The following is a 40,887-nucleotide window of genomic DNA, read 5'->3' on the forward strand; positions in this document are numbered from 1 at the left end:
AGAACCAAAACAAACCGGCCCTCCCCCCCCCCCCCCCCCCCCCCCCCCCCCCCCCCCCCCCCCCCCCCCCCCCCCCCCACACCCCCCCCCCCCCCCCCACCCCCCCCCCCCCCCCCCCCCCCCCCCCCCCGCCACCCCCCCCCCCCCCCCCCCCCCCCCCCCCCCCCCCCCCCCCCTGCCCGTGCTGGTAACTCCCGCGTCGGATGCCGTCAGGCGCCGATGCTGTCCTTCGGAGTCTCGTCGGCCGCCTTCTCGGCGGCCTCCTTCTTCGCCTGCTTCTTGGTGGCCATGAGGCTGGTGATCGTCGTGATGACCAGGACACCGCAGATGACGCCGAGCGAGACCGGGATGGAGATCTCGGGAACGTGCACGCCGTTCTCGTGCAGGGCGTGCAGGACCAGCTTCACGCCGATGAAGCCCAGGATGACCGACAGGCCGTAGCTGAGGTGGACCAGCTTCTTGAGCAGTCCGCCGATGAGGAAGTACAGCTGGCGCAGACCCATCAGGGCGAAGGCGTTCGCCGTGAACACGATGTACGGGTCCTGGGTCAGGCCGAAGATCGCGGGGATCGAGTCCATCGCGAAGAGCACATCGGTGGTGCCGATGGCGAGCATGACGATCATGAGCGGCGTCATGATCTTCTTGCCGTTCTTCTGGATGAACAGCTTGGTGCCGTGGTACTGGTCGGCGACGCCGAACTTCTTCTCGGCGGCCTTCAGGAGGCGGTTCTCCTCCCACTCCTCTTCCTCGTCCCCGGAGCGCGCCTCCTGGATGAGCTTCCAGGCGGTGTAGATCAGGAACGCGCCGAAGATGTAGAAGACCCAGGAGAAGTTGGCGATGACCGCGGCGCCGGCGGCGATGAAGATCGCTCGCAGGACGAGCGCTATCAGCACGCCGAAGAGCAGCACCCGCTGCTGGAGATGGCTGGGCACCGAGAACTTCGCCATGATCAGGATGAAGACGAAGAGGTTGTCGACACTGAGCGACTTCTCGGTGATGAAGCCCGCGAAGAACTCACCGCCCGCCTGGCCACCGCCCCAGATCACCAGGCCCACTCCGAAGAGCCCGGCCAGCGCGATCCAGACGCCCGTCCAGATTCCGGCTTCCTTGATCGACACGTCATGCGGCTTGCGGCCGATGAAGAAGTCGACCGCGATCAGGGCACACAGACCAAGAATGGTCAGTACCCAAAGGGTCATTGAAACGTCCACTGCGCCTCCGGCGTCGTACGGCTACTGATCAGCGTCGTCGCTGCCGGAGGTCTCTTCCACCCGAGGCGCTCACAGCCCCGCGGGCCGACGCCCCGGGACCGATGGCGGTCCGTATTGACGGGTACGTCGCGTTCGGGAGTACTCCCCTCCGCTGTAAGAAGAGTACGCGAAACACCAAGACTTAGTAAAGAAGATGGCAAGCAAGACCCAAAAGGCCAGGTCAGCGAGGATCAAAAGTCGCTTTACCGTCAGTCGTCATCAGCCGTCATCGGCCGTCGTGCCGACTCTCCGGGCCCGCCGACGCGTCAGCGGCCGCCCGTGCGCCGGGCGTGCGCGACCTGGTTCAGGACCTGCGTGAGCACCTGGCTGCCGGGCGGCGCCATCGGGGGTTCGTACGTCCACACATGGCCCACCCAGGGGTCGGCGAGGTGGTCGTCGGCCACCGGGGTCAGACGCAGGAGCGCGCGCCAGAGGGGGTCGAGGAGCGGGCCGTACTCGGTGGCGTCCTCGCGGTCGGCGACCATCATCAGGTGCACGCCGACCGCCGGGCCCTCGTCGGCGAGGTAGCGGAGCTGGGTCACGGCGCGGTCGTCGAAGCCGTGCGGGAAGTCGTTGATGATCAGGAGCTGCTCGGCGGTGTCCAGGTCCGGCGGCAGCGCGTCGGCGGCGCCCGCGCGGATCGCCATCTGCACCAGGTCGACGCGCTGGGTGAGCTTGGCGAGGACCGCGGAGACGCCTGCGGCGCCGGAGGCCGGGGGCTCGTCGAGCAGGCCTGCCGTCACCAGCGGGGAGAGCGCGCCCGCCGCGGAGCCCGCCGCGTCGATGACGTGCACCGTGAACTCGCCCGCCGGATAGACCGCGAGCAGCCGAGCGGCGTGCGCGACCGCGCTGTCCATGGCCAGGCGGCGCAGCTGGTCCCCGTCGGCCGGGAAGTCCGTACCCGACGAGCGGCCGCTGTCGATCCACAGGCCGCGCTCCAGGGGCAGCCGCACCAGCATCGGAATGCGCAGGTCGGAGCGCTCGGGCAGGTGGAGGTCGCCGAGGCGCAGGGCCATGGGGATCTCCATGGGGGCGCGGTAGGCGTGCCAGACGGGGCTGCCCCAGCCCGCGAACGCCAGGGGCAGGGCGGGCTCGACGACCTCGGACTCGGCGGCGAGCTGACCCAGGTCGCGGTCGAGGGCGACCCTCGCCCGGTCGACGAGGAGGCCGTGCTTGGCACGGGCGGCCTCGCGCGCGGCGTCTCCGGTGTCGCCGATGCGGCTGCGCGGGTCGGAGAGGACCTTGTCCAGCTCCTGGTCCATGCGCGACTCGGCGAAGTCGACGGCACTTCGGTACGCGGCCGTGGTGCGGGCCAAGTCCTCGAACATGCCCCACACCTGGTTGTAGAGCCGCTCCTCCATGGACCAGCCGGTCGCGTCGCCCGCCACGGGCTGGGCGGCCTTGCCCGGCTCGGCCGGGGCCGCGGTCGGCGAGGGCGGGGGCGGTGCGCTGGTCTGACGGCTGGGGTGGGTGTAGTTGACGGGGCCGCCGCCCGCGTCGCCCGGCTGGCGCGTCGGCGGGGTGGGACCGGCCGTCACGGCGCCGTCCGGGCCCGGCGCTCCGGGACCGGGGGCGGTCTGCCCGGTCGCCCGCACGCGGGCCTCGTCCGAGGGGCGGGGCGGTGGCGCCGCCACCGAGCGGGCGAGGCCCTGGGCCACCGCTTCGTTGATCGTGCCCGCCAGTTCCTGGGCCTGCGCGAGGCCCTGGTCGGTGAGCATGGCGGCGAGGCCGCCCGCGTACCCCTGGCCGACGGCGCGCACCTTCCACGCGTCCTGCCTGCGGTAGAGCTCCAGGGCGACGACTGCGGACTCGGCGTCCAGGTCGGTGATGGTGTAGCTGGCGACCTCGGAGCCGTCGAGTGCGGTGACGGCCACGAAGGGGGCGGCGAGGGAGCCGAAGCTGACCGGCGCCCCGGCGCCGACGGGCAGCGCGAGCAGGACGTTCACCCGCTGCACCGCCTGCGGCACGGCGCCGAGGTCCACCGCGAGGCGGTGGTCGGCGGCGGCCTGCCTGGGCACCTCTAGCCCCGGCAGCGTGGGCGAGCCGGGATGGGCCACCCAGTCCGTGCCGCGCACCTTGCCCTGGTCGTCGCTGAGCGTGATCCCGGCCACGATCGGCTTGCCGACCGAGACCCTGATCTCCAGACGGGTCCCGGGAAGCGGGTGGTTCTGCCCCCGGACCAGCTCGGCCGTCATCGCCTTCGTCCCCCTCGTGCCCTCTGTGCTTACTGGTGCCGCGCGGCTACAGCTGCGGCAGGATCGACGGCATCAGGTCCTGGAAAGTGCGGCCGTTGGCGGGGTTGCCGATGGCCGTCATCTGCCAGCCGGAACCCGCGCGGTGCACCTTCGCCATGATCTGCGCGGTGTACTGACCGCCGCCGTCGAGTGTGTAGCGGGCGAGCTCCTGGCCGTTGGTCTCGTCGACCAGGCGGCAGAACGCGTTCTGCACCTCCTGGAACGTCTGACCCGTGAAGGAGTTCACCGTGAAGACGATCTGGTCGATGTGGACCGGGATCCGCTGCAGGTCGACGAGGATCGCCTCGTCGTCCCCGCCCTGGCCGACACCGCCGACGAGGTTGTCACCGGTGTGCCGTACGGAACCGTCGTCACTGACGAGGTGACGGAAGAACACGACGTCCACCGGCTGCTTGTCGGCGAACAGCACCGCCGACGCGTCCAGGTCGACCTCACGCGTGCGCGTGCCGAACAGGCCCCGCCTCGGGGCCGCCTGCCAGCCGAGCCCCATGCGCACCGCGGTCAGGGCGCCCCCGTCGTCCTTCTGCAGGCTGATGGCCTGACCCTTGGTCATGTTGACCGTCACGCGCTGTCCCCTCTCGAAATGCCTGGCAACCGCCGGTCCGCGCGGTTGCCCAGCACCCTACGCAGAGGCACTGACGGTGCCGCAGTGTGGACGGCACTTTGTGTCGGTCTTGCAACACACCAGGCAGTACGCCTACGCCTGCCCCGCCTCCCTCATCTGCCGCAGCTCCTTCTTCATCTCTGACACCTCGTCACGCAGCCGTGCGGCGATCTCGAACTGCAGGTCGGCCGCGGCCGCGCGCATCCGTGCGGTCATCTCCTCGATCTGCTCCGCCAGTTCGGCCGCGGGACGGTCGGTGGGCACCTTCTCGGCGGTCTTGCCCTTGGCCGCCCTGTCCGCCTTGCCGCCGAGCGCGGGCACCGGCGCCTTGGCGTCCTTACCGTCCTTCGCCTTGCGGTAGTCGGTGCCGAGCAGCTGCTCCGTGTCGACCTCCTCGCGCGCGATCGCCGACACGATGTCGTTGATCTTCTTGCGCAGCGGCTGCGGGTCGATCCCCTTCTCCTTGTTGTACGCGATCTGCTTCTCGCGGCGGCGGTTGGTCTCGTCGATGGCCTGCTCCATCGCCGGGGTGACCTTGTCCGCGTACATATGGACCTGGCCGGAGACGTTGCGTGCCGCGCGGCCGATCGTCTGGATCAGTGAGGTGCCGGAGCGCAGGAAGCCCTGCTTGTCGGCGTCGAGGATCGACACCAGGGAGACCTCGGGCAGGTCGAGGCCCTCGCGCAGGAGGTTGATGCCGACCAGGACGTCGTACTCACCGGCGCGCAGCTCACGCAGGAGTTCCACGCGGCGCAGGGTGTCGACGTCACTGTGCAGGTAACGGACCTGGATGCCCAGTTCGAGGAAGTAGTCGGTGAGGTCCTCGGCCATCTTCTTGGTGAGCGTGGTGACCAGGACGCGCTCGTCCTTCTCGGTGCGCGTGCGGATCTCGTGCACCAGGTCGTCGATCTGCCCCTCGGTGGGCTTGACCACGACCTCCGGGTCGATGAGGCCGGTGGGGCGGATGATCTGCTCGACGAAGCCGTCACCGCGCGAGAGCTCGTACTTCCCCGGGGTCGCGGAGAGGTAGACGGTCTGGCCGATGCGGCCGAGGAACTCCTCCCACTTCAGCGGGCGGTTGTCGAGCGCGGACGGCAGCCGGAAGCCGTGGTCCACCAGGGTGCGCTTGCGGGAGGCGTCCCCTTCGTACATCGCGCCGATCTGCGGGACCGTGACGTGCGACTCGTCGATGACGAGGAGGAAGTCCTCGGGGAAGTAGTCGATGAGGGTGTTCGGCGCCGAACCGGGCTCGCGGTCGTCGAAGTGCATCGAGTAGTTCTCGATGCCGGAGCAGGAGCCGATCTGGCGGAGCATCTCCAGGTCGTACGTCGTGCGCATGCGCAGGCGCTGGGCCTCCAGCATCTTGCCCTGCTTCTCCAGCTCGGAGAGGCGCTCGGCGAGCTCCTTCTCGATGCCGTTGACCGCCTTCTCCATGCGCTCCGGGCCCGCCACGTAGTGCGAGGCCGGGAAGACGTACAGGTGGTCGTCGTCGCTGATGACCTCGCCGGTGAGGGGGTGCAGCGTGGAGAGCGCCTCGATCTCGTCGCCGAACATCTCGATGCGGACGGCCAGCTCTTCGTAGACCGGGAAGATCTCGATGGTGTCGCCACGGACCCGGAAGGTGCCGCGGGCGAAGGCCACGTCGTTGCGGGTGTACTGGATGTCGACGAAGCGGCGCAGGAGCTGGTCGCGGTCGATCTCGTCGCCGACCTTGAGCGACACCATCCGGTCGACGTACTCCTGCGGGGTGCCGAGGCCGTAGATGCAGGAGACGGAGGCGACCACGATCACGTCACGCCGGGTGAGCAGCGAGTTCGTCGCGGAGTGGCGCAGGCGCTCGACCTCCTCGTTGATCGAGGAGTCCTTCTCGATGTACGTGTCCGACTGCGGGACGTACGCCTCGGGCTGGTAGTAGTCGTAATACGAGACGAAGTACTCCACCGCGTTGTTCGGCAGGAGCTCTCGGAACTCGTTGGCCAGCTGGGCGGCCAGCGTCTTGTTCGGCGCCATCACGAGGGTGGGGCGCTGGAGCTTCTCGATCATCCACGCGGTGGTGGCCGACTTGCCGGTTCCGGTCGCGCCGAGCAGGACGACGTCCTTCTCGCCTGCGCTGACGCGCCGCTCCAGGTCGGCGATGGCCGCCGGCTGGTCGCCGCTTGGCGTGTAGTCACTGACGACCTCGAAAGGTGCCACCGTGCGTTCGATCTTGGATACGGGCCGCATGGAACCCACCGTACGACCCCGCACTGACAACGGGGTCGGATCACCAGCTCTGCGGGGTCTTGGGGCCGGAGCGCTGCTGGGGCCTGCGGCCCGCTCGCGGGTCGTGCCGGTCTCCCGAGCGGGGGACGGGGTAGGGGGCGCGCTGCCCCTGTGCGGCGTACTGCAGATCCGCCTTGCCCATCACCATCAGCGGGTCGAACATCACGATGACGCCCGCGAGGAGCAGGAAGGCGAGCGGGCCGATCATCATGGGCGCGAGCAGCTCGGCGGCCGAGTCCCCCGTGGCCGGCGCCGCGGACGAGCCCGCGTGCAGATGGACCCGGAGGGCGGCCATCCCGGTGTAGTGCATGCCGGTGACGGCCAGGCCCATGACGAGGCTCGCGCCCAGGCTCCAGAGGAAGCCTCTGACCTGTGCGGCCGCCCACAGTGCCGCGGTGGCGGCGACGACGGCGATCACGACGGACGCCGAAACAGTGAGCGTGTTGTAGTCCAGCGTCCCGCGCAGACGCATTCCGGCCATTCCCAGATAGTGCATCGACGCGACGCCGAGACCGGTGATCGTTCCCCCGGTGAACAGCGCTGTCCCGGTCGCGCCGCGATAGCCCACGATGAAGATCCCGACGCCGACCATGACGATGGCCACGGCGAGACTCGCGAAGGTCAGCGCCCTGTCGTAGTGGATCGGGGCCTGCTCGACGGAGAAGCCCATCATCGCGATGAAGTGCATCGTCCAGATGCCGGAGCCGATCGCCGCCGAGCCGAGCGCGAGCCAGCCGGGCCGCCAGGAGTGCGCGACAAGGAGCGACCTGGTGGTGCAGCGCAGACCGAGCGCTCCGCCGAGGCACGCCATGAGGTACGCCGTCACCGGTGTGACTAGTCCATAACTGAAACCGTCGACCGTGCCCTGCATGAGCGGTAGCCCTTCCGCTTATTGTGTCCATTTGCCCGGGATTACACCCAAGTGGCCCCAGTTGGCCGTCTACTGACAGGCCATGGACTGAAGCAGAGAGTAAAGCTCACTCCGGAGCTTGCGAACGATTTTCCGGGAAATAGACCCGGCTGTCTCCGTTCAACCTGTGGCCATCCTGCACCTGTCTCGCGTTGGCCGTGGACTGTCACTCTCAACCGGTCCGTGCCCCTTCATCGCGAGGAGTCACCCTTGTCCGCACGTCTTGCCGCTGCCACCACCGCCGCTCTCCTCGGAGCCGGTGCACTCGTTCTCCCCTCCGCCACCGCTCACGCCGCCGACAAGCCGTCGGCGCGGACGTCCGTCTCGCACGACAGACCGTTGGTCGTCGCTCACCGGGGCGCGTCCGCCTATGCGCCCGAGAACACTTTCGCAGCCATCGACAAGGCGGCTGACATGGGGTTCCGCTGGGTCGAGAACGACGTCCAGCGCACCAAGGACGGCGAGCTCGTGATCGTGCACGACGACACCCTGAAGCGGACGACGAACGTCGAGGAGCTCTTCCCCGACCGCGCGCCGTGGAAGGTCGGGGACTTCACCGCGGCGGAGATCGCCACGCTTGACGCGGGCAGCTGGTTCAGCCCGAAGTACGCGGGACAGCGGGTGCCGACGCTGAAGCAGTACATGAACCGGGTCTCGCGCAACCACCAGAAGCTCGTCTTCGAGTTCAAGAAGCCCGAGCTGTACCCGGGCATCGAGAAGCAGGGCCTCGACGTCCTGCGCAAGACGGGCTGGCTGGACAAGCACCACGTCAAGAGCAAGCTCGTCATCCAGAGCTTCAGCGCGGACAGCGTCAAGACGGTGCACAAGCTGCGGCCCGACATAAAGACCGGCTTCCTCGGTACGCCCACGGTCGCCGAGCTGCCCGAGTACGCCAAGTTCTCCGACCAGATCAACTCGATGCACACCTCCATCTCAAAGGAGTACGTCTCCGCGATCCACTCGCTCAAGGGGCCGCACCGCAAGCGCCTGGAGATCTTCACCTGGACCGTGAACGACGCGGCCGCCGCTCAGCGGGTGGCGGGCTTCGGGGTGAACGGCATCATCACGAACACGCCCGACGTCGTGCGTAAGGCCATCTCCGGCTAGCGCTGCCCAGCACCGGCGGGCTCGCGGGGCCGCGTTGTCAGTGCCCGGTCGTACGGTGGTCCACATGAACGCCAAGGGGCAGCACGGGCAGGGCGGGCCGGGGCAGGACGACCCGCGCCACGCGGTGTGGGCCGTCGTCACGAGCGACATCGGCCCGCTGCTGCTCGCCGCGACCGACGACGGTCTGGTCACCGTCGTCTTCCACGCCACGGACGCGGTGCGCGACCAGGCGCTCGAGCGGCTCGGCTCCCGACTGGGGGCCGAGCCGCTCGAAGCACCCGGCTCTGAGCTCCTCGCCGAGCCCATACGCCAGCTGGCGGCCTACTTCGCGGGCGAGCGCCACGACTTCGAGCTGCCGCTCGACTGGTCGCTGATCTCCGGGTTCAACCGCCAGGTCCTGCGCGAGCTGACGACCGTTCCGTACGGCGCCGTCGTGGGCTACGGAGACCTGGCCCGCCGCGTCGGCCAGCCCGGCGCGGCCCAGGCGGTCGGCATGGCGATGGGTGCCAACCCGCTGCCGGTCGTGGTGCCGTGCCACCGGGTGGTCGAGAAGGACGGCGGCATCGGCGGCTTCGGTGGCGGCGTCGAGACCAAGCGGCGGCTGCTCGCCCTGGAAGGGGTGCTGCCGGAGCCGCTGTTCTGAGGCGGAGGCGCTGTTCTGACGCGGAGGCGCTGCTCTGAAGCGAAGCCGCTCAAGCCGCTCCTTCGGCGCCCCGGGCAAGGGCATCCCGGCGACTGTGAAAACTGCGTTTCCCGCGTACGAACGCCCTGGCACACTGCGTCAGTGACTTCGACCCTCGACGCTCCTGACATACCCGCGCCGGAGGCGCTGCCGGCCCTGCGCCGCCGCACCACCGCCGTGCTGGTCTCCAGTCAGATACTGGGCGGGCTCGGGGTACCGATCGGCATCGCCCTGGCTCCGATGCTCGCGACCGAGGTGAGCGGGACGGAGGCGCTGTCCGGCCTCGCGCCCACCGCGTCCGTGGCCGGTACCGCCCTGCTCTCGCTGCCGCTCGCCGCCCTGATGACGTCGCGCGGACGGCGACCCGGACTCGTCCTCGCGTATCTGATCGGCGCTCTTGGAGCGGGACTCGTGGTGCTCGCCGCCGTCATCGAGAACTTCCCCCTGCTGCTGCTCGGCATGGCGGGCTTCGGGGCGGGCTCGTCGGCCAATCTTCAGGCCCGCTTCGCAGCGGCTGACCTCGCCGAGCCCGACCGGCGCGGCCGTGCCATCTCCCTCGTCATCTGGGCCACCACCATCGGCTCGGTCCTCGGCCCGAACATCGCCGCGCCCACGAGCCACGCCTTCTCCGGAACCTCCGTCCCCGAGTCGGCGGGACCCTTCCTCTTCGCCGCCGGGATCTTCGCCGTCGCCGGTCTCGTGGTGGCGGTGCTGCTACGCCCCGACCCGTTGCTCACCGCCCGCGCGCTCGCCCCGCAGGAGGACCATGGCGCGCAGAGCCGTTCGCTGCGGGCCGGTGTCGCCGCGGTGGCCGCGTCGCCGATGGCCCGGCTCGCCCTGGTGACGGTGGCCGTGTCGCACACGGTGATGGTCTCGATCATGGTCATGACCCCGGTCGACCTGGGGCACCACGGCGCGGACCTGCAACTGGTCGGCCTGGTCATCAGTGGTCACATCGCCGGCATGTACGCGCTTTCGCCGGTGATGGGCTGGCTCTCCGACCGGTTCGGACGGCTCTCCGTGATCGGCCTCGCGGTCGGACTGCTGTGCTGCGCCGCACTCCTCGCCGGCACGGCGGGGCCGAGCCACGGCCAGACCGCCGCCGGTCTCTTCGTCCTCGGCCTCGGCTGGTCCGCGGGCCTGGTCTCCGGCTCCGCGCTGCTGACCGACTCCGTGCCGCAGCCCGCCCGGGCCGCCGTGCAGGGTCTGTCGGACCTGACCATGAACACGGCGGCGGGCATCGGGGGCGCGGCCGCCGGCTTCGTCGTCGCGCGGGCGAGCTACGGCTGGCTCAACCTCATGGGCGTCTGCGTGCTGCTGCCGTTGGCGGCGCTCGCAGTGCGCCGGGCGGTCAAGAAGGCCTGATCCGGAAGGCCTGATCCGGGGTCTCGTGACCCGGGATCACGTGACCCCGGTGGTCACGGGAGCGTGATGTGGTACGCCTTGCGCAGGGTCTCGTGCACGGTCCACGTCGTACGGTCGCCCTCGCGCAGGACGGCCGCGTCGCCGGGGCCGACCTCGATCACGTCACCGCCCTCGACCGCGATCGTGGCGCGGCCGCTGACGACGACGAAGAGTTCATTGGCCTCGGTGTCGGTGACCACGCCGGGCGTGATCTGCCAGATCCCGCGCAGCTGCTTGCCGTCGGCGGACTCCCACAGGACCTTCCCGGTGACTTCCGGAGTGCCGGAGACGATCTGCTCGGGATCGAGGGGCTCGGCCTCCAGGTCGACATCCGGAATGTGTACGGCGAAGGACGCGACAGCTTGATCATTCGTGGTCATGGCCGGTCACCCTAGCCGGACCCCCGCACAGCCCTCCGGCACGGGTGGGTCAGGCCTCTCCGACCTCTCCGCCCTTTCCGGCTTCTTCCGCCTCTCCGTAGTACCGCGCCTCGAATATGTTCCCGTCCGGGTCGCGGAAGTAGAAACTGCCCAGGGCCCTGCCGCGAGCGCCGAACGCGTCGCGCGAGATGTCCGACACCGGCGTCCCGTGCTCCTCCAGACGGGCACGCAGCGCCTCGAAGCCGGTCTCCGTCAGGGCTAGGCAGACGTGGTTGACCGGGTGGCCCGCGCTCTTGTCCGCGCCCGGCACGACGCTCATGCGCTCGGCGAGCGTGAGCGGGGCGAGGTCGAAGATGGTCTCCTCGTTGAGCCGCACGGAAGGGAACGAGGCCTTGCCCGCGGCGAACTCGGCGACGCGCAGTGGTTCGAGGCCGAGCACCTTCTCGTAGAAGCCGACTGCCGCCGCGGGGTCGCGCACCCACAGAACGACGTGGTCGAGACGTGCCGTGTTGTCCGTCATACGCCCAGGCTGCTGCCCCGCCCCCGGCGACGCAAGGGTCGGGCGGGCGCGCCGACCGCCGGGGGCCCTAGGCTTTCCTCCCCCACGCCGAGATCAGGGGGGAGGCCGCCAGGTCCATCGGCTCCGACGCGATGTTCGCGAGGTGGTCGGTGATGTCGGCGTCCGTGGCCAGGCCCGCGGCGGTCATGGCCGTGCGGGACTGCTGGATCGTGGCCGTCTCCAGGGCCGCGCAGGCGGGCGAGGTCAGCGGGAAGTACGCGTCGGCCTCCACCTGGCGCAGGCCCGCCGCGCGGAGCAGACGCGGCAGGCCGCGGCCGTACGCGAGTTCGGTGCCGCGCTGGGTGATCAGGGCGTGCCGCAGTCGGTTCGCCAGCTGCTGTGCCGGGCCGTGCTCGTCCGGGCAGGGCAGGGGCTGCAGGGCCGGATCGGCCTCCTCGATCAGCAGGCGGCCCCCGGGACGCAGCGCCCGGATCATCGAGCGCAGCGCCAGCTCCCGGTCGGGCACCCGGGCGAGCACGAGCCGCGCGTGGACGAGGTCGAAGCCCCCGCCGGGCGGCGCTTGCGCCCCCACGTCGTGCGTGCGCACCTCGACCGGTGGCCGGGCGGCCGACGTCTGCCAGGAGATGTCCGTGTCGGTCGCGAGGATCCGTCCGGTGGGGCCGACCCGCTTGGCGAGCCAGGAGACGACGGAGAAACCGCCCGCGCCGACCTCCCAGCAGCGCCACCCCGGCCCGATGCCGAGCCGCTCGATGTGCCGGAAGGTCGTGGGGTCGAAGAGCGCGGAGAACGCCTCGGAGCGCTGGCCCGCGCCCGCCCCCTCGGCGGCCCCCTCGGCGGCCCCCTGGGTGTGCCGGTTCCGATTACCCGTCAGATAGCCGTCAATGAGCGTCATGCGGCGATTATCCCAATTATCCGGCCTACTCCGGGGAGGCGGCTCCGAACACCTGGAGCGGAGTGTTCCGTTCCCACAGGCCCGGGACGCGATGTCGGGACGTACTGGCAGACTGGCACGCCACGTCACCAGAACGAGGAGCCACGCATGTCGATGGCAGGCAACCTGCGAAAGGTAGGGAACCTCCGCAAGGTGGGCGGCCTGCGGAAGGTCGCGCGGGTCGCCCATTTCGTGCGCAGGCACAAGCGCGTCGACCTGAGTCACCCGGCCCGGTCCCCGCTGGGCTCGGCGGTGGTGAAGTGCGTGACGTATCGAGGCGGCGTGCGCCAGGAGGGCGGCCGCGATCTCGTCGAGGAGGTCGAGCGCGTCCGCAAGAGCGGTGACGGATTCGTCTGGCTCGGGTTGCACGAGCCGACGGAGGAGGAGTTCGCGGGCATCGCCGACCTCTTCGACCTGCACCCGCTCGCCGTGGAGGACGCGGTCCACGCCCATCAGCGGCCGAAGGTGGAGCGGTACGACGAGACGCTGTTCGCCGTGTTCAAGACCGTCTGTTACGTGGAGCATGCCGAACTCACCGCGACCAGCGAGGTGGTGGACACCGGCGAGATCATGGTCTTCGTCGGCGCGGATTTCGTGGTCACCGTGCGGCACGGCCGCCATGGTTCGCTCGGTCCGCTGCGCGAGGAGCTCGAATCGGCGCCCGAGCAGCTCGCGCAGGGGCCCGCGGCGGTTCTGCACGCGCTCGCCGACCACGTGGTGGACGACTATCTCGTGGTGACGGACGCGGTGCAGGCCGACATCGACCAGGTGGAGATGGACGTCTTCTCCAAGGACGGGGAGCGCGTCGACCCCGGCCGCATATACCAACTCAAGCGGGAACTCCTCGAGCTGAAACGGGCCGTGGTGCCGCTCGGCCGCCCCCTGCAGATCCTCTCCACCCAGCCGATGCGGGCGGTCGCCCCGGAGATACAGGCCTACTTCCGGGACGTCGACGACCACCTCAAGCGGGTCACGGAGCAGATCGCCTCCTTCGACGAACTCCTGAACTCCATTCTTCAGGCCCATCTCGCACAGGTGACGGTCGCGCAGAACGAGGACATGCGGAAGATCACCGCCTGGGCCGCCGTGATCGCCGTACCGACGATGGTCTGCGGTGTGTACGGAATGAACTTCGACCACATGCCCGAACTGCACTGGAAGTACGGCTACGGACTGGTGATCGGCCTGATCGCCACCACCTGTTTCGCGCTCTACCGCGGCTTCCGGCGCAACGGCTGGCTCTAGGTACGCCGCACGCCGAGTCGGCGGCGCCCAATGGTCAGCTGCCGACGTCCGGCGGTCAGCTCTTCGCGTACACGCTCCCGACCCAGCCCGCGAGCTGGTCGTCGGTGAGGTGGGTGGCGAGGTCGGCCTCGCTGATCATGCCGACCAGGCGTTTGTTCTCGATGACCGGGAGCCTGCGGATCTGGCTGCCCTTCATCTCCTTGAGGACCTCGTCGACGCCCGCGCCCGAGTCGATCCAGCGCGGTGTGCCCTTGGCCATGTCGCCCGCGGTCACCCGGGACGGATCGTGCCCCATCGCCACGCAGCCGACCACGATGTCGCGGTCGGTGAGGATGCCGCAGAGCCGCTCGTTCTCGTCACTGATGGGCAGCGCGCCCACGTCGAGCTGACGCATCAGTTGTGCGGCGCGGTCCAGGGTCTCGTGTGCGGGGATCCACTGGGCGCCGCGGTGCATGATGTCTCCGGCGGTGGTCATGAGGTACCTCCCGGTGCCGGGCGGCCGGCGCGGCGCGGAGGCGCCGCCAGTCCCGGCGTCCCTCATTCTCGCCGGGCCCACGGAGGTCCGCACGCCAGAGGCCGGCACTCCTCGGAACCCCGCGGCCGACACTCCTCGGAAACAGGGACAGACACCGCTCAGGCCGAGAAGCCGACGACCTTCTGCGGGATCACCCTGATGATCACCCGGGTCTCCTCGCCCTTCTCGCCGGGCGGGTCGATGCCGAGGTACTTGTGCGAGAGCTCGTGCGGAAGCCGCTTCTCCGGATCGGGGAGGATCTCGGCGACGCCACGGATCTCGACCGACGTGTACGGGTCGGCCAGGTCGAAGACCGAGACGCTGATGCGCGGGTCGCGTTCGAGATTGCGGACTTTCTGCCGCCGCGCCGTGGAGGAGAACAGCACGGTGTCGCCCTCCCGCTTGATCCACACCACCGAGTTCTGGGGTGCGCCGTCGGGGCCGAGTGTCGCGATGCCTGCGAAGTTCTTGCCGTCGAGGAGAGTGCGGACCGAATCGCTGAAGTGGAGCGCTTCCGTAGCCATGCCCAGACTCTAACTACATGCACGTGCATATAAAAGGGCTTTCGGCTCCCGTCTTCATGCCTCCTGCGCGTCAGACCCTCAGCCGCTCCACGCCGGATGCCGTGGATCGTCCGCGCGCACGACCACGTCGGCCACCGCGCCGGGGTCCGTCTCCGTCTCGTACCGCTCGAAGGCGGGCAGCGTCCATTGTTCGCTCTCCGGCGTACGTCGCCGCAGGGCGCCCGGCGAGAGGCTCGTATGGACCGTCAGGTCGAAGGGGAACCAATGACCGAGCAGCAGCGGGCCGTGCAGCAACAGCATCGCGCCGGTCTTGAGTTGGACGTACGGGCTGCGTGTCGCGCGGTCCGCCGCCGGGTCCCACAGGTCGGGCAGCACCCGTCCCGTGCCGCCCGGATCCAGCGGCCCGAAGACCTCGCGCCAGAGCGCGCCGGTGTCGAACCAGCCGCTGTAGTACGACTCCACGTCCTCGCGCCCGAATTCGAGGCGCAGCGAGGCGGGGCGCAGGAAGCCCTGCGTGCCGACGACGAGTGCCGACCTCCCGCGTACCCGCAGCGCGTCGGCCACGCTCCGGGCCAGTTCGCCGGGCCTGCCCGCCGGGGCCCCGTCGAAGGCGATGCGGGGCCAGGGGCTCGCGTCGGCCGTCTCCAGGTCGAGCAGGCGGTCGGCGAGGGTGTCCGTGAGCCGGTCCCAGGTGATCGCTTCGAGTCGCACCCGTCCCATGATGCCGGGCCGTCCCGCCACGGTGCCGCCGGGCTCTCCCGCCCCTCCCCCACGACGGTACGCGTCCGCCGACCGGGGGAATGAACCCTGTATGGCACCAATTCCCCTCCCCCGAAGCGGACTTCTCGCCATCCAGCCCCTCAAGCGCCGCCACTGCGCGGAGTGTCATGGCGGACCGCTCGCCCTCCTGGTCATCGAGGACGCCGAGCCGCACTGCCTGGACTGCGCCGACCTGGGCCACCTCGTCCTCCTGCCGCGCGGCGACACCGCACTGACGCGTCGGGCCCGCGAGGGGAGCGGGCTCTCGGCGGTGGTCGTCCGCTTCAACCGGCGCCAGGGGCGGTACGAGCGCCAGGGCGTCCTCGTCGAGGAGGAGGCACTGGCACGGGCCGAGGAGCGGTGCCTCGCTGACGCGGAGGCTCGGGCGCGCCGTCGGGCGCGGGACGCGGTGCGCCGGGCCGCGCAGGACGTCCGCTTCACCGCGGCCTTCTCCGACGAGATACGCCGCCTCTTCCCCGAGTGCCCCGAGGAGCGGGCCCGTGCGATCGCCGCGCACGCGTCCGTGCGGGGCAGTGGGCGGGTGGGGAGAAGCGCGGCGGGCCGGGCTCTGTCGGCCGGAGCGGTGACGGGGGCGGTGGTGGCCGCCGTCCGGCACACGGAGACGCCGTACGACCGCCTCCTCATGAGCGGGGTCCCCCGGGGGGAGGCCCGTCGCCGGATCGCTCCGGCGGTGGAGGCGACGCTTCGGGCCTGGCAGGGGCCTGAGCGGAGGGGCATGGCGGTCTGAGGTACGCCGGCCTCGGCGGGGCCCGCCTCGTCGCGTGGGCGGGGATGACCCGGCGGGAAGCGGCGGGAAGCTGCGAGAAGGGGCCAACCCGCGCCGACGGGGAAGCAAGCGACCCACCTCCGAAGCGACCCACCCCGAGCCAGGGGCGGCACGCTCCCGGGCTCCCAGGCCAGACGCCCGCGCATGCGCCCGCGCGGCCCGCACATGGCCCCCACCCCGGTAAGGGCAATTCACTTGTGGTGCGGGGCCGCGCCATGGAGGATCACTGCGGCTCACTCACCTGCCGGCTGCCTTACCCAACGCGGGAGTTGCCATGATCGAGGGACCGTATTTCGTGCTCGTCGTGCTGAGCGCACTCGCCTGCGGCCTGGTCGCCGGAGCGTTCGTCGCGTTCTCGACCTTCGTGATGCAGGGCCTGGCCGCGCTGCCCCCGGCGCAAGGCATCGCGGCGATGCAGTCGATCAACGTCAAGGCGCTCACCGCAGGGTTCATGACCGTGTTCATGGGCGCCGCCGGACTCAGCGCGGTCGTCGCCGTCGTCACCTTCGTGCTCTGGCCCGACGACGGCACCGTCGAGCTGCTCCTCGGCAGCGCGCTGTACCTCTTCGGCTCGTTCGGGGTGACCGTCGCCGCGAACGTCCCCCGCAACGACGCCCTCGCCAAGCTCGACGCGCAGGCGCCGCAGAGCGCGGACCACTGGCGAACGTACGTCCGTGAGTGGACCCTGTGGAACCACGTCCGGGTCGGCGCGTCCCTGGCCGCGACGGCGTCCTTCACCCTCGCCCTGACCTGACCAGACCTGACACCCATCTCCCCTCCGAACGTGCCGGGCCCGCCCACCCGTCGTACAGTGGCCGGAAGCCTGTGAAAGCACGCGAGGGAGACGGCCATGGCCGACCCCAAGGGCTTCCTCACCACCGCCCGCCAGGAATGGCCGCGCCGACCCGTCGGCGATCGGGTCAAGGACTGGGACGAGGTGTACGTCCCCGGTGCGCTGCTGCCCATCATCGAGCGGCAGGCCGACCGCTGCATGGACTGCGGCATCCCCTTCTGCCACGACGCCTGCCCGCTGGGCAATCTGATCCCCGACTGGAACGAGCTCGTCTCGCGCTCCGACTGGCGCGCGGCGGCCGACCGGCTGCACGCCACGAACAACTTCCCCGAGTTCACCGGGCGCCTCTGCCCCGCACCCTGCGAGGCGGGCTGCGTCCTCGCGATCAATCAGCCCGCCGTCACCATCAAGAACGTCGAAGTGGCCATCGCCGACCGCTCATGGCAGGACGGCCTCAACCCGGCCCGCACCCCGGACCGGCACTCCGGGAAGACCGTCGCCGTCGTCGGCTCGGGACCTGCCGGACTCGCCGCCGCGCAGCAGCTGACACGGGCCGGTCACACCGTCGCCGTGTACGAGCGCGAGGACCGCGTGGGCGGGCTCCTGCGGTACGGAATCCCCGCGTTCAAGATGGAGAAGCATCACCTGGAGCGGCGGCTGGCGCAGATGCGGGACGAAGGCACGGTCTTCCGTACGTCCGTCGCGATCGGACAGGACATCGGCGCCGCGGAGCTGCGGGCCAGGTACGACGCGGTGGTGCTCGCCGTCGGCGCCACCGCCTGGCGCGACCTGGACGTGCCGGGGCGGGAGCTGACCGGCATCCAGCAGGCGATGGAGTATCTCCCGCTCGCCAACCGCGTGTGCGAGGGCGACTTCGACACATCGCCGCTGTCCGCCGACGGCAAGCATGTCGTGATCATCGGTGGCGGGGACACCGGAGCGGACTGCCTGGGCACGGCGGTGCGTGAGGGGGCCGCATCCGTCACGCAGTTGGACATCTACGAGCGGCCCGGTGACCTGCGCGACGAACTGGCCGAGCCCTGGCCGACGTACCCCAAGGTCTACCGTCTCTCCGGCGCGCACGAGGAGGCGGGCGAGCTGCGCACCGCTCCCGCGACGGACGCCGACGCGCGCCTGTTCGCCGCCTCCACCCTTAGCTTCGGGGGCGACGCGGCGGGCCATGTGCGCTCCCTGCGGCTGACCGAGGTGGACGCGGATCGCCGCAGGCGGCCCGGCACCACCCGTACGCTCCCCGCCGATCTGGTGCTGCTCGCGCTCGGCTTCTCCGGGCCCGAGCGGACACCGGGCGGCCTGGTCGAGCAGATCGGCCTGGATGTGGACGACCGCGGCACCCTCGCCCGCGACGCCAACTTCACGACGAACGTGCCGGGCGTCTTCGCGACGGGCGACGCGGCCCGCGGCGCGTCACTGATCGTGTGGGCCATCGCCGAGGGCCGCGCGAGCGCGGCCGCGGTGGACCGCTGGCTGACGGGCACGACCCAGCTCGCGGCACCGATCGGGCCGTACGACCGCCCGATGACCGTATGAACCGACCGCCTGCCCGGGGACAACCGAACCGCCCGCCCAAGGACAACCACCTGCTCAGGACAGCAGGAAGTCGGCCTCCCCCGCCTTCGCCCCCTGGATGAACGCGTTGATCTCGCCGTACGTGTAGATCAGCGCAGGACCGTCCGGATCGGCCGACTGGCGGACCGCGACCCGGCCGTCGGCCAGCTTCATGGCCTCCAGGCAGTTGCCTCCGTTGCCACCGCTCCACGGCTTGTGCCAGCCCTCGCTGCCGAGGTCACGCGCGGGCATGCCGTTGTAGATCCGGGAGTCGTCCCGGGACTCGGGGCGTGACCCGGCTCCGGGCTTGGACCCGGGTCGCGTACCGGCTCGGTGTCGATCCATTCACAGCTCCTTGCGGAGGTCCCTCAGGAGCTCCTTTGTGCGTTGTGCCGTCGCGGCTTGCGCCGCCATGCGGTCCATGACCTCGAGGCGGGTCGCGACCTCGGTGCGCGCGTCCAGATAGACGGCGCCGGTCAAGTACTCGCTGTAGACCATGTCCGGCAGTTCCGCCATGGCGAAGCGGAAGAGCACGAACGGTCCGTATGTGCCCGGGTGCGGACCCGCCGCGAACGGCGCGATCTGCAACGTCACATGCGGAAGTTCGACGGCTTCGAGCAGCTTGTCGATCTGCTCGCGCATCACATCGGAACCGCCCACCGGTCTGCGCAGGGCGGTCTCGTCCATCACCATCCAGAGCCGTGGCGCGTCCTCACGGCTGAGCAGCGACTGGCGCTCCATCCGCAGCGCCACATACCGCTCGACGTCCTCGGGACGGGTCTGGCCGATCGCCCCGGAGCGCATCACACCACGCGCGTACTCCTCGGTCTGCAGCAGGCCGGGCACGAAGTGCGGTTCGTAGGACCTGATGAGGCTGGCCGCGCCCTCCAGGCTGACGTACATGCTGAACCAGCCCGGCAGGATGTCGTGGAACCGCTGCCACCAGCCCGGCTTGTTCGCCTCTTCGGCGAGCGTCACGAAGGCGTCCGCCTCGTCGTCGGCGACGCCGTAGGACTTCAGGAGGAGCTGGAGATACGGGATCTTGAGCGCGACCTCGGCCATCTCCATGCGGCGGACCGTGGCGGGGGCGACGCGAAGAATCCGCGCCGCCTCCTCTCGCTTGAGGCCTGCGCGCTCACGCAGGTCCTGCAAGCGACGGCCGAGGACGACCTGGCCGACGGTCGGCGCGGACCGCGGTTCGCTCACGTCCTACCTCCACGTACTCCATGTAATGCCAATTCACTCCGCACCTGGAGCCGTTGCGAGCAGTGTGCCATGTGCCGTCTCGAAGGGACACGCCACTGTGCACTTTTCAGAGTGGGTCTTGCCAAGGTGTTCCCGGCGGGGCGATAGTGGATGGCGTGACTCCGCCCGCGCCGTTACACACAGCTGCCGCCGAAGCCCCTGTTGGCGTTTCCGCCGACGTGTGGGCCGATGGCGGCTCCGAGCTCTGCGTCAGCTTCGCGCTCGTGCCACGGCCGGGCTCCGCCGCGCAGGCCAGAAAGCTGGCGAAAGCCCAGCTCCTGGGCTGGAACATAGGCGAGGAAGCCCGTGACGCGGCGGCCCTCGTGGTGTCCGAGCTGGTGACGAACGCGATCGTGCACACCGCGAGCCACCGGATCGTCTGCGAACTCTGCACGCGGCCCGGGTCACTACGCATAGCTGTGCGTGACGATGGATACGGATCAGGTGTCCCGCGGCCCGCCCAGGAGGGGCCCGACGCAGACGATGAGCACGGGAGGGGACTGCTCCTCGTCGAAGCGGTGAGCAACGCGTGGGGTGTGCGGGACGAGGGTCCCGGAGCCGGCCTCACCGTATGGGCGGAACTGCGGGCGTGACGTGAATGAGGGTGCGGGCGTGAGGACGACGTGGACAGGGGGCGTGTGAGCACGGTGACGGTGCGGCGGCTGTTGGATCTGGACACGCTGGTCCGCTTCGAACGGAGGCGGTCCGCCGCCGCCTCCCCACCGCCCCTGACGCGGCTCGCCGTCCCGGACGGGATGTCGCAGCCCCTGGGGTGTGACGCGGTCTCGGTGCCTTCTCGGTTCGGGCCCCTGCTGATGGCGCGGTTGCCTCGCGCGGGTTGTGTGTACGAGGACGTGGACGCGGCGCGCTGGTGGTGGATCGTGCCGGCCGACTCCGATGTCGCCCTGGAATGGCCGTCCCCCGCCTATTACTCCGCGGGAGCCGTGGTGCCGGGCGCCCGGCGCGCTCCCTCCTTGATCCACAGCCCCTCCGGGGGCGAGGTTCCCTATACGCCGCCGATTCCGCTGTATCTGGCGTGGTGCAGGGCCACGGGGACCACTCCGGCGTGGTCGCGGGCCGTACGGGCCTAGCCTGACGCGGGAGCCTTGGCCACCGCCACCGCCATCACCGGCTCCGCCCTGTCCCCTCACCCCGCCACCGCGACCTCCTCCGCGCACATGGAGCCTCCCTTGCTGTGACACGCCCCGGTCGTGCGCCCGTAGATATCGGCCATCATCGACTTCACCTCGACCACGTCGACGCGCTTGGCGATGCGGTGGCCGTGGCCACGGTGCGTGGGGGCGATGACGTCACGGTCGTCGTCGAGATGGGCGCACACTCCGGTGGCTGATGCCTCCCCACCTGCGTACAAGTAGACGGAACCGGGGATGTCGCCGGTCGCGAACTCCCCGTGGAGGCGCTCCTCGAAGTCACGGATCGTACGCATCGTGCGGTACGCGTCAAGCAGTGCGGGGCCGTCAAGGCCGTTCTCATGGGGTGCTCATCGGGTGCTCGAGGTGTCCGGACCGCGTCGCTCACGGAAGAACTCCTTTGCCTGCGCGGGTGCGGAGTGGCGTGCATGGGGTATGGCACTGCGGCCCGGACGAACCGGCAACAGCTGCCCGGGGCGCAAGCCCACATCCGACGTACGCAGCGCACAGAAGGAGAAGCAGACGGAGAAGCAGACGAACGACAAGCAGCAGAGCAGCAGCGGCCAGCAGAGCAACAGCCGTTCCCAGAGCGCCACTTCGGATTCCGAGGCGCTGCTCTTCGGTGGCCCCCTGCGCTACGACACCGGCTGGGCCCAGTACGAGGAGGCCTTCCTCCAGCTGGGGTTCCGGTCCATGCTGAAGCGGCTTCCCGCGCTCCTCGCCGCCAGCTTCCGGCTCGCCCGGCAGGCCGACCGGCGGGCCGCGCGCATCGTGATCGGCTCCGAGCTGGGCCGCGGGCTCGCCCAGGCGGTGAGCCTCCTCGCGGTCAACAGCGTCCTCGGCCGTCTGATGACCGACGCCCCGGTGGCCGACCGGCTGCGCGGCGCCACGCCCGCCCTGGTGACGGTGGCGTGCGCGCTGCTCGTGGCCGCGCTGCTGCGCGCCGCTTCGACGTACGCGACCGGGCGCCTCGAACCGAAGGTCGAACGCGTCGCCACCGAGCAGTACTTGGAGAGGGCCGCGTCGGTGGAGCTCTCCGCCATCGAGGACGACGCCTTCCACAAGCTGCTCGACACCGCGCAGTACGGAGCCGCGTCCGCCCGCCGCATGATCGGCATCGCCACGCGCGTGGTGAACGCGATGATCTCGCTGATCGCGGCGGCGAGCGTGTTGACCGTCCTGCACCCGCTGCTGCTCCCGCTCCTGGTGACGATGACCCTGCCGAGCGCGTGGAGCGCACTGACGATCGCCCGGCGCCGTTACGTCTCCTTCCACGCCTGGGTGCAGCACGCCCGCGCGGGGCGCCTCATCGGCAGCCTTCTCACGGAGGCGCGTGCGGCCCCCGAGATCCGGGTGCACGGCGTCGGTCCGTTCCTGCTGCGGCACTTCCGTTCCATGGCGGAGGCCGCGGAGGAGGAGCAGGCGCGCCTGGCGCGGCTCGCCGCCCGGACGGGTCTGATCGCGGCGGCCTGGACGGGCCTCGCCACCGTGGCGACGTACGCGACGCTGGGCGGGCTGATGCTCTCCGGGGCGATGGCGCTCTCCGTGGCGGGCACCGCCGTCATCGCGATCCGCACCGGCGCCTCCAATCTCGACACTCTCGTCGTGGAGATCAACTCCCTGCACGAGGACGCCCTGTTCGTCGGCGACCTGGAGCGGCTCTTCGTGGAGGCGGCCCAGCGCGCGATCCCGGTCGGCGGCGCCGAACTCCCCACGGATCCACGGGAGATACGGTTCGAGAACGTCACCTTCCGCTACCCGGGGGCCTCGGGCAAGGACGCGCTCAGCGACATCTCCCTCACCCTGCCCACCGGAAAGATCGTCGCCCTCGTGGGTGAGAACGGCTCCGGCAAGACCACGCTGGTCAAGCTGCTCGCGGGCCTGTACGCGCCGAAGGACGGCCGGATCCTGTGGGACGACGTCGACGCGGCGACCGCGGACCGGCATCAGCTGGCGGAACGTATCGCGATGGTGGCGCAGGACTTCAAGCGCTGGCCGTTCACGGCGCGCGTGAACATCGCGATCGGCCGGTCGTCGGTGCCGCTCACGGACGACCGGATCGGCGACTCCGTCGGGGAGGCCGGTGCCGGGGACGTCGTGGCCGATCTGCCGCGCGGGCTCGACACGTTGCTGGCCCGCGCGTTCACCGGCGGGCACGAGCTTTCCGGTGGTCAGTGGCAGCGGCTCGGCATCGCGCGTGCCGCGTACCGGCGCGGCAGCATCCTCATCGTGGACGAGCCGACGGCGGCGCTCGACGCCCGCGCCGAGCTCGAGGTCTTCGAGAAGATCCGGGCCCTTGCCGGAACGGGCCAGACCGTCATCCTCATCACGCACCGCCTGGCGTCGGTGCGCCACGCGGATCTGGTCCACGTCCTGGAGGGCGGGCGCCTGGTGGAGTCGGGCTCGCCCGACGAGCTCCTGCGGACGGGTGGTGTCTATGCGGAGCTGTACGCCTTGCAGGCCGACCAGTTCACGGCGAAGGTCCCCTCACCGAACGGGCACGCCGAGCGCTGAGGCTCAAGAGGCCTGAGGCCTGAGGCCCAAGGTCTGAGTCCTGAGCGCTGAGGGGCGTGCCCGGCCCTGGCCTACGCGGCGGCGGCTATCTCGGCCAGATCGGCCAGATCCGTCACCGCGGTCGCGGCGGGTCCGCGCACGATCACCAGGAAGGCGTCGGAGGCGAGGTCCATCACGACCTCCGCCTGCTGCCCCTCCGTACGGCGGGCCCGCGCGAACTCCTCCGCGGGCCACGATCCTCGCGATCCACCGGCCGGAAAGCGTTCAAGTACCACTCGACTGTTCATCATTGTCCTTCTGCTCCCCCGTTGGCAGTCCTCATAGGACTCTTTCGAAGTAGAACGCGCCGAGGGGCCTGAAAGACTCGCAACGTGACGTACCTGACACCGAGTTGTGCCAGTTCCTCACATCTCGTACTCGTCGTGATACCGCAGTCGGCTGCTGCCCGCCGGAGCCCCGAGCCCTGCCGAGCGGCCTTTCGGCTCCTCCCACTTCTCCTGCCGGCCGAGGGCGGTGAGATCGAGGAAGCTGGAGTACGAGGCCACCCAGTCGAGGCCGCGGTCGTACGTCGAGTACGTGTGGAAGACGCGGTCCCCGTCGCGCAGGAAGCAGCTGAGGCCGGGCTGTTCGTAGGAGCCTTCGCCCTTGTCGACAGTGGCGTTGAAGTCGTGGTTGAAGTCGCTGTCGTTCGAGGAGTACCACGGCACCGTCCAGCCCATCCGCGCCTTGAAGGGCAGGATCTTGGTGAACGGCGCACGGGAGACGGCGATGAAGTTCGTACTGCGGGCCCGCAGATGTGCGAGGTGCCCGATCTGGTCCATGAACGCCGAGCAGCTGCGGCACCCGGCGTCCCACTCCGGGGCGAACATGAAGTGGTAGACGATCAGTTGGGCGTCTCCGGCGAAGAGGTCGAACAGCGTGGCCTTGCCGTCGGACCCGTCGAACAGATACTCCTTCTCGATCTCGACCATCGGAAGCCGGCGCCGCTCGGCGTTGAGCGCGTCACGCGCCCTGGTCTCCGCCTTCTCCTTGGCGAGCAGGTCCTTGCGCGCGGCGAGCCACTCCTCGCGCGTGACGATGTCGGGAAGTCCCATGATCCGTCAGTCCCTCCTGCGGACCCGCCCCTCGGATCCGTGCTTCTGAGAGGGGTGACCTGCGGGATCGTCGGAACTCATCGGTCGCGGCGGAGAATCTTCAAAAGAATCCAGAAGAATCTGGGACGGCGCCGGAAGCTGGGATGGCCGCGCCGGAAGCGTGAGCAGTCCGTGCGCGGGTCGAGGGACGCCACCGCGGTTCCTCCTGCGGTACGTCCAGTGCGAGCCGGGGGAAGCGTTCGATGGGCGCGGCGCCCTCAGCCCTCGTACTCCTGGATGCGTCTGCCGTGGCCGCGGTCGATCAGGGCGGGCAGCTCGGCTTCCAAGTCCGCGACGATTTGCGGCACATCGAGGGTCAGCAGCCGCCGGTCGCGCATCAGGATCCGTCCGTCGACGATCGTCGTGGTGACGTCCGACGAGCGGGCGCTGTGCACGAGCGTGGCCGCGAGGTCGTGCACGGGCCGGGTGTGCGGACCGTCGAGGCCGACGAGGACGATGTCCGCACGGCGGCCCGGCGCGAGGCTGCCGATGTCGTCCCCCAGGCCGACGGCCCGCGCGCTCTGCAGCGTGGCGTGGTCGAGGGCCTGACGTGCGGTCAGCCACGTCGGGTCGCGCCGCGTGGACTTCTGCACGAGCGCGGTGAGCGTCATGGACTCCCACACGTCCAGGGTGTTGTTCGACGCGGCGCCGTCCGTGGCCAGGCCGACGGGGATGCCGATCTCGCGCAGGGCGCGCACCGGCGTGGTGTCCCAGCCGAACTTGAGGTAGCCGCGGGGCGCTGACGCGACGGCGATGCGTCCCGTGCCCTCCTGGAGGAAGGGCAGGTCGCGGTCGAGGATGCCGGTCCCGTGCGCGATGAGGACGTCGACGTCGAGCAGTCCTGTGCGGTGCAGGGTCTCGATGGGGGTGCGGCCGTGGCGGTCGAGGCTGTGGTCGGTCTGGGCGCGGTTCTCCGCCGCGTGCAGATGGACCATGAGGCCGTGCTCGCGGGCGAGTTCGGCGGTCGCGGCGAGGTCCGTGTCGTCGACGGTGTACGGGGCGTGCGGGGCGAGCGAGGTGGTGATGCGGCCGTCGGTGGCGCCGCGCTGCCTCAGCGCGAACTCCAGCGAGGCGGCGCGGCCCTCGGGCCCCTGCGAGGAGAAGAAGGCCGCGCCGAGATTGGCGCGAAGACCACTGAGGGTGACGACGTCGGCGACGGTGTCCATCGCGAAGTAGTGGTCGGCGAAGGTCGTCACGCCGCCCCGGATCATCTCGGCGCAGGCGAGCCGCGCGCCGAGTCCGACGACCCGCTCGGTCAGATTCGACTCGATGGGCCAGATCCAGTCGTTGAACCACTCGTGCTCCGGCAGGTCCTCGGCGATGCCGCGCAGGGCCACCATCGGCGTGTGCGTATGGCAGTTGATCAGCCCCGGCAGGGCCACCTGGCCGCGCGCGTCGATGTGCTCGACGGCCTGGAGTCCCACGACCACGGGGGTGGTGGTGATGGCTTCGATGCGACCGTCGCGTACGACGATGGCCGCGTCGTCGAGAAATCCGATCTGGTCCTGTGCGTCGTGGACGAGGGCCGTGCAGCCCGTGATGACGAGGTCGGCGGGGCCGTGCGCGGGAGGCGGCGTCATCTCTTCACGGTAGGGGGAGTGCGCATCCCGTACCCTGTCGCGTCGCCCGTTTCGCGAGCACGCTGATGTCAACTACCCACCGCGCGATTACAGTTGGAGCCCGCCATGCTCCTCGGCACGTGGAACCTGGAGAACCTCTACCGGCCCGGCGGCAGGTTCGGGCCCAAGGACAAGGCCGCGTACGAGGCGAAGCTGGCCTCGCTCGCCGCGACGATCAAGGCGCTGGACCCGAGTGTCCTCGGCGTGCAGGAGGTCGGCGACCCGGAGGCCCTCACGGACCTGGCCGGGATGCTGGAGGGCACCTGGCACACCACGCTCTCGGAGCACGCGGACGAGCGCGGCACCCGCGTCGGCTTCCTCAGCTCGCTCCCCGTCTCGGTCGTGACCGACGAGGACCGCTTCCCCGCACCGCTGCGGCCCGTGCAGATCAACGACGCGGGCAAGCCGGTGGCGCGGGCGGGGCGCGGGGTGCTCGCGGTGACGGTCTCGACGCGCGCCTTCTTCTTCGACGCGGCCGTCTGCCATCTGAAGTCGAAGCTGCTCTCGTACGGCGGTGGCCGGTTCCAGCCGCGGGACGAGGGAGAGCGGGCCCGCTTCGGGGCGTACGCGCTGAACCGGCGTTCGGCGGAGGCCACGCTGGTGCGTTCGGTGGCCGGCCGTCTCCTGCAGGGCGACGGCCGCGAACACGATGTCGTGGTGCTCGGCGACCTGAACGACGAGGTGTCGGCGGCGACGACCCAGATCCTGCTCGGTCCGCCCGGCTCCGAGATCGGCACCCCGGGATTCGACCAGCCCGACAAGGGCGACGCGCAACGGCTGTGGAACGTGGCGCCGCGCATCCCGGCCGAGCAGCGTTACTCCCGTATCCATGCGGGGCGCCACGAGCTGATCGACCACGTCCTGGTGAGCCGCGGCCTGCTGAGCCTGGTCACGGCGGCGGGCACGGGCGTGCCCGGCTCGACGGCGACCGCGCTGCCGTCGGTGGAGGACGAGGATCCGGCGGTACGCAGGGACGCGCGGGGCTCGGACCACGCGCCGGTGTGGATCCGGATCGAGCGTTGAGGCCCTTGGGGCCCTAGCTCCGGCCCGTCGCCGCTGTCCCGACCGCCGCCGCCGTCGCCGCCTCCTGGCGCTCCCATGCCTGCTGGAGCCGCAACGTGTCTTCGAGAACCGTGTCCTCGACCATCCGGCCCCAGCGGATCCTGGCCCACTGGATGCCCTCGTTCTCGTACAGGCTGCCGTCCGCGAGGGTCGCCTCGATGCGCAGCCGGACGATGACGTGGGTGTTCCAGGGCCAGCCCTTGACGACCACGTCGGTGAGGCTGAGCCGCATGCCGGGGATGCACCGGTTGGCCCGCTCGAACCAGTCGGCGAAAGCCGCGGGGCCGCGCAGTTCGGCGCCGAGGACGCCGTCGCCGATGAAGCGGAACCTCAGATCGGGGGCTGCCATGGAGACGGCGGGCTGGTAGTTGCCGCTGCCGTCACCGGCGATGCGCCAGAGGGCTCGGACCTTGCGGCGGACGATGGCGTGGTACATCGGGGGCACCTCCGGTGACCGAGTGACTTGCGCGCGTGTGGCTTGCACGACTGATTTCCACATGTGGCTTGCACACGTGACTTGCACGTGTGACTTCCACGTGCGGCTTGCATTTCACAAGGGACCATCCCTGGCAACCGTAAGCCGGTGAGCCTGTCCCTTGCAAATCACAAGCGAGTACCGTGGGCGCCATGAAAGGCGAACGCTTTGCCCGCATGCACTGCTCGGTGGCGCGCGCGGCGGCCGTGACGGCCGACCGGTGGACGGTGCTGATCCTGCGCGACCTGTTCCTTGGCCTGAACCGCTACGAGGATCTCCGTGCCGACCTGGGCATCGCGACGAACATCCTGGCGGACCGCCTCGAACACCTGGCCGCCGAGGGCGTCGTGGAGCGCCGGGCGTATCAGGACCGCCCGGTGCGCCACGAGTACGTACTGACGCCCGCGGGCCAAGAGCTCTACGGCACCGTCCTGACCCTCATGACCTGGGGCGACCGCCACCGCTCCGACGGCGAGGGACCGCCCCTGCTGCCCGTCCACGACACCTGCGGCCACCCTGCCGAGCCCCGCGTGACGTGCGCGCACTGCGGAGGGGAGCTGACTTCGGGGACGGTGACGCACACGCCGGGCCCCGGCGGGCGGACGGCGCCGGGGACGGCGCTGGTGCACACGGTGCTGCCCGCGGGCTGAGCCTCAGCCGCGCGGGACCACCGTCGAGAGCACACCCGGCAGCGGATACCAGTCCGACGACACAATGCTGGCGTTGCCGCGCGCGAGCAGGGCGACGCGGTCCCGGGCCTGGGTCTCGGTCGCGTTCACGGAGTCGATGGCCGGGGCGACGTTGTGGGCGTCGGACATGACGACCAGATAGCGCCGGTCGGCGTACCACTTGGTGTCGATGGTGCCGCCCGCGTACTTGGACGCGTCCCCGTCGAACAGGACGAACCAGGGCCGGATCGCCGCGTCCGTGTACCGCCCGCGCGGGTCGCCCGCCTCGGCGCCGAGCACGGCGGGGAAGGCCGCGGCCTCACCGAGGCGCCCGGCCGCCGCGAGGTCGCGCAGATGCGTGGCGTACTCGCGGTCGGTCCACAGGGTGTCGAGCGGGTTGCTCTGCTCGACGGTGCCGGGAATGAGCTCGACGATGAACTTCCCCGCGAGGGCGCTCCGCTGGGGCCAGCCGTCACTCCGTACGGCCTCGTCGAGAGTGGCGTGCCCTCCGGTGAGCTGTCCCGGGCGGTAGACGGCGTCGCCGAGCTTGCTGGTCAGGAGGGCGTCGAGGTCGGCGGGTCCGCGTCCGTTCTTCCCCTGGAAGCCGTCCTTCAGCTCGACCTTCAGGAGGATGGGCCGGTGGCCGGGGTGGGCGTCGTGCCAGCTCTTCATGTCGGAGAGGCAGCCCGCGAAGCTCTGATCACGCGATTTGGTGCGCAGTTCGGCCGGGCTTGTGGCGTTCTCGCAGTTGCTGTCGTTGCCGACCGGATTGCTGTGCGAGACCCGCCAGCCGCTGCCGAACACATTGGTCCACACGTCGAGTTCGAGCATCCCGGCGCCCGAGTCGAGCGCGTCGGCGAAGTACGGGAACTTCGACTTCTCATAGGCGTTGTGGACGCCGACGCCGGTGGTGGAGGCGTACGACGACTGCGGCGCCGGATCGTCGGCGGCGGATGCGGAGCCGCTCGCGGACCCGGCGGTTGTGAGCGCCAGCGCACCGGCCGCCACGACCGCCATGGCGAGGCCTGTCCCTGTCCCTCTACGTGCCCTCATGTCAGCTGTCCCCTCCACCGCTCCGGTCAATTCTGATGAAACGTATGGGAGTTGAGTGGCGTATGGGAAGACGGCGATTTACGGGAGAGGAGAGATATCCAGCCGTGCGGTCACGAGGGAGAGGGCGGGGGTTGCGGCGAGTCCGCTACCGTCTGCGCCGGTTATGGATCAACGTACTCAGAGCATCGTCCGCTTGCGGAACCCGTAGAAACTGATCTGCCCCCCCCCACACACACGGAACGCCACAGAAAGGGATCAGCCCCCCATGCCCCTCGCCCTCTCCCGCATCTCCCGTACCCGTCTCGCCGTCACCGCGGCCGTCGCCGCGGTGCTCGCCGTCGGCGCCCCGGCCGCGTACGCCTCGCTCGACGACGCGGACACGCGCACGCCCGGCACGACCACCACGACCCAGGTGTCGCGGGGCGACGCCTATACGGAAACCCGCCTCCTCTTCGGGACCGAACGCCCGGACGGAGGACCCGACGTGACGGACAAGCAGTTCATGAAGTTCATCGACGTCGAGGTGACGCCGTCGTTCCCCGACGGGCTCACCGTGCAGGACGGCCGCGGCCAGTGGCGGGACTCGAACGGCAAGATCGAGCGGGAGCGTTCGTACGAGCTGATCCTGCTGTATCCGACGTCGCAGGCGCACAAGAGCGACGCCCTGATCGAGGAGATCCGCGAGGACTACGTGAAGGAGTACGCGCAGGACTCGGTGGCGCGGCTCGACGACAGGCTGCGCGTGGACTTCTGAGGCGCGCTCGCGTCGTCCCGGTCGGTCAGGCCACCGCGGTGAGCTCCGCGAGCAGCGCGTCGATGCGCTCCGCGTGCCGCCGCGGCAGGCGGCCCGTGTCGTCGACGTGCACCGCGCAGGCGGTCGTGGTGTCGACGAGGCGTTCGAGGGTGACCGCCACCTGCTCCGAGCCCGCGGAGTGCCGCGCCAGGGTGGGCAGCTCGGCGGCCGCGAGGTCGATCGCGGCACGGGCCTCGGCCAGTGTCCGGTAGGCATCGCGCCGCAGGGCCCAGCGGGCGGCACGGTGTTCGGCGTCGGCCGGGCCGCCGTCGCGGGCGCCGCTCAGGACGTGGCGCAGGTAGGCGTGCGCGGACTCACGGGCGGCGGACAGCCGGTCCTGTACGCGGCCGCCGCGCTGCACCGGCCAGGGCAGATGCCCGACGAGCAGGACGATCCCGCAGGCGAGCAGCGTCTCGCCGATCCGCCCCCAGGAGGCCTGCGGCTCGCCGCCCACCATGACGAGGGCGAGGACGAGGACGGTGACGACGGCGGTCTGGGCGGCGAAGTGCCGGGTGGCGACGGGGATCAGCGCACCGCACACGGCGACGACGGCGACGAGCCCGGCGGGCCGCGGCAGCAGGGCGGCGAGCCCCGCGAAGAGGACGGCGCCCAGGACGGTGCCGAGGGCGCGGCACAGGACGCGCGAGACGAGCGGCCCGAGGTCGGGCTTGACCAGGAAGACGGCGGTGGCGGGCAGCCAGTACCAGTGCGGGTGGTGCAGCGCCTGCGCGACCGCGGTGCTCGCCCCGAAGCAGAGCGCGACCCGCACGCCGTACTCGCGCCCGCCGGGGCCGATCGCCGTGCGCAGTACGTCGACGGGGCCGCGCCCGCGCCCGTGCGGGGGCCTGGCGGTGCCGCCGTCGAAGGCCTCGGCGGCGTGCAGCAGCGCGTCGTCGAGGGCGCGGAGCCCGGCGCCGGAGCGGGCGGGTGCGGGCAGCGGCCCGCAGGGAACGCCGTCGCGGATGGCCGCGGCGAGGCGGCGCGGGCCCTCGCCTGCACGTTCAGGGAGCGGCTCATCGGCCCAGGCGAGCGCGGTCGCCGCCTCGCCGAGCGGCAGCGCGGCGCGGTACTGCGCGTGCAGCCGCCGCTCGGCCGCCGAACTGGCGCGGCGCCGAAGACGCGGCCCGGAGAGGGCGTCCTGTGCCTGGTCGAGTGCGGCGGTGAGGGCGGCGCGGCGGGCGGTCGAGTCGGGGGTGCCCGCGGAGTCGATGAGCGAGGCGACGGCTTCGTACACGGCGGAGACGGCGGCACGCTCGCCGTCGAGACGATAGGGAAGCCCGCCACCGACACCACCACCGGCCCACCCGTTGCCGGGCGAGGGCGAAGGCAGCAGGAGCCTCAGCAGAAGCAGCCACCCGGCCCCGGCGAGAAAGAACAGCGCGCGCTGCCACCCGGGCTCGGGCAACGGCATCCCGGCCCCGATGGCGGCGGCGACGAGCAGCTGCGTGCCGCCGGCCGAAGCGACGGGCCCGACGGCGCTGAAGGCACCGGCGAGCAGGCCGAGCAGCGCGAACAGCAAGGGCAGCAGATACGACCCTCCGAGGCGATCGGCGACGTAGGCCCCCAGGAGCATCCCGCCCGCGCCCGCGAGCGCGGGCGCCCCGAGCCGCCGGACGGCGACCCGCCGACCCCCCGGCCTGTCATTGATCCCGGCCAGCATGGCCCCGAGCGCGGCCACGACCCCCAGGGAGACCCGCCCGGCGACCACACCCGCGCAGAGCAACGGCCCGGCGGCCAGCGCACCCCGCACCACGGAGTGCCACGGCACGGGCCCACGCTGCGTACGCAGGGCATGACCGAGCCAGGGCGGAAGGGAAGCTGCAGCGCGCGGGATCACCGGGTTCACATGCTCCTGTCGTCATCGGAACGGGTACGTGTTCGGAACGGGTACCCGTTCGGAACAGGTACGTGTTCGGAACGGATACGCGTTCGGAACACGTACGTATACCGCCGGACGACATCGGCCTGGGCTTGTGGTCAACGGTAAACGGTGTTCTTGGAGAGGAAGGAACAGGCGTATTTCCGTGATGTGACGCTTGGTGGGCGTTTTGTGAATAACCGGATTGCTCCAGGGCCTAGTTGTCCGTCATATCCCCCGGCACCATGCATACATGAACAGCGGCGCCGGAACGATGCCCTCGCCACCACCGCCTCCACCGTTGCCGTCGGCAAAGCGGCGCAACACGGTTCTCAGACTCTTCGACTCGCCCCTCCACCGGGACTGGGCGGCCTGGACGACCGCGTTCATGGTGGTGTTCACGGCTTTCGCGATCGGTACGAGCGACGACCCGCGCGGCATGCCCGCGTGGCTTGACACCTTGCTGGCGACCATCACGTTCACCGTCCTGTTCGGCCTATTACCCGCGTGGATCCGCCTCCGGATCAGGCGCCGAAGATGGCGTACGCGCAACGGAAGCACTTCTGGCCTCGCCCCGGTACACGAGCGCCCCGTCCCACCTCCCTCGCCTCAGGGGTACAGCTCCTCACCTCCCCCGGATCAGGTGACGCCGCCCTCGCCGCCTCGGAGCGTCGGCTCCGGTCGCATGAACCGCGTGACCCCCGTGGACGGGTCCCAGATCCTGACGCACGCACGGCAGACTCTGCCGCACCCGGTCGCTCGCGCCATCCGCGCGCTCCAGCAGGCGGACACCCCCAGGGACCAGTACGAAGCGATGCTCGACGCCTCCGAGAGCCTCTCCCTCACCGTGTGCGTCACGGCGGCCGCGCTGCTGCACAAGCCGGGAACGGACTCAGGGCTAAGCGTCCTGTCCGGGCTACGGAATGCCTACCTGGGAGCGGGCACTACATTCGGCACTTGGACGGTGGGGGTCGACCGGCTCGCCGCCCTCGCGCCGGGACACGCACAACTGCCTGCGGGATTCTCCTCAGGCGTGGTCGACATGGTCGACGACCTCAAGGCGCTGAAGAGCGAACGAAATCGCACCGCTCACGGCGACAAACCGGTCAGCCAGCCCGAGGCGGCCCTGCGCGTCGCGGAGTGCCGAGAGTTCCTCGAACACGCTCTCGCCGCAGCGCGGTTCCTGGAGGAGTTGCCCTGGCTGTGTATCGCGACGTGCGACTACCGGCAGCGAACGGGGACCTTCGATGTCGTGGCGCGGAACGCCACGGGCGACCATCCAGTATTCGAACGCCAGACGTACGAATGGGGCGAGCCTGTCGCCGGAGACACGTTCTACTTACTCACACCGGAAGGCCGTGTGCCGCTGTCCCCCTTCGTCACGTATACGTTCTGTCCCCAATGCAGGCAGACGGAGACCTGCTACACCTCACATGTTCCGAAGCACGAGAGCCACGCGACGGTCAAGAGCTTCAGCCGAGGCCACGAAATTCCCGTACCGGAACTCGGCGACGAAATCCGTGCACTGCCGAGCCGACGGTGAGGGCAGTCCTTCGACCACACGGCGTACGCCACCCCGCCTGTGTCCCGAGCATCCCCCACTGCGACGCGGAGTGCCGGACCGTGCCCCGCTGATCCGCTCACGCGGCATGACGACGAACGTAGGCTCCAACCCTACGTAGGTGGTAGCAAAAAAGGCGGTCAGGCAGCCGCCGGGCGTGACGCGCTCGGTACGCATCGATAATTCGCTGGCTGGTGAGGACACACGCCCCGCAAGCTGACGGCTATGAACCGGAACGACCAGGCCCTCACCACCGCACCGCCCACCCACCAGATCCGCGCCGCGCACACGGAGTCGACCGTCACCGTCTACCAGGCGTACGCCCCTGAGATCGGCGAGCCCGCGGCCCGCACCGGTCGCTTCCCCGCCGCCTGGAAACGGGACCGTATGACGTGGGTCAAGCCGTCCTTCCTCTGGATGATGTATCGCTGCGGCTGGGCCACGAAGGAGGGGCAGGAGACCGTCCTCGCGGTGGAGATCACCCGCGAAGGCTTCGAGTGGGCCCTCCGCAACGCGTGCCTGTCCCACTACGCACGCGGTCTGCACTCCGACCAGGCCACCTGGCGGCGGGAGTTGAGGCGTGCGCCGGCACGGGTCCAGTGGGATCCTGAGCGGGACCTGCACCTGAACCCGCTCCCCTACCGTTCCCTCCAGCTGGGCCTGGCGGGCGATGCCGCACGACGCTACGCGGACGAGTGGACGGTCTCGATCACGGACGTCACCGAGCAGGCCCGGGCCATCCACGCCCTCGTACGCGAGAACGCCCTCGCAGCCGCCGAGGCCCTCCTCCCCACGGAACGCCCCTACCCGACGACCGGGGACGCCCCACTCCCCCACCTGCGTACGTGATGGGCCCCAGCGCCCATAAGTCAGGTGGGTTGCAGGAAAGTCCCGGTGATACCCCGTATTCACGGCGTGTCGGCGGGACTTTTCTGCGAATGACGCCTGCCGCCACGGGCGTCGCCGCCCGTTAGGGGGCGAGGAGTCCCGTTGCCGCGCCTACCGGGTCCACGTCCGGCTCTCCCTCCGGCCACCAGTCGTCCCGTCCCGGCTCGCTTCGGTACGGGTACCAGCGGCCGTCCCGGCCGTAGCGGAGTTGGAGGGAGCCGGAGGCGTTGGTGAGGTGGTTGTGGTGGATCGTCATGCGGGGGAGGTCTGCCGCGATCAGGGCGCCGCGGGCTCGGTCGAAGGGGCCCGCCGGGGGGTCCCAGGGGGATTCGAGGAGCGCGAGGCCCTCCTCACCGCCCTGGCGCCAGGCCGCCGCCGCCCGGGAGAGGTCGGCGGGGGTGTGGCCCACCGACCTTGCCAGTTCGGCGAATTGGCGGCTGAAGCTGCGGCGGCCCGTGAGGCCGGGGTGGGAGGCGGCCAGGCGGATCGCGTCGTGCCAGGGGTCGGCCGCCGGGAGCGGGTTCGCGCCGGTGGTCAAGTACGCGTGGGCCCTGTTTGCCGCGTCCGTGGCCAGGAACTCCAGGGATGTGGGGTTGGGGGCGCCCGGCAGGGACGGGAGGAGTGGGGGTTCGCCCGGGTGGGCGGGGGGTGCGAGTGGGGGTGGGAGCGGCGGGCGGTAGTCCGTTGCCAGGACGTCGCGGGCCAGGGTGCCGGGGAGGCGTTCGCCGGTCGTGCCTGACGACGTGGTGGCCTGCTCGCGCGCTGCCTGGTGCGCGTTGCGCCGGGCCAGCTCGTCGAGCAGTACCTGTTCGTCTCCGCCTCGCAGGAGGAGGAGTACGAAGGGATCCGCGTCCAGCAGTCTCGCCGTCTGGTAAGTGAGCGCTGCCGCGTGCTTGCAGGGGCGGCCGTGATCGGGGCATGTGCAGGACGGGACCAAGTCGCCTGGGCCGGGGAGGAGTTGAGTGCCGGACTGGTCCGCCGCCGCCACCAGCGCGTGCGGCATGTCCTTGTCCAGGAGCGCCGCGATGTGTGCCGGTTCGGTGGCCACCGCGTCCAGGAAGTGGTCCCAGTCCTCCGGCGTGAGGGTGCGCATGCGGATCTCGGCGCGGTATGGGCGGGGGCGGCTGCCGTGTACGTACGCCACGATGCGGCCCGGGGCGACCGTGATCGTGTCGACGTGCCCCTCACGGGCGTAGGCCCGCCCGCGTGCCAGGCGCCCCGCGTCGAGCGACGTCCCCTCCAGGGCGCCGATCCAGGCGTTGCCCCACCAGGAGGTGGCGAACGGCGCTTGGGCGTCGGGGTGTTGAGGGAGCGGGGGGAAGATGCGGCCGGTGTTGTTGGCTAGGCGGGCGGCGGTCATCCCGGTACTGCCGGTCGCGCCTGTCGGCTCTTTCCTCCCGGCCGCGCCGGTTGTGCCGGTCGCCCCCGTCCTCCCGGTCGCCCCGGTCGCGCCTGCCCTGCCCGCGCGGCGGCCGGTGCGGGCGGAGCCGCCCGTGCCGCCGGAGCCGCCCGCCCCTGCGCCGTCAGTCCGACCGACGTCGGCGCCGCTGTCGCCCCTCACGACATCCTCCGCAACGACACCAGATCTGCCAGATCCGCATCCGAGAGCTCCGTCAGTGCCGCCTCGCCGCCGCCGAGGACCGCGTCCGCCAACGCCTGTTTCGCTGCCAGGAGTTCGGCGATGCGGTCCTCCACCGTGCCCTCCGTGATCAGGCGGTGGACCTGGACCGGCTGGGTCTGGCCGATGCGGTAGGCGCGGTCCGTGGCCTGTTCCTCGACGGCCGGGTTCCACCAGCGGTCGTAGTGGATGACGTGGCCCGCCCGGGTGAGATTGAGGCCCGTGCCCGCCGCCTTGAGGGAGAGCAGGAACACCGGGGCCTCGCCCGACTGGAAGCGGTCCACCATCTCTTCCCTGCGCGGGACCGGCGTACCCCCGTGCAGGAGTTGCGTGCCGATACCGCGCCGCGACAGATGCGATTCGAGGAGGCGCGCCATCTCCACGTACTGCGTGAAGACGAGCACCGCGCCGTCCTCCGCCAGGATCGTGTCCAGGAGTTCGTCCAGCAGTTCCAGTTTCCCCGAGCGGGAGCGGCCCCCGCGTGTCGCGATCTCGCCGTCCTTCAAGTACTGCGCCGGGTGGTTGCAGATCTGCTTCAGCGCCATCAGCAGCTTCATGACAAGGCCCCTGCGCGCGATGCCCTCGGCCGCCTCGATGCGGGCGAGCGTCTCGCGTACGACCGCCTCGTAGAGCGATGCCTGTTCGCGGGTGAGCGTCACCGGGTGGTCCGTCTCCGTTTTCGGAGGCAGTTCCGGGGCGATGCCCGGGTCGGACTTCTTGCGGCGCAGGAGGAAGGGGCGGACCAAGCGCGCCAGACGCGCCATCGCCTCGTCGTCCTCACCGCCCTCCACCAGGCGGGCGTGTCGTGCGCGGAACGATTTGAGGGGGCCGAGGAGGCCCGGTGTCGTCCAGTCCAGCAAGGCCCAGAGCTCGGAGAGGTTGTTCTCGACGGGGGTGCCGGTGAGGGCTACGCGCGCCGCGGAGGGGATCGTGCGCAGCGCCTTCGCCGTCGCCGCGTGCGGGTTCTTGACGTGCTGCGCCTCGTCCGCGACCACCAAACCCCATGGCTGGGCGGCGAGTTCGGGCGCGCTCGTACGCATCGTTCCGTACGTCGTCAGGACGAAGCCGCCTTCGATGTCGCCGGTCAGGCTGCGGCCCGTGCCGTGGAAGCGGCGCACCGGGACCCCTGGCGCGAACCGCTCGATCTCCCGCTGCCAGTTGCCGAGGAGCGACGCCGGGCAGACCACGAGGGTCGGTTCGGGGCGGGCCCGGTGCAGGTGGAGGGCGATCAGGGTGACCGTCTTGCCGAGGCCCATGTCGTCGGCGAGGCAGCCACCGAGGCCGAGCGACGTCATCCGGTCCAGCCAGGCCAGGCCCCGGAGTTGGTAGTCGCGGAGGGTCGCGGCGAGCGCGGGTGGCGGGGCGACGGGGTGCAGGTCGTCGGTCAGGCGTTCCCGCAGCCGGGCCAGAGCGCCGGTCGGAACCGCCTCGACCCGCTCGCCGTCCACCTCCGCCGCCCCGGTCAGCGCGACGGACAGCGCGTCCACCGGGTCCAGGAGACCCAGATCCCTTTTGCGGGCCTTGCGTACGAGTTCGGGGTCGACCAGGACCCATTGGTCACGGAGGCGTACGACCGGGCGGTGCGCCTCCGCCAGGATGTCCATCTCCGCCTCGGTGAGAGGGCCCTGGCTCCCGGGCTCGGCCCCGTCGCCGTCGCCGTCGCCGGAACCGAGCGCCAACTGCCAGCGGAACTCAAGTAGTTGCTCGGTCTTGAAAAAGTCGAAGTTGTCCGCCGCCGTGCCGGGTGCGGGGCGCACGACCGCCGTCGCGGTCAGTCCGCGGATCAGTTCCCTGGGCCAGTGCACGGCCACCCCCGCCGCGCCGAGCCGGGTCGCCGCCACGCCGAGGAGTTCGTACAACTCCCCCTCGCTCAGCGGCAGTACATCGGGGCGCGGCCGTTCCAGGAGGCGGGCCAGCGGTGGCCACACGCGGGCCGCCCGCCGCACCGCGAGCAGCGTGTCCACGCGGGCACGCGGGCCGAAGTGGTCAGCTCCGGACCAGAGTTGGGCCGCGTCCGTGACGAGCGTCGGGTCGGCGAGGCTGTGCACCTGCACGACGGCCGCCGCCGGGCTCACCACGCTCTCGCCGGAACCTCCGCCCTGGTCACCGGACGTGGCCTCGCGTACGTCATCCGATGCCCCGTCGAACACCTCGTGCGCCTGCAGATCGAGCCGCAGCGACACCCGCACCCCGGCATCCATCCCGGCCGCCACCTCCGCGGCCCACTCCCGCGCGCCCGGCAGCCGCTGCGGCTCCCGCGCGGCGAAAGGCGCGCCGACCGCGTGCGCCGCGGCGGGCGTACGCGGCAGGGTGTCCACCATCGCGTCGACGAAGGCCCTGACCAGGGCGAGCGGCTCGGGGAGCAGGAGGGGCTTGCTGCCGGGCAGCGGTACGGCGTGCGCCTCCGCCGGCAGCGCGGCGGCGATCGCCCGCAGTTGCGTGACATCGGCGGCGTCCAGCGGCCCGGCCCGCCACGCGTCCAGGTCGCCGCCGGTCAGGCCGGGCAGCAGCCTGCCCCGCGCGGCCAGGTGCAGGGCGTGCCGGGCGGCAGCGGCCCAGCAGGCCACCGCGGGGTGCGCGGGACCGGCGCGCAGCAGGAGCGGGGCGGCTTCCGCGACCGGCAGGATCAGCGCGGGGACGGTACGCGTACGGACGCCCTTGCCGTGGGGGCGTACGACCGCGATCTCGCCCCGCGTCGCGCCGGGCAGCTCCCCGCCCTCACCGGCCTCAGCTCCGGGCTCAGCCCCGGCCCCAGCTCCGGAAAGCCCGGCAGGGAGCTCTCCCCCCGGCGCCCAGAACGCGATCCGCCCCTCCCTCGGCACCTCAGCCGGAAGGAAGACGGCGGCACAGGAGCGCACCAGCTCGCCGAGCCGACCGGCAGGAGGCGGCGGCAGAGGAAGAGACCGAGGCACCGCGGCGGCGTCAGTGGCCGCGACAGCCCCTGCCATCACGTTCACCACACCACTCACCCTCAGTCACTGGCACATCATCCACATCATTCCCGCATGCCAGCCTAGGCCAGCGGCCAGGTAGGCCGCCCCGGGACGGGCGCCGACAGGGCCCCGGGCGAAATCCGGATGCACCGGACCGCCCGCCTCCCGCAGGATCAGGCCCATGACCACCACTCACCGCACCGTCGTGCCCACCCTCTTCCCGCCGCCCGGATACGCCCATGCCGCCCTCGTCGAGGCGGGCACCAAGCTCGCTTTCATGGCGGGCTCGGTGCCGCTCGATCCCGAGGGGAACCTCGTCGGGGAAGGTGACGTGGCGCGCCAGACCCGGCAGGTCATCGCCAACCTCGACGAGGCCCTGCGTGCGATCGGCAGCGACCTGACGCAGGTGGTGGCCAGCACGGTGTACGTCGTGAGCGACGAGCCCGGCCCGCTGAGCGAGGCGTGGGAGGTCGTCCGCGCCTCCGACCTGCTCGCGAAGGGGCCGCACACCTCGACACTGCTCGGCACCACGTGCCTCGGCTACGCCGGCCAGCTGGTGGAGATCACCGCCACGGCTGTGGTCCCGGAGGCTGTGGCCCCGGAGACCGCGAGCCAGGAGGCCGTGGCCCCAGAGACCGCGATCCAGGAGTAGGCCGTTACCCCCCCCTGCACCCCCCCTGGTCAGAGCGCGTCAGCCCCGCGCCCTGCTCGCGAGTCCAAGGGCATACTGCGGCCACCACTGCCCCGCCCTCGGCCCGCCACGGCAGGTTCCGTCTGACTCGCCGGGGCGCTTGATCCACAGGTAGGCGTCGAGCGCGGGGGCGCCGGTGGCGGTGGTGGGCGGGGTGCCGAGGGCGCGGCCGGGCGGGTTGCACCAGGCTTCGTCACCCCCGCCGGTGTAGGGGCCGTTGCCGTTGCGACTGCTGTCGACGACGAAGTGCTTGGCGCCGCCGAGTGCTCGGACGAGGCGGTGTCCGTACGCCGAACTGGCGTTGTTCGTCTGGTAGTTGGACACGTTGACGGCGAAGCCGTCGGCCTTGGCGATACCGGAGTATCGCAGCGGGGCGACCAGGCGGTTCTCGTCGGGGATCCAGCCCGAGTTGCCCGCGTCGAGATAGACCTTGGTGTGCGGGCGCGCCTTGATGCGGTGGACGGCGTAGGCGAGAAGGCCGTACCGCTCGCGGGCGTCGGCCTTCGCGCAGCCCGCGATCTTCTGCGCGACGGCGTCCGGTTCGACGACGACGTACGCGGCGCGGTCACCGATGCCCGCGGCGAACTCGTCGATCCACCGCCGGTACTCCCCCGCGCTGCCCGCCCCGCCTCCGGAGTAGTCACCGCAGTCGCGGTGCGGGATGAAGTACGTGACGAGTACCGCGGTCCGGCGCGCGGCGGTCGCCGCCTCCGTGGCGGCGCGGACCACCGGGCCCGGCCCCGGGCTGTGCAGCCACACGGCTTGCGGGCGCCCTGCGATGCGCTCGATGAGCCGGGCGTCGGCGGTCCGGCCCTGGCGTCGCCACTCGGTGGCCTGGCGGGCGGCGTCGCTGCCCGGCTCGACCCAGAAGGCGGCGCCGGGGGCAGCCGCCGTGGCCGGTTGGGCCGCGAGAGGGGAGGCGGTGGGCACCGAGGGAGAGGCGGTGGGCACCAGGGGGGAAGGCGCCGCGGGCGCGGGCCCGTCGTCGTCACGCGGCGCGACGCCCGCCGCCTCCGCTCCACCGGACGCCGCCGCGCTCAGCAGGAGCGCAGCGGCGGGAAGGCGGGAGAGGCGGGGGGCGGCGCCCCCAAGGCGGGGACAGGCTCGGCCCGGTGGTTTGGAGGGAGGATTC

Annotated in this window: 40 protein-coding genes; 16 read left to right on the forward strand and 24 right to left on the reverse strand. The window is 71.0% G+C overall.

The window, feature by feature from the left end; all coding sequences use genetic code 11:
- Positions 1 to 209 precede the first annotated feature (209 nt).
- From ACZ5CR_RS37495 to ACZ5CR_RS37515, 5 genes are all read right to left on the reverse strand, one after another.
- Positions 210 to 1,211 carry a TerC family protein gene (locus ACZ5CR_RS37495; protein ID WP_468866146.1) on the reverse strand — a complete coding sequence of 334 codons (1,002 nt, stop codon included), beginning with the start codon at positions 1,209 to 1,211 and terminating at the stop codon, positions 210 to 212.
- 305 nt (positions 1,212 to 1,516) lie between these two features.
- A complete protein-coding gene (locus tag ACZ5CR_RS37500) occupies positions 1,517 to 3,445 on the reverse strand; it encodes a TerD family protein (protein WP_468866149.1) in 1,929 nt (642 codons plus the stop codon).
- A gap of 46 nt (positions 3,446 to 3,491) precedes the next feature.
- Positions 3,492 to 4,070, reverse strand: coding sequence for a TerD family protein (locus tag ACZ5CR_RS37505; protein ID WP_468866151.1), 579 nt, complete (start codon positions 4,068 to 4,070; stop codon positions 3,492 to 3,494).
- Positions 4,071 to 4,202: 132 nt separating this feature from the next.
- On the reverse strand, positions 4,203 to 6,332 hold the full coding sequence (uvrB, locus tag ACZ5CR_RS37510; RefSeq protein ID WP_468866154.1) for an excinuclease ABC subunit UvrB: 2,130 nt from the start codon (positions 6,330 to 6,332) through the stop codon (positions 4,203 to 4,205).
- Between the two features lie 40 nt (positions 6,333 to 6,372).
- Positions 6,373 to 7,242 (reverse strand): MHYT domain-containing protein, encoded by an 870-nt coding sequence (locus tag ACZ5CR_RS37515; protein WP_468866156.1) that lies wholly within the window; start codon positions 7,240 to 7,242, stop codon positions 6,373 to 6,375.
- Positions 7,243 to 7,491: 249 nt separating this feature from the next.
- Between ACZ5CR_RS37515 and ACZ5CR_RS37520 the strand changes: the two genes are divergently transcribed.
- From ACZ5CR_RS37520 to ACZ5CR_RS37530, 3 genes are all read left to right on the forward strand, one after another.
- Positions 7,492 to 8,388 (forward strand): glycerophosphodiester phosphodiesterase, encoded by an 897-nt coding sequence (locus ACZ5CR_RS37520; protein WP_468866157.1) that lies wholly within the window; start codon positions 7,492 to 7,494, stop codon positions 8,386 to 8,388.
- A gap of 64 nt (positions 8,389 to 8,452) precedes the next feature.
- Positions 8,453 to 9,031, forward strand: a complete 579-nt coding sequence (locus ACZ5CR_RS37525; protein WP_468866159.1) for a methylated-DNA--[protein]-cysteine S-methyltransferase — start codon at positions 8,453 to 8,455, stop codon at positions 9,029 to 9,031.
- Positions 9,032 to 9,172: 141 nt separating this feature from the next.
- Positions 9,173 to 10,435, forward strand: coding sequence for an MFS transporter (locus ACZ5CR_RS37530; RefSeq protein ID WP_468866161.1), 1,263 nt, complete (start codon positions 9,173 to 9,175; stop codon positions 10,433 to 10,435).
- 53 nt (positions 10,436 to 10,488) lie between these two features.
- Here the strand turns inward: ACZ5CR_RS37530 and ACZ5CR_RS37535 are convergent, their stop codons facing one another.
- The 3 genes from ACZ5CR_RS37535 to ACZ5CR_RS37545 form a co-directional block, all read right to left on the reverse strand.
- A complete protein-coding gene (locus tag ACZ5CR_RS37535) occupies positions 10,489 to 10,854 on the reverse strand; it encodes a cupin domain-containing protein (protein WP_363314394.1) in 366 nt (121 codons plus the stop codon).
- A gap of 49 nt (positions 10,855 to 10,903) precedes the next feature.
- Positions 10,904 to 11,374, reverse strand: coding sequence for a VOC family protein (locus ACZ5CR_RS37540; protein WP_468866164.1), 471 nt, complete (start codon positions 11,372 to 11,374; stop codon positions 10,904 to 10,906).
- A 67-nt stretch (positions 11,375 to 11,441) separates the two neighbouring features.
- Positions 11,442 to 12,266 (reverse strand): methyltransferase domain-containing protein, encoded by an 825-nt coding sequence (locus tag ACZ5CR_RS37545; RefSeq protein WP_468866166.1) that lies wholly within the window; start codon positions 12,264 to 12,266, stop codon positions 11,442 to 11,444.
- 147 nt (positions 12,267 to 12,413) lie between these two features.
- On the opposite strand from ACZ5CR_RS37545, the gene ACZ5CR_RS37550 reads away from it, so the two are divergent.
- Positions 12,414 to 13,550: a magnesium and cobalt transport protein CorA gene (locus ACZ5CR_RS37550; RefSeq protein ID WP_468866169.1), complete on the forward strand. Its 1,137-nt coding sequence runs from the start codon at positions 12,414 to 12,416 to the stop codon at positions 13,548 to 13,550.
- Between the two features lie 55 nt (positions 13,551 to 13,605).
- On the opposite strand, the gene ACZ5CR_RS37555 is transcribed toward ACZ5CR_RS37550, so the two are convergent.
- The 3 genes from ACZ5CR_RS37555 to ACZ5CR_RS37565 all read right to left on the reverse strand — a co-directional run bounded on the left by ACZ5CR_RS37555 (position 13,606) and on the right by ACZ5CR_RS37565 (position 15,308).
- Positions 13,606 to 14,025: a CBS domain-containing protein gene (locus ACZ5CR_RS37555; RefSeq protein WP_468866171.1), complete on the reverse strand. Its 420-nt coding sequence runs from the start codon at positions 14,023 to 14,025 to the stop codon at positions 13,606 to 13,608.
- 158 nt (positions 14,026 to 14,183) lie between these two features.
- Positions 14,184 to 14,588 (reverse strand): PPOX class F420-dependent oxidoreductase, encoded by a 405-nt coding sequence (locus ACZ5CR_RS37560; protein ID WP_468866174.1) that lies wholly within the window; start codon positions 14,586 to 14,588, stop codon positions 14,184 to 14,186.
- A 78-nt stretch (positions 14,589 to 14,666) separates the two neighbouring features.
- A complete protein-coding gene (locus ACZ5CR_RS37565; protein WP_468866177.1) occupies positions 14,667 to 15,308 on the reverse strand; it encodes a nucleoside/nucleotide kinase family protein in 642 nt (213 codons plus the stop codon).
- A 91-nt stretch (positions 15,309 to 15,399) separates the two neighbouring features.
- Between ACZ5CR_RS37565 and ACZ5CR_RS37570 the strand changes: the two genes are divergently transcribed.
- From ACZ5CR_RS37570 to ACZ5CR_RS37580, 3 genes are all read left to right on the forward strand, one after another.
- Complete coding sequence (locus ACZ5CR_RS37570) at positions 15,400 to 16,095, forward strand: DUF2293 domain-containing protein (protein ID WP_468866179.1); 696 nt, start codon at positions 15,400 to 15,402, stop codon at positions 16,093 to 16,095.
- Positions 16,096 to 16,408: 313 nt separating this feature from the next.
- Positions 16,409 to 16,888: an anthrone oxygenase family protein gene (locus ACZ5CR_RS37575; RefSeq protein ID WP_468866181.1), complete on the forward strand. Its 480-nt coding sequence runs from the start codon at positions 16,409 to 16,411 to the stop codon at positions 16,886 to 16,888.
- Positions 16,889 to 16,984: 96 nt separating this feature from the next.
- A complete protein-coding gene (locus ACZ5CR_RS37580; protein WP_468866182.1) occupies positions 16,985 to 18,475 on the forward strand; it encodes a glutamate synthase subunit beta in 1,491 nt (496 codons plus the stop codon).
- 54 nt (positions 18,476 to 18,529) lie between these two features.
- On the opposite strand, the gene ACZ5CR_RS37585 is transcribed toward ACZ5CR_RS37580, so the two are convergent.
- Together ACZ5CR_RS37585 and ACZ5CR_RS37590 are read right to left on the reverse strand one after the other, a co-directional pair.
- Entirely contained in the window at positions 18,530 to 18,745 is a 216-nt protein-coding gene (locus tag ACZ5CR_RS37585; RefSeq protein ID WP_383272964.1) for a DUF397 domain-containing protein, read from the reverse strand.
- A 93-nt stretch (positions 18,746 to 18,838) separates the two neighbouring features.
- Positions 18,839 to 19,699, reverse strand: coding sequence for a helix-turn-helix domain-containing protein (locus ACZ5CR_RS37590; RefSeq protein ID WP_468866184.1), 861 nt, complete (start codon positions 19,697 to 19,699; stop codon positions 18,839 to 18,841).
- A gap of 155 nt (positions 19,700 to 19,854) precedes the next feature.
- On the opposite strand from ACZ5CR_RS37590, the gene ACZ5CR_RS37595 reads away from it, so the two are divergent.
- Together ACZ5CR_RS37595 and ACZ5CR_RS37600 are read left to right on the forward strand one after the other, a co-directional pair.
- A complete protein-coding gene (locus tag ACZ5CR_RS37595; RefSeq protein WP_468866187.1) occupies positions 19,855 to 20,331 on the forward strand; it encodes an ATP-binding protein in 477 nt (158 codons plus the stop codon).
- Positions 20,332 to 20,376: 45 nt separating this feature from the next.
- Positions 20,377 to 20,829, forward strand: a complete 453-nt coding sequence (locus ACZ5CR_RS37600) for a hypothetical protein (protein ID WP_468866189.1) — start codon at positions 20,377 to 20,379, stop codon at positions 20,827 to 20,829.
- A 56-nt stretch (positions 20,830 to 20,885) separates the two neighbouring features.
- On the opposite strand, the gene ACZ5CR_RS37605 is transcribed toward ACZ5CR_RS37600, so the two are convergent.
- Positions 20,886 to 21,185, reverse strand: coding sequence for a thiamine pyrophosphate-dependent enzyme (locus ACZ5CR_RS37605; protein ID WP_468866191.1), 300 nt, complete (start codon positions 21,183 to 21,185; stop codon positions 20,886 to 20,888).
- A gap of 139 nt (positions 21,186 to 21,324) precedes the next feature.
- On the opposite strand from ACZ5CR_RS37605, the gene ACZ5CR_RS37610 reads away from it, so the two are divergent.
- A complete protein-coding gene (locus tag ACZ5CR_RS37610) occupies positions 21,325 to 23,403 on the forward strand; it encodes an ABC transporter ATP-binding protein (protein ID WP_468866194.1) in 2,079 nt (692 codons plus the stop codon).
- Positions 23,404 to 23,474: 71 nt separating this feature from the next.
- Here ACZ5CR_RS37610 and ACZ5CR_RS37615 read toward each other — a convergent pair whose 3' ends face one another.
- The 3 genes from ACZ5CR_RS37615 to ACZ5CR_RS37625 all read right to left on the reverse strand — a co-directional run bounded on the left by ACZ5CR_RS37615 (position 23,475) and on the right by ACZ5CR_RS37625 (position 26,116).
- A complete protein-coding gene (locus ACZ5CR_RS37615; RefSeq protein WP_468866196.1) occupies positions 23,475 to 23,693 on the reverse strand; it encodes a hypothetical protein in 219 nt (72 codons plus the stop codon).
- A 114-nt stretch (positions 23,694 to 23,807) separates the two neighbouring features.
- Positions 23,808 to 24,497: a DUF899 domain-containing protein gene (locus ACZ5CR_RS37620; protein ID WP_468866199.1), complete on the reverse strand. Its 690-nt coding sequence runs from the start codon at positions 24,495 to 24,497 to the stop codon at positions 23,808 to 23,810.
- 257 nt (positions 24,498 to 24,754) lie between these two features.
- Positions 24,755 to 26,116: an amidohydrolase gene (locus ACZ5CR_RS37625; RefSeq protein ID WP_468866201.1), complete on the reverse strand. Its 1,362-nt coding sequence runs from the start codon at positions 26,114 to 26,116 to the stop codon at positions 24,755 to 24,757.
- A 105-nt stretch (positions 26,117 to 26,221) separates the two neighbouring features.
- Here ACZ5CR_RS37625 and ACZ5CR_RS37630 point away from each other — a divergent pair, with 105 nt between their 5' ends.
- Entirely contained in the window at positions 26,222 to 27,178 is a 957-nt protein-coding gene (locus ACZ5CR_RS37630; RefSeq protein WP_468866203.1) for an endonuclease/exonuclease/phosphatase family protein, read from the forward strand.
- Positions 27,179 to 27,191: 13 nt separating this feature from the next.
- Here ACZ5CR_RS37630 and ACZ5CR_RS37635 read toward each other — a convergent pair whose 3' ends face one another.
- Entirely contained in the window at positions 27,192 to 27,653 is a 462-nt protein-coding gene (locus tag ACZ5CR_RS37635; protein WP_468866206.1) for a nuclear transport factor 2 family protein, read from the reverse strand.
- Between the two features lie 191 nt (positions 27,654 to 27,844).
- On the opposite strand from ACZ5CR_RS37635, the gene ACZ5CR_RS37640 reads away from it, so the two are divergent.
- Positions 27,845 to 28,342 (forward strand): winged helix-turn-helix transcriptional regulator, encoded by a 498-nt coding sequence (locus tag ACZ5CR_RS37640; RefSeq protein WP_468866208.1) that lies wholly within the window; start codon positions 27,845 to 27,847, stop codon positions 28,340 to 28,342.
- A gap of 3 nt (positions 28,343 to 28,345) precedes the next feature.
- On the opposite strand, the gene ACZ5CR_RS37645 is transcribed toward ACZ5CR_RS37640, so the two are convergent.
- Entirely contained in the window at positions 28,346 to 29,413 is a 1,068-nt protein-coding gene (locus ACZ5CR_RS37645; protein WP_468866211.1) for a phosphatidylinositol-specific phospholipase C domain-containing protein, read from the reverse strand.
- A gap of 265 nt (positions 29,414 to 29,678) precedes the next feature.
- On the opposite strand from ACZ5CR_RS37645, the gene ACZ5CR_RS37650 reads away from it, so the two are divergent.
- Positions 29,679 to 30,167: a DUF3574 domain-containing protein gene (locus tag ACZ5CR_RS37650; protein ID WP_468866214.1), complete on the forward strand. Its 489-nt coding sequence runs from the start codon at positions 29,679 to 29,681 to the stop codon at positions 30,165 to 30,167.
- 25 nt (positions 30,168 to 30,192) lie between these two features.
- Here the strand turns inward: ACZ5CR_RS37650 and ACZ5CR_RS37655 are convergent, their stop codons facing one another.
- Positions 30,193 to 32,040 (reverse strand): FUSC family protein, encoded by a 1,848-nt coding sequence (locus ACZ5CR_RS37655; RefSeq protein WP_468866338.1) that lies wholly within the window; start codon positions 32,038 to 32,040, stop codon positions 30,193 to 30,195.
- Positions 32,041 to 32,292: 252 nt separating this feature from the next.
- Positions 32,293 to 32,538, reverse strand: coding sequence for a hypothetical protein (locus ACZ5CR_RS37660; protein WP_468866216.1), 246 nt, complete (start codon positions 32,536 to 32,538; stop codon positions 32,293 to 32,295).
- 211 nt (positions 32,539 to 32,749) lie between these two features.
- On the opposite strand from ACZ5CR_RS37660, the gene ACZ5CR_RS37665 reads away from it, so the two are divergent.
- Both ACZ5CR_RS37665 and ACZ5CR_RS37670 read left to right on the forward strand, forming a co-directional pair.
- On the forward strand, positions 32,750 to 33,607 hold the full coding sequence (locus ACZ5CR_RS37665) for a hypothetical protein (RefSeq protein ID WP_468866218.1): 858 nt from the start codon (positions 32,750 to 32,752) through the stop codon (positions 33,605 to 33,607).
- A 243-nt stretch (positions 33,608 to 33,850) separates the two neighbouring features.
- Complete coding sequence (locus tag ACZ5CR_RS37670) at positions 33,851 to 34,474, forward strand: DUF4291 domain-containing protein (protein WP_468866221.1); 624 nt, start codon at positions 33,851 to 33,853, stop codon at positions 34,472 to 34,474.
- Between the two features lie 121 nt (positions 34,475 to 34,595).
- On the opposite strand, the gene ACZ5CR_RS37675 is transcribed toward ACZ5CR_RS37670, so the two are convergent.
- Together ACZ5CR_RS37675 and ACZ5CR_RS37680 are read right to left on the reverse strand one after the other, a co-directional pair.
- Positions 34,596 to 36,074, reverse strand: coding sequence for an SWIM zinc finger family protein (locus tag ACZ5CR_RS37675; RefSeq protein ID WP_468866223.1), 1,479 nt, complete (start codon positions 36,072 to 36,074; stop codon positions 34,596 to 34,598).
- Positions 36,071 to 39,079 (reverse strand): DEAD/DEAH box helicase, encoded by a 3,009-nt coding sequence (locus tag ACZ5CR_RS37680; RefSeq protein WP_468866225.1) that lies wholly within the window; start codon positions 39,077 to 39,079, stop codon positions 36,071 to 36,073. The genes ACZ5CR_RS37675 and ACZ5CR_RS37680 overlap by 4 nt, the downstream gene beginning before the upstream one ends.
- A gap of 166 nt (positions 39,080 to 39,245) precedes the next feature.
- Here ACZ5CR_RS37680 and ACZ5CR_RS37685 point away from each other — a divergent pair, with 166 nt between their 5' ends.
- Positions 39,246 to 39,716 carry a RidA family protein gene (locus ACZ5CR_RS37685; protein ID WP_468866227.1) on the forward strand — a complete coding sequence of 157 codons (471 nt, stop codon included), beginning with the start codon at positions 39,246 to 39,248 and terminating at the stop codon, positions 39,714 to 39,716.
- A gap of 39 nt (positions 39,717 to 39,755) precedes the next feature.
- Here the strand turns inward: ACZ5CR_RS37685 and ACZ5CR_RS37690 are convergent.
- Positions 39,756 to 40,887 (reverse strand): glycoside hydrolase family 6 protein (locus tag ACZ5CR_RS37690; RefSeq protein ID WP_468866230.1); only part of this gene is annotated, 1,132 nt, incomplete at its 5' end.

The organism is Streptomyces sp. NPDC031274 (genome assembly GCF_055570235.1).

What these genes read in the sequence shown, in the direction of transcription:
- ACZ5CR_RS37500 (WP_468866149.1), bottom strand. Translation starts at nt 3,445, where the DNA reads ATGACGGCCGAGCTGGTCCGGGGGCAGAACCACCCGCTTCCCGGGACC.
- uvrB (WP_468866154.1), bottom strand. Translation starts at nt 6,332, where the DNA reads ATGCGGCCCGTATCCAAGATCGAACGCACGGTGGCACCTTTCGAGGTC.
- ACZ5CR_RS37515 (WP_468866156.1), bottom strand. Translation starts at nt 7,242, where the DNA reads ATGCAGGGCACGGTCGACGGTTTCAGTTATGGACTAGTCACACCGGTG.
- ACZ5CR_RS37525 (WP_468866159.1), top strand. Translation starts at nt 8,453, where the DNA reads ATGAACGCCAAGGGGCAGCACGGGCAGGGCGGGCCGGGGCAGGACGAC.
- ACZ5CR_RS37535 (WP_363314394.1), bottom strand. Translation starts at nt 10,854, where the DNA reads ATGACCACGAATGATCAAGCTGTCGCGTCCTTCGCCGTACACATTCCG.
- ACZ5CR_RS37540 (WP_468866164.1), bottom strand. Translation starts at nt 11,374, where the DNA reads ATGACGGACAACACGGCACGTCTCGACCACGTCGTTCTGTGGGTGCGC.
- ACZ5CR_RS37545 (WP_468866166.1), bottom strand. Translation starts at nt 12,266, where the DNA reads ATGACGCTCATTGACGGCTATCTGACGGGTAATCGGAACCGGCACACC.
- ACZ5CR_RS37550 (WP_468866169.1), top strand. Translation starts at nt 12,414, where the DNA reads ATGTCGATGGCAGGCAACCTGCGAAAGGTAGGGAACCTCCGCAAGGTG.
- ACZ5CR_RS37555 (WP_468866171.1), bottom strand. Translation starts at nt 14,025, where the DNA reads ATGACCACCGCCGGAGACATCATGCACCGCGGCGCCCAGTGGATCCCC.
- ACZ5CR_RS37560 (WP_468866174.1), bottom strand. Translation starts at nt 14,588, where the DNA reads ATGGCTACGGAAGCGCTCCACTTCAGCGATTCGGTCCGCACTCTCCTC.
- ACZ5CR_RS37565 (WP_468866177.1), bottom strand. Translation starts at nt 15,308, where the DNA reads ATGGGACGGGTGCGACTCGAAGCGATCACCTGGGACCGGCTCACGGAC.
- ACZ5CR_RS37570 (WP_468866179.1), top strand. Translation starts at nt 15,400, where the DNA reads ATGGCACCAATTCCCCTCCCCCGAAGCGGACTTCTCGCCATCCAGCCC.
- ACZ5CR_RS37575 (WP_468866181.1), top strand. Translation starts at nt 16,409, where the DNA reads ATGATCGAGGGACCGTATTTCGTGCTCGTCGTGCTGAGCGCACTCGCC.
- ACZ5CR_RS37580 (WP_468866182.1), top strand. Translation starts at nt 16,985, where the DNA reads ATGGCCGACCCCAAGGGCTTCCTCACCACCGCCCGCCAGGAATGGCCG.
- ACZ5CR_RS37585 (WP_383272964.1), bottom strand. Translation starts at nt 18,745, where the DNA reads ATGCCCGCGCGTGACCTCGGCAGCGAGGGCTGGCACAAGCCGTGGAGC.
- ACZ5CR_RS37605 (WP_468866191.1), bottom strand. Translation starts at nt 21,185, where the DNA reads ATGCGTACGATCCGTGACTTCGAGGAGCGCCTCCACGGGGAGTTCGCG.
- ACZ5CR_RS37610 (WP_468866194.1), top strand. Translation starts at nt 21,325, where the DNA reads ATGGCACTGCGGCCCGGACGAACCGGCAACAGCTGCCCGGGGCGCAAG.
- ACZ5CR_RS37615 (WP_468866196.1), bottom strand. Translation starts at nt 23,693, where the DNA reads ATGATGAACAGTCGAGTGGTACTTGAACGCTTTCCGGCCGGTGGATCG.
- ACZ5CR_RS37620 (WP_468866199.1), bottom strand. Translation starts at nt 24,497, where the DNA reads ATGGGACTTCCCGACATCGTCACGCGCGAGGAGTGGCTCGCCGCGCGC.
- ACZ5CR_RS37625 (WP_468866201.1), bottom strand. Translation starts at nt 26,116, where the DNA reads ATGACGCCGCCTCCCGCGCACGGCCCCGCCGACCTCGTCATCACGGGC.
- ACZ5CR_RS37630 (WP_468866203.1), top strand. Translation starts at nt 26,222, where the DNA reads ATGCTCCTCGGCACGTGGAACCTGGAGAACCTCTACCGGCCCGGCGGC.
- ACZ5CR_RS37635 (WP_468866206.1), bottom strand. Translation starts at nt 27,653, where the DNA reads ATGTACCACGCCATCGTCCGCCGCAAGGTCCGAGCCCTCTGGCGCATC.
- ACZ5CR_RS37640 (WP_468866208.1), top strand. Translation starts at nt 27,845, where the DNA reads ATGAAAGGCGAACGCTTTGCCCGCATGCACTGCTCGGTGGCGCGCGCG.
- ACZ5CR_RS37645 (WP_468866211.1), bottom strand. Translation starts at nt 29,413, where the DNA reads ATGAGGGCACGTAGAGGGACAGGGACAGGCCTCGCCATGGCGGTCGTG.
- ACZ5CR_RS37650 (WP_468866214.1), top strand. Translation starts at nt 29,679, where the DNA reads ATGCCCCTCGCCCTCTCCCGCATCTCCCGTACCCGTCTCGCCGTCACC.
- ACZ5CR_RS37660 (WP_468866216.1), bottom strand. Translation starts at nt 32,538, where the DNA reads ATGGTCGCCAGCAAGGTGTCAAGCCACGCGGGCATGCCGCGCGGGTCG.
- ACZ5CR_RS37665 (WP_468866218.1), top strand. Translation starts at nt 32,750, where the DNA reads ATGAACCGCGTGACCCCCGTGGACGGGTCCCAGATCCTGACGCACGCA.
- ACZ5CR_RS37670 (WP_468866221.1), top strand. Translation starts at nt 33,851, where the DNA reads ATGAACCGGAACGACCAGGCCCTCACCACCGCACCGCCCACCCACCAG.
- ACZ5CR_RS37680 (WP_468866225.1), bottom strand. Translation starts at nt 39,079, where the DNA reads ATGGCAGGGGCTGTCGCGGCCACTGACGCCGCCGCGGTGCCTCGGTCT.
- ACZ5CR_RS37685 (WP_468866227.1), top strand. Translation starts at nt 39,246, where the DNA reads ATGACCACCACTCACCGCACCGTCGTGCCCACCCTCTTCCCGCCGCCC.